49 protein-coding genes and 4 tRNA genes are annotated in these 57,671 nt (G+C 35.8%); 14 read left to right on the forward strand and 39 right to left on the reverse strand.

The annotated features are described in order from the left end of the window. From Q5N69_RS04085 to argC, 16 genes are all read right to left on the reverse strand, one after another. The coding region (locus tag Q5N69_RS04085; RefSeq protein WP_304367583.1) for a GTP-binding protein at positions 1-263 on the reverse strand (263 nt) is incomplete at its 3' end. Between the two features lie 70 nt (positions 264-333). Then, positions 334-409, reverse strand: a tRNA-Thr gene (locus Q5N69_RS04090). 15 nt (positions 410-424) lie between these two features. Beyond that, positions 425-499: transfer RNA gene (locus tag Q5N69_RS04095), tRNA-Gly, on the reverse strand. 29 nt (positions 500-528) lie between these two features. After that, positions 529-613 (reverse strand) — tRNA-Tyr (locus tag Q5N69_RS04100). Positions 614-657: 44 nt separating this feature from the next. Further along, positions 658-733: transfer RNA gene (locus Q5N69_RS04105), tRNA-Thr, on the reverse strand. 168 nt (positions 734-901) lie between these two features. Beyond that, positions 902-1,639 (reverse strand): type III pantothenate kinase, encoded by a 738-nt coding sequence (locus tag Q5N69_RS04110; protein WP_304367584.1) that lies wholly within the window; start codon positions 1,637-1,639, stop codon positions 902-904. Then, positions 1,636-2,613 carry a bifunctional biotin--[acetyl-CoA-carboxylase] ligase/biotin operon repressor BirA gene (gene birA / locus Q5N69_RS04115; protein WP_304367585.1) on the reverse strand — a complete coding sequence of 326 codons (978 nt, stop codon included), beginning with the start codon at positions 2,611-2,613 and terminating at the stop codon, positions 1,636-1,638. Before birA ends, Q5N69_RS04110 begins: the two co-directional genes overlap by 4 nt. Beyond that, on the reverse strand, positions 2,606-3,637 hold the full coding sequence (gene murB, locus Q5N69_RS04120; RefSeq protein WP_304367586.1) for a UDP-N-acetylmuramate dehydrogenase: 1,032 nt from the start codon (positions 3,635-3,637) through the stop codon (positions 2,606-2,608). The genes birA and murB overlap by 8 nt, the downstream gene beginning before the upstream one ends. A gap of 72 nt (positions 3,638-3,709) precedes the next feature. Continuing rightward, positions 3,710-5,872, reverse strand: coding sequence for a polysaccharide biosynthesis tyrosine autokinase (locus Q5N69_RS04125; RefSeq protein ID WP_304367587.1), 2,163 nt, complete (start codon positions 5,870-5,872; stop codon positions 3,710-3,712). Continuing rightward, on the reverse strand, positions 5,869-6,375 hold the full coding sequence (locus Q5N69_RS04130; RefSeq protein WP_304367588.1) for a polysaccharide biosynthesis/export family protein: 507 nt from the start codon (positions 6,373-6,375) through the stop codon (positions 5,869-5,871). Before Q5N69_RS04130 ends, Q5N69_RS04125 begins: the two co-directional genes overlap by 4 nt. Before the next feature lie 273 nt (positions 6,376-6,648). Further along, complete coding sequence (argA, locus tag Q5N69_RS04135; RefSeq protein ID WP_304367589.1) at positions 6,649-7,959, reverse strand: amino-acid N-acetyltransferase; 1,311 nt, start codon at positions 7,957-7,959, stop codon at positions 6,649-6,651. Between the two features lie 41 nt (positions 7,960-8,000). Then, a complete protein-coding gene (argH, locus tag Q5N69_RS04140; RefSeq protein WP_304367590.1) occupies positions 8,001-9,932 on the reverse strand; it encodes an argininosuccinate lyase in 1,932 nt (643 codons plus the stop codon). A gap of 2 nt (positions 9,933-9,934) precedes the next feature. Further along, complete coding sequence (locus tag Q5N69_RS04145) at positions 9,935-11,209, reverse strand: argininosuccinate synthase (protein WP_304367591.1); 1,275 nt, start codon at positions 11,207-11,209, stop codon at positions 9,935-9,937. 253 nt (positions 11,210-11,462) lie between these two features. Next, positions 11,463-12,383: an ornithine carbamoyltransferase gene (locus Q5N69_RS04150; RefSeq protein WP_304367592.1), complete on the reverse strand. Its 921-nt coding sequence runs from the start codon at positions 12,381-12,383 to the stop codon at positions 11,463-11,465. A 93-nt stretch (positions 12,384-12,476) separates the two neighbouring features. Next, positions 12,477-13,277 (reverse strand): acetylglutamate kinase, encoded by an 801-nt coding sequence (gene argB / locus Q5N69_RS04155; protein ID WP_304367593.1) that lies wholly within the window; start codon positions 13,275-13,277, stop codon positions 12,477-12,479. Continuing rightward, on the reverse strand, positions 13,277-14,317 hold the full coding sequence (gene argC / locus Q5N69_RS04160; protein ID WP_304367594.1) for an N-acetyl-gamma-glutamyl-phosphate reductase: 1,041 nt from the start codon (positions 14,315-14,317) through the stop codon (positions 13,277-13,279). The genes argB and argC overlap by 1 nt, the downstream gene beginning before the upstream one ends. A gap of 246 nt (positions 14,318-14,563) precedes the next feature. Here argC and argE point away from each other — a divergent pair, with 246 nt between their 5' ends. Beyond that, positions 14,564-15,712 carry an acetylornithine deacetylase gene (gene argE / locus Q5N69_RS04165; RefSeq protein ID WP_304367595.1) on the forward strand — a complete coding sequence of 383 codons (1,149 nt, stop codon included), beginning with the start codon at positions 14,564-14,566 and terminating at the stop codon, positions 15,710-15,712. 81 nt (positions 15,713-15,793) lie between these two features. On the opposite strand, the gene Q5N69_RS04170 is transcribed toward argE, so the two are convergent. From Q5N69_RS04170 to metB, 3 genes are all read right to left on the reverse strand, one after another. Then, the gene (locus Q5N69_RS04170) at positions 15,794-17,209 is read right to left on the reverse strand and encodes a hypothetical protein (protein WP_304367596.1); all 1,416 of its coding nucleotides are present in this window, start codon (positions 17,207-17,209) and stop codon (positions 15,794-15,796) included. Between the two features lie 93 nt (positions 17,210-17,302). Continuing rightward, the gene (gene metL / locus Q5N69_RS04175) at positions 17,303-19,768 is read right to left on the reverse strand and encodes a bifunctional aspartate kinase/homoserine dehydrogenase II (RefSeq protein WP_304367597.1); all 2,466 of its coding nucleotides are present in this window, start codon (positions 19,766-19,768) and stop codon (positions 17,303-17,305) included. A 70-nt stretch (positions 19,769-19,838) separates the two neighbouring features. Further along, positions 19,839-20,996, reverse strand: coding sequence for a cystathionine gamma-synthase (gene metB / locus Q5N69_RS04180; RefSeq protein ID WP_304367598.1), 1,158 nt, complete (start codon positions 20,994-20,996; stop codon positions 19,839-19,841). 211 nt (positions 20,997-21,207) lie between these two features. Here metB and metJ point away from each other — a divergent pair, with 211 nt between their 5' ends. Further along, positions 21,208-21,537: a met regulon transcriptional regulator MetJ gene (gene metJ, locus Q5N69_RS04185; RefSeq protein ID WP_304367599.1), complete on the forward strand. Its 330-nt coding sequence runs from the start codon at positions 21,208-21,210 to the stop codon at positions 21,535-21,537. Positions 21,538-21,546: 9 nt separating this feature from the next. Here the strand turns inward: metJ and Q5N69_RS04190 are convergent, their stop codons facing one another. The 11 genes from Q5N69_RS04190 to tsaE all read right to left on the reverse strand — a co-directional run bounded on the left by Q5N69_RS04190 (position 21,547) and on the right by tsaE (position 33,978). Further along, entirely contained in the window at positions 21,547-21,960 is a 414-nt protein-coding gene (locus tag Q5N69_RS04190) for a hypothetical protein (RefSeq protein WP_304367600.1), read from the reverse strand. Between the two features lie 146 nt (positions 21,961-22,106). Next, positions 22,107-23,348: a malic enzyme-like NAD(P)-binding protein gene (locus tag Q5N69_RS04195; protein WP_304367601.1), complete on the reverse strand. Its 1,242-nt coding sequence runs from the start codon at positions 23,346-23,348 to the stop codon at positions 22,107-22,109. Between the two features lie 287 nt (positions 23,349-23,635). Beyond that, complete coding sequence (locus Q5N69_RS04200; protein ID WP_304367602.1) at positions 23,636-24,931, reverse strand: adenylosuccinate synthase; 1,296 nt, start codon at positions 24,929-24,931, stop codon at positions 23,636-23,638. Positions 24,932-25,300: 369 nt separating this feature from the next. Then, positions 25,301-26,185, reverse strand: a complete 885-nt coding sequence (hflC, locus tag Q5N69_RS04205) for a protease modulator HflC (RefSeq protein ID WP_304367603.1) — start codon at positions 26,183-26,185, stop codon at positions 25,301-25,303. Between the two features lie 3 nt (positions 26,186-26,188). Beyond that, positions 26,189-27,334, reverse strand: coding sequence for an FtsH protease activity modulator HflK (hflK, locus tag Q5N69_RS04210; RefSeq protein WP_304367604.1), 1,146 nt, complete (start codon positions 27,332-27,334; stop codon positions 26,189-26,191). A gap of 43 nt (positions 27,335-27,377) precedes the next feature. Beyond that, positions 27,378-28,664, reverse strand: a complete 1,287-nt coding sequence (gene hflX / locus Q5N69_RS04215; RefSeq protein ID WP_304367605.1) for a ribosome rescue GTPase HflX — start codon at positions 28,662-28,664, stop codon at positions 27,378-27,380. A gap of 175 nt (positions 28,665-28,839) precedes the next feature. Continuing rightward, entirely contained in the window at positions 28,840-29,088 is a 249-nt protein-coding gene (gene hfq / locus Q5N69_RS04220) for an RNA chaperone Hfq (protein ID WP_304367606.1), read from the reverse strand. Positions 29,089-29,180: 92 nt separating this feature from the next. After that, entirely contained in the window at positions 29,181-30,128 is a 948-nt protein-coding gene (miaA, locus tag Q5N69_RS04225; RefSeq protein WP_304367607.1) for a tRNA (adenosine(37)-N6)-dimethylallyltransferase MiaA, read from the reverse strand. A 25-nt stretch (positions 30,129-30,153) separates the two neighbouring features. Continuing rightward, positions 30,154-32,127: a DNA mismatch repair endonuclease MutL gene (mutL, locus tag Q5N69_RS04230; protein ID WP_304367608.1), complete on the reverse strand. Its 1,974-nt coding sequence runs from the start codon at positions 32,125-32,127 to the stop codon at positions 30,154-30,156. Between the two features lie 5 nt (positions 32,128-32,132). Then, complete coding sequence (locus Q5N69_RS04235) at positions 32,133-33,455, reverse strand: N-acetylmuramoyl-L-alanine amidase (protein WP_304367609.1); 1,323 nt, start codon at positions 33,453-33,455, stop codon at positions 32,133-32,135. Positions 33,456-33,462: 7 nt separating this feature from the next. Further along, positions 33,463-33,978, reverse strand: coding sequence for a tRNA (adenosine(37)-N6)-threonylcarbamoyltransferase complex ATPase subunit type 1 TsaE (tsaE, locus tag Q5N69_RS04240; RefSeq protein ID WP_304367610.1), 516 nt, complete (start codon positions 33,976-33,978; stop codon positions 33,463-33,465). Between the two features lie 214 nt (positions 33,979-34,192). Here tsaE and queG point away from each other — a divergent pair, with 214 nt between their 5' ends. Then, complete coding sequence (gene queG, locus Q5N69_RS04245) at positions 34,193-35,359, forward strand: tRNA epoxyqueuosine(34) reductase QueG (RefSeq protein ID WP_304367611.1); 1,167 nt, start codon at positions 34,193-34,195, stop codon at positions 35,357-35,359. Positions 35,360-35,499: 140 nt separating this feature from the next. Here queG and Q5N69_RS04250 read toward each other — a convergent pair whose 3' ends face one another. From Q5N69_RS04250 to orn, 3 genes are all read right to left on the reverse strand, one after another. Continuing rightward, entirely contained in the window at positions 35,500-35,742 is a 243-nt protein-coding gene (locus Q5N69_RS04250; protein WP_304367612.1) for a DUF1289 domain-containing protein, read from the reverse strand. A 28-nt stretch (positions 35,743-35,770) separates the two neighbouring features. Continuing rightward, positions 35,771-39,385: a hypothetical protein gene (locus tag Q5N69_RS04255; RefSeq protein ID WP_304367613.1), complete on the reverse strand. Its 3,615-nt coding sequence runs from the start codon at positions 39,383-39,385 to the stop codon at positions 35,771-35,773. Positions 39,386-39,577: 192 nt separating this feature from the next. Further along, the gene (orn, locus tag Q5N69_RS04260) at positions 39,578-40,123 is read right to left on the reverse strand and encodes an oligoribonuclease (protein WP_304367614.1); all 546 of its coding nucleotides are present in this window, start codon (positions 40,121-40,123) and stop codon (positions 39,578-39,580) included. Between the two features lie 176 nt (positions 40,124-40,299). Here orn and rsgA point away from each other — a divergent pair, with 176 nt between their 5' ends. The 5 genes from rsgA (at position 40,300) to Q5N69_RS04285 (ending at position 45,826) form a co-directional block, all read left to right on the forward strand. After that, entirely contained in the window at positions 40,300-41,337 is a 1,038-nt protein-coding gene (rsgA, locus tag Q5N69_RS04265; RefSeq protein ID WP_304367615.1) for a small ribosomal subunit biogenesis GTPase RsgA, read from the forward strand. 63 nt (positions 41,338-41,400) lie between these two features. Next, positions 41,401-42,276 carry an archaetidylserine decarboxylase gene (asd, locus tag Q5N69_RS04270; protein WP_304367616.1) on the forward strand — a complete coding sequence of 292 codons (876 nt, stop codon included), beginning with the start codon at positions 41,401-41,403 and terminating at the stop codon, positions 42,274-42,276. Positions 42,277-42,407: 131 nt separating this feature from the next. Further along, the gene (locus Q5N69_RS04275; RefSeq protein WP_304367617.1) at positions 42,408-42,791 is read left to right on the forward strand and encodes a BlaI/MecI/CopY family transcriptional regulator; all 384 of its coding nucleotides are present in this window, start codon (positions 42,408-42,410) and stop codon (positions 42,789-42,791) included. Positions 42,792-42,813: 22 nt separating this feature from the next. After that, complete coding sequence (locus tag Q5N69_RS04280; RefSeq protein ID WP_304367618.1) at positions 42,814-44,706, forward strand: M56 family metallopeptidase; 1,893 nt, start codon at positions 42,814-42,816, stop codon at positions 44,704-44,706. Positions 44,707-44,848: 142 nt separating this feature from the next. After that, positions 44,849-45,826, forward strand: a complete 978-nt coding sequence (locus Q5N69_RS04285) for an alpha/beta fold hydrolase (RefSeq protein WP_304367619.1) — start codon at positions 44,849-44,851, stop codon at positions 45,824-45,826. Here the strand turns inward: Q5N69_RS04285 and Q5N69_RS04290 are convergent. After that, on the reverse strand, positions 45,790-46,704 hold the full coding sequence (locus Q5N69_RS04290; protein ID WP_304367620.1) for a cation diffusion facilitator family transporter: 915 nt from the start codon (positions 46,702-46,704) through the stop codon (positions 45,790-45,792). The two genes, Q5N69_RS04285 and Q5N69_RS04290, sit on opposite strands and share 37 nt — an antisense overlap. 185 nt (positions 46,705-46,889) lie before the next feature. Between Q5N69_RS04290 and trmL the strand changes: the two genes are divergently transcribed. Further along, positions 46,890-47,354, forward strand: coding sequence for a tRNA (uridine(34)/cytosine(34)/5-carboxymethylaminomethyluridine(34)-2'-O)-methyltransferase TrmL (gene trmL, locus Q5N69_RS04295; RefSeq protein WP_304367621.1), 465 nt, complete (start codon positions 46,890-46,892; stop codon positions 47,352-47,354). A gap of 86 nt (positions 47,355-47,440) precedes the next feature. Here the strand turns inward: trmL and gpsA are convergent, their stop codons facing one another. The 4 genes from gpsA to Q5N69_RS04315 all read right to left on the reverse strand — a co-directional run bounded on the left by gpsA (position 47,441) and on the right by Q5N69_RS04315 (position 49,739). Then, a complete protein-coding gene (gene gpsA, locus Q5N69_RS04300; RefSeq protein ID WP_304367622.1) occupies positions 47,441-48,448 on the reverse strand; it encodes an NAD(P)H-dependent glycerol-3-phosphate dehydrogenase in 1,008 nt (335 codons plus the stop codon). Further along, positions 48,449-48,952, reverse strand: coding sequence for a protein-export chaperone SecB (gene secB, locus Q5N69_RS04305; RefSeq protein ID WP_304367623.1), 504 nt, complete (start codon positions 48,950-48,952; stop codon positions 48,449-48,451). It lies immediately after the preceding gene. 73 nt (positions 48,953-49,025) lie between these two features. Beyond that, a complete protein-coding gene (gene grxC, locus Q5N69_RS04310; protein WP_304367624.1) occupies positions 49,026-49,280 on the reverse strand; it encodes a glutaredoxin 3 in 255 nt (84 codons plus the stop codon). A gap of 15 nt (positions 49,281-49,295) precedes the next feature. Further along, complete coding sequence (locus Q5N69_RS04315) at positions 49,296-49,739, reverse strand: rhodanese-like domain-containing protein (RefSeq protein WP_342866521.1); 444 nt, start codon at positions 49,737-49,739, stop codon at positions 49,296-49,298. Positions 49,740-49,981: 242 nt separating this feature from the next. Here Q5N69_RS04315 and gpmI point away from each other — a divergent pair, with 242 nt between their 5' ends. From gpmI to Q5N69_RS04330, 3 genes are read left to right on the forward strand one after another with little or no spacing between them, the layout of a single operon-like run. Beyond that, complete coding sequence (gene gpmI, locus Q5N69_RS04320) at positions 49,982-51,541, forward strand: 2,3-bisphosphoglycerate-independent phosphoglycerate mutase (RefSeq protein ID WP_304367625.1); 1,560 nt, start codon at positions 49,982-49,984, stop codon at positions 51,539-51,541. Positions 51,542-51,550: 9 nt separating this feature from the next. Continuing rightward, complete coding sequence (locus tag Q5N69_RS04325; RefSeq protein WP_304367626.1) at positions 51,551-52,702, forward strand: murein hydrolase activator EnvC; 1,152 nt, start codon at positions 51,551-51,553, stop codon at positions 52,700-52,702. A gap of 53 nt (positions 52,703-52,755) precedes the next feature. Beyond that, positions 52,756-53,547 (forward strand): divergent polysaccharide deacetylase family protein, encoded by a 792-nt coding sequence (locus tag Q5N69_RS04330; protein ID WP_369686662.1) that lies wholly within the window; start codon positions 52,756-52,758, stop codon positions 53,545-53,547. A 30-nt stretch (positions 53,548-53,577) separates the two neighbouring features. Here Q5N69_RS04330 and Q5N69_RS04335 read toward each other — a convergent pair whose 3' ends face one another. Beyond that, positions 53,578-54,342 carry a S1C family serine protease gene (locus Q5N69_RS04335; protein WP_304367627.1) on the reverse strand — a complete coding sequence of 255 codons (765 nt, stop codon included), beginning with the start codon at positions 54,340-54,342 and terminating at the stop codon, positions 53,578-53,580. 258 nt (positions 54,343-54,600) lie between these two features. Between Q5N69_RS04335 and Q5N69_RS04340 the strand changes: the two genes are divergently transcribed. Further along, positions 54,601-55,371, forward strand: a complete 771-nt coding sequence (locus Q5N69_RS04340) for a PEP-CTERM/exosortase system-associated acyltransferase (RefSeq protein ID WP_304367628.1) — start codon at positions 54,601-54,603, stop codon at positions 55,369-55,371. A 12-nt stretch (positions 55,372-55,383) separates the two neighbouring features. Beyond that, entirely contained in the window at positions 55,384-57,339 is a 1,956-nt protein-coding gene (locus tag Q5N69_RS18350; protein ID WP_342866522.1) for a ThiF family adenylyltransferase, read from the forward strand. Positions 57,340-57,671 lie beyond the last annotated feature (332 nt).

The raw sequence follows: 57,671 nt of genomic DNA on the forward strand, positions 1-57,671 counted from the left end.
TAATCAGCATGGCCAGGACAATCTACGTGTGCGTAGTGACGAGTTTCTGTATCATATTCGATGTGAGAAGTATTGATTGTAATACCACGCTCACGCTCTTCTGGAGCATTATCGATTTGTGCGAAATCTTTTACTTCACCACCGTGTACTTTCGTTAATACCGCAGAGATTGCAGCTGTTAACGTTGTTTTACCGTGATCAACGTGTCCGATTGTACCAACGTTTACGTGTGGTTTATTACGTTCAAATTTTGCTTTAGCCATTTTAAAATACCTTGGGTAGATTAACAAAAGTTTAATGGTTTAAGATAAGCAAATAGAAGTAATCTTTGAATGGTGCTGATAGGCAGATTCGAACTGCCGACCTCACCCTTACCAAGGGTGCGCTCTACCAACTGAGCCATATCAGCATTCGATTTAAAGATTGGAGCGGGTGGCGGGAATCGAACCCGCTTCATCAGCTTGGAAGGCTGAGGTAATAGCCAGTATACGACACCCGCTAAATTCTATCTGTTCATCCTGTTAAAATTGGTGGAGGGAGGTGGATTCGAACCACCGAAGGCTGAGCCGTCAGATTTACAGTCTGATCCCTTTGGCCACTCGGGAACCCCTCCAAATTCTTACTTACTTTTTATCCGTATAAAATAAAAAGTATTAATGGTGCCGACTGCCGGAGTCGAACTGGCGACCTACTGATTACAAGTCAGTTGCTCTACCAACTGAGCTAAGTCGGCACTACATTAAGTGGAGCGAATTCTAGAGTAATGTTTTCCAGCTTGCAATAGAAAAAAACAAAAAGTTTGATGTTTTTTTATCTTTATCTCAGGTTTAACTCTGGTTTGATGTTTTTTTATTCACATTGCACTAAGTTGGTGTAAATAAATAGAAGTTAAACTCCTTTATCAGTATAGGGAGTAACGCTTTAACCCTTCAAAAATTAGTTCGTCAATGATAAGTGCTTTAGAGTTAAGACTAACTACAAAAGGTAATATACGCTCAGCATTACCACCTAAAAAAATACAATGCTGGATGTTATATAAATCTTCAGCCTCTTTAATAGCTGAGTTGATCATACCAATAGTTGCAGCCCAAGCTGCATTATTAACACATTCAGATGTGCTTTTACCCAAACCAATATTTGTAGTATTACTTACTTCAAATTTAACTTTTGATGTATTTGCGGTTAATTGAGCAAGCATTAAATCAATCCCCGCGAGTATTAAGCCACCTTGATGTACCCCATTTTCATCTAATACATCAAAAGTTGTAGCAGTACCCGCATCAATAATAGCCACACCTGACTTAGGAAAAAGTATTGATGCACCTATCATTGTTAACCAGCGGTCTACGCCCAGCGACTTAGGTTGTTGGTAGCTATTGATTATACCAAAACGTTGTTTTTCACTTTCGATAAAATTAACACTAACATTATGGGTTATTGCCCAAGTTGAAATAAGATCAGTTAAGGCTCCTAACTTCACACTACCAATAATAACCTTACTGGCACCTTTCCAATGTTTAGTTAACCACAATAAAGTTATTTGATTGTTTTCAATGACAATACGTTGTTTGGTTTTTGTACTTTCTTGTTCTATTAAGCACTTAGTTCGCGTATTCCCTATATCGACTAGTACAATCATTTTGTACCTCGCAAACTTACTTCACCGCCATAAATAATTTTTAATTCATTATCTATTTCAAGTAACAAGGCACCTTGCTCATTAATACCTTTACATATTCCATGTGTTTCATTTTTACCGGTAATTAATCTTACGGGTTGGTTATAAAAATAATCCAGAGCATTCCATTCATTAACTACATTCGCTAACCCTGAAGCTTTATGTTGTTCGAGACGACTCGCTAAACTTTGGATAATGGCAGCCACTAATTCGTTTCTATTAATTTTTATTGGAGTATGGCGTTGTAAATCAGTCCAAGGTTGATCCACTTTTTCACCACTTTTATCGGGCATATTTAAATTTAAGCCAATGCCGATAACGGCGTGACAAGGCTCATTTGGCGTTCCTTCTAGATCAATTAAAATACCCGCAAGTTTTAATCCTTTTATATAGATATCGTTAGGCCACTTTAATTGCACATTGATGTCATACAAGGAAGTTATTGCATCACTTATCGCCAAAGCAACAATAGTATTTAATCCCATTGCGGCAGTCATACCTTGAGGAAGCAACCAATACATAGACATATAGATGTGTGACCCAAAAGGTGAAATCCATTGCCTACCTCTTCGGCCTCGACCTGAACTCTGATATTCAGCTATACACACTTGTCCATTTTGAACATGATTAGGTATACGGCGCATTAAATAATCATTCGTGGAATCTATAATGTTATGTATTTCTAATGGGCTATCTATATTGTTGGCCGCTAACATTTTCAGAATAAAGGCTTTATCTAACAACTCGATGGGGGCTACCAGTTTATAGCCTTTACCTGTAACCCTGAAGATATCTAACCCCATCTCAGCAAGGCTGTTTATTTGTTTTGATATGGCTGTTCGACTTACACCTAGCTCATCACCTAGAATTTGTCCTGAAACAAACTCTCCAGCTGCTAATTTATTTATTAGTAACTCTTTTATCGCCTTAGCCATTTTTATACTCTGTTAAGTTGTACTCGCCTTTCGAAAAAACAGCTCTAACTTCAGGCTCTAAAATAATATTAAATTGTTGTGCAACTTGCCTTCTTACATACAAAGCTAAGCTGGCAACATACTCACCACAATCCGCTTCATAATTCACAATCACTAAAGCTTGTTTTTCGTGTACCCCAACACCTTTAGCTTTGTAGCCTTTTAAACCCGCTTGTTCAATTAACCAGCCTGCAGCAACTTTTACTTTATTATTAGGCTGTGGGTAACTAGGCATATTAGGAAATTCGCTTATTAATGTTTGCCATTGATCATGTTCGATAACAGGGTTTTTAAAGAAACTTCCTGCATTAGGTAACTTATATGGGTCAGGTAGTTTATATTGACGTATTTTGATCACTTCATTCATCACTTCTTTACTTGAAGTGGATGCAGGTAAATGATCTAAACCAGCATAAGTTAAATTAGCAGTCCATTTTTTAGGGAAACAAAAAGTCACACTAATAATTAAACCTTTATTCTTTAACTCACGTTTAAAAATACTTTCTCTATAACCAAAGGCACAGTCTTTGTGTTGATATTTAATAACACTTTCAGTTTCAAAGTCGAACCATAGTACTTCTTGGCAATATTGCGATAACTCTACACCATAAGCTCCTATATTTTGTACCGGTGCTGCACCAACACTACCAGGAATAAGCGCTAAGTTTTCTAAACCATAAATCCCTTGTTCTATACAAAAACCAACAAACTCATGCCAGTTTTCACTTGCAGCAGCTTTTACAATAGTGCAATTTAACCCCTCATCTATTTCAATACCTTTAAATTCTGGTTTCACGATAATAGGTGATTGGTTTTCTACAAGTAAGGTATTAAACCCCTCTCCCAAAATATAAAAAGATGATAAGTTTAGCCCAGACAATTCAATGAGATCGTAAATAGTACTAGGGAAATAAGCGACAGAAGCTACAGATTCAACACCGAAGCTATTGTTTTTTTTGAGGGAGAAATTAGATATTTTTTTCATTTAGCTATTTTACATATAACGCCAATTTATATCAGCGTTAATTTTTAACTAATCGTTTTTGCTGAAACCTAATTACATCTGCTTTCGCACAGGAAGCTTTATAATATTGGCCATATCATTATAGTATTTACTTTGATAATCCTCTTTATCCATATTTTCACTTTGATTGATAACAATACCTTCAATAGGCGCATTAACCTGTTTAAGCATGCGTAACCCTTGTGATATATGTTCACGTTTTGTTTTAGAACCGTGAACAACATAAATAACACCATCAACAATTTTAGAAATAATAACAGCATCACTCACTGTGTTAACTGGCGGTGTTTCAATAATGATTCTGTCGTAAAAATTTGAAAATACTTTGATCAACATGCCAAAACGCTTCATTGATAAAAACGCTAATGGGTTTGCTGGAGATATACCTGAAGTTAAAATATCTAACTTTAAATTTTTGTCTCTTACAATACACTCGTTTATTAAATGAGTTTTCGCAAGAAGGTTTGAAAGGCCTGGGCGATGAATATCTAAATTCAAATTCTTAGCAACTGTTGGATGACGTAAATCAGCTTCAATCAGCAGCACTTTCTCCATTTCACTAAATGAACGAGCTAAATGTAATGCTACTGTTGATTTTCCTTCATTAGGCACAGATGAAGTAATCGCTATAACTTTCGATGCTTTTTTCTCACCATTAAATAATAAAGTTGTTCTGAGTGTTCTAATAGCTTCAGTGAACTTTGTGTCTTTTAAGTCAGAATGAGATTCATTGCTATTGTTAAGTTTAAACTTAGGTAATATTGCTAAAATATCAGCTTCTTGGAAGTTATCTAATTTACGTCTTGAGTTTAATGTATCAACAAAAACTTCTCGCATAATAATAAAAAGTGATAAAACCATAAGAGAAAGAATAAAGCCTAATACAACATACAGTTTTTTCTTAGGTCCTACAGGTGACTTTGGTAAAATAGCTTCATCAATAAATTGTACATAAAAGTTTGCTTTGTAGCCTCCCATGGCGTCAGCTTCTTTTATGCGTATCAGGTAGTTGCTATAAAGCTCTTTGTTTGTATCAACTTCTCTCTGTAATTGAAAAAATTTATTTTGCAGCCTATTTAATCGTAAAAAATCCGCTTTAGCCGCTTCTAACCTTTGTTTATTCACTGTAGCTTTTTGCATCGCTGACAAATAAAGTTTTTCAACTGAGATTATGATTTCGCTTATTTGTAAATCGATTCTAGTTTCTATAGATTCTAGTTCAGCCTCAACTGCGATTCGTATTGGGTGTTTAGGTCCATACCTTTTAGATAACTCAAAAACTTTTCGTTCAACCACTTCTTGTGAGCGTCGTAACTGTACATAAGTAGAATGGTTACTAACTTCATTCAATTCCAGTAAGGTATTAAAATCGTCTCTATTATTTTGAATATATTCATAGGTGATTTTTAAGTCATCTCTATGTTTTTCAGCTTTTAATGCCGCAGAAGTTAACTCTGTGAGTTCAGATCCAACTAAACCAACCACACCTTTAATATCTATTATTCCTTCAGCTTCTCGATATTCTTGAAGCTTTAATTCTGAGGCTTGTAATTTTTGTCCTAATTCATATAACTGATCAACCAACCATTGTGATGTAGTTTCTTTTGAAGCGTTAGATATTTCATCTTGATAGGCTAAATAGGTTTTACCTACTTCATTCGCTACTTCCTGTGATACTTCTGGATAATATGATCTAAAGCTAATATTAACTAATTCAGTATCAGTAATGGGCTGAATAGTTAAACGTGCTTGAAATTTGCTAACAATAGCATCGCGTGACAAAGGTTCTTCAGTCTTATCAACCTCAGCTAAGAAAGGTAAAATATGGTTGTATTTAGTGCTATAAAACTCATCATGCTCAAATAGATTAAGGTTTGTTAGCACCCTTTCAGAAAAGTTTCTCGACTTTAACAATTCATATTGAGTTTTAACCTGCTCTTTACTGACATTAGATTCATTAAATGCATTATTAATTGATAAAGTGTTTTTAGGTTTATTGTTACTAATTTGTAATGTTGCAGTGGCGGTATAAGATGGTTTCAATAAAGAAACATAAAAAATTATAAATAACGTTGCGAATGAGGTAGCGAATATAAGCTTCCATCTACGAACCCATAATGGCCGAATTAGCTCACTTAAATCAATTTCTTCATTTGAAATTGTTAAGTTATCATGATGGTTATTTACGTTATTCAAAAGAAGCTCTGCTCTATTTTTATTATATCGTCAGGCATTATTTGAGTCGCTACATTTGCTTCAATTGTTACAACATCACCATTTACCTTACGTGTTATTGCCCAATCAGTTTTAGATGCTCTTATTGATAGGCCACCAGCAACAGCTATAGCTTTATCAAAAGTTAAGTTTTCTTGATAGGGATAACCGCCGGGACGATTGACTTGGCCATGTATATAAAAAGGTCGGTATTGAACAACAGAAACAGATACTTGAGGAGAAATTAAATAGTCGCCTAATAATCCTTGATAAATCACTCTCTCTAATTCTTTAACAGAGAGGTCAACCACTTGTATATCCTTCAAAAATGGAAAGGATATTACACCTGACTTATCAATAGTGATCTCTGTGGTTAAGCCTTCTTCACCATAAACGATAATTTGAATTTTATCGCCAGAGCCTAACTTATAATTATTAGCAAGCACAAACGGGCTAAATAATAATAGAAATATTAAACAACGCATATATAACCTGATGGTTTTTTATTTTAATAATATTTATTAATGTTTGCTCATTACTACCTCCATAAATGGGTTTACTTACCCGTTTTTGCAGTAGATCAAATACAAACTTATTTTATCATTGGTTATGAGTATCAGTTACTTGCACATAGATTTTGTAACAAGTTAACTTAACAGTAACACTTTTGTAACAGAATATGAAAGGAAAATACGTAGAATACTAGAAATGTACAGTGAGATTTTTTCACTCACTGTAATAATTTGAATTTAAAGGAGTTATATTTCTTTGGTGAAAACTTTTGAGTTGCGTTGAAAATTGTACATTTTCTTTTTGCCTTCAGGCAATTTATCAATCGGTTGTTCAGTAAATCCTTTCTCTAAAAACCAATGTCCACTCACTGTGGTAAGTACAAATATTGAAGACAACTTTTGTTCTTTAGCTAATTCTTCCAGGGTATTAATGAGTCTAAGCCCTCTATTACCTTTTCGATAATCAGGATGTATAGCAACACAAGCAACTTCACCTGAATTCTCTTCTGGATAAGGATATAGAGCTGCGCAAGCAATGATCACATCTTCTTTTTTGATTACTGTGAAACGTGATATTTCAACTTCTAAAAGCTCTCTTGAGCGTTTTACCAATATCCCTTCAGCTTCTAAGGGCGCAAGTAATTCTAAAATGCCCCCTACATCATCAATAGTTGCTGTAGATATTTGTTCTTGATGATCTTTAGCGATTAACGTACCGGCACCATCTCGAGTAAATAACTCTTGAAGTAACGCACTATCACTTTGGTAATTCAAACAGTGACAACGTTCCACACCATTTTCACCGCTTTGAATAATGGCACGCATCAATAATTGCTTAATAGGATCAGTACTTTGCTCTAATAAGGTTTTTACTGTGCTAACTCCACAGCTTTTAATTAACTTGCCCGTTTGATCAACTAAACCTTCATCATCAGTAAACGTAATGAGTTTATCGGCTTTTAAAGAAATTGCCGTTTGAGTTGCAACATCTTCTAAAGATAAATTAAAGACTTCGCCTGTAGATGAATAACCCACAGGAGATAACAAAACAATTGAACCGAAGTCCAATTGAGTATTTATACCTACAGTATCAATTCTTCTAACCGTACCTGTATGCTTAAAATCGATACCGTTTTTAACACCAATGGGTTTAGCTATAACAAAGTTGCCCGTACTCACTCTTATTTGTGAGCCATGCATAGGCGAATTCACTAACCCCATAGTTAATAGCGCTTCAATATGAATACGTAGTGAGCCTGTTGCATCCTTCACGGCTGATAACGTACCTGCATCGGTAATACGAATATTATCTTGCATTAATGGCTCCACTTTCTGAAGCTTCATGCGCTCTTCAATTTGTGGTCTGGCACCATGTACCAAAACAAGCTTAACTCCCAAACTTCTTAATAAAGCAATATCATGAATAATATTGGCAAAATTTGGATGCGTTACCGCCTCACCACCAAACATTAATACCACCGTTTTCCCTCGGTGAGCATTGATATAAGGTGCTGCATTTCTAAACCATTTAACGTTATTTTCGCTATCGTTATGCATTTACAGAGTCACTACTTTTCTATTAACTTATCTTGTCGACGTTATGAACGTTGAACAAGGTATTCCATTGCCACTTCATCATCAGGATTTTTATGAGGACTTTGTTCACTGTCTTCAATAATATTATCTGCTAATGAACTTTTCTCGATAAGTGCAAAACCTAACTTATTGAAATATTCTGGGGCATAAGTCAGCACAATAATTTTTTGTAATTCGATTTCATAAGCGAATTGCAATAAGTATTGAACCATTGCTTGGCCTTGGCCTTGATTATGGAATGCTTTATCAACCACAACTGAGCGTATTTCAGCTAAGCCTTTTTGGTAAATATAAAGTGATGCACTACCAACAACTTGACCATCAATCTCAGCCACAACAAAATTTTGAATGTCGTGAATGATGTTATCTCGGCTACGCGGTAAAATTTCACCTTTCTCAGCCCAGTAAGCCACTATCTCAGCAATCTTATCTACATCAGACATACGAGCACGACGTACTGATAATGCTGCTGCAAGTTGTGCATTTAAACGTTGTTGAACTTGTTTTAATGCATGCTGAATTTGTACTTTACCTGGCGCACCAATCACTTGAGCATTTAAGCTCGCGTTTTCGCCTGACATAGTATCAAGAGCTTTCTGAACTTGACCTGGTGAAGTTCCACCTAATACTTCTCGCTTGTCTAAACAAGATTCAATTGATAAATATTGGTAAACATCGTTTTCAATTTTATCGCTGAATTCTTGTAATTGCGCCAGCGTAAAGTCTTCTAAAGCATGTCCTGCATCAATTGCCGACAATACCGCTTCACCAACAATATGATGAGCTTCACGGAAAGGAATATCTTTAGCGACTAAGTAATCAGCTAATTCAGTTGCGTTTGAATAACCTTGTTGAGCTGCGGCTAATGTACGAGAGCGATTTACTTTCAAACCGTCTGCCACTAATACAGCCATTTCCATTACTTCTAACCAAGTATCTAATGCATCAAACAAACCTTCTTTGTCTTCTTGCATATCTTTGTTATAAGCTAACGGTAAAGCTTTCATGGTAACCATCATGCCAGTTAACGAACCAATAACTCGGCCCGCTTTACCACGAATAAGTTCACATGCATCTGGGTTTTTCTTTTGTGGCATTAATGAAGAACCTGAGCTTACTAAATCGCTCATTTCAACAAAGCCAGCTTCACCTGAGTTGTAGAAGATTAGATCTTCAGCAAAACGTGACATATGCATCATACTGATACTTGCCGATGATAAGAATTCAATCACATGATCACGATCAGAAACAGCATCTAAGCTATTTAATGTTGCACGACGAAAACCTAAGTTTTGTGCTAATAAATCACGATCAATTGGGTAAGCTGTACCTGCTAATGCGCCAGAACCCAACGGTGAAGTGTCAGCACGATATAAAGCGTCTTTTAAACGGCCAATATCACGATTAAACATTTCAACATAAGCTAAACACCAGTGACCAAAAGTTACAGGTTGAGCACGTTGTAAATGAGTATAACCAGGTAATACGGTATTCTTCTCACGCTCAGCTAAATCCATCATGGCTTGTTGTAAATTAACTAAAGCCAGTAATAATTCACCGCCCGTCTCTTTACACCATAATTTTAAATCTGTAGCGACTTGGTCATTACGGCTACGACCTGTGTGTAGCTTTTTACCTAAGTCACCCGTTGCTTCAATTAGCTTGCCTTCAACCCAACTATGAATATCTTCAGCGTCAGACGTTAAAATTTGCTCAGGATCTGCTTCAACTGATGCCTTTAATTCGTTAAGTGCTTCAACTAACCGCGTGTGTTCGTCTTCACTTAATACACCAACACTATAGATTGCACCCGCCCAAGCGATTGAACCTACAATATCTTGCACTGCCATGCGGTAATCCACAGGCAGTGAGTCATTGAATTTTTTAAACTGTACACTTGCTTCGCCTTTAAAGCGGCCGCCCCATAATGCCATGCTTAGCTATCCTTATTTTCTGAAGGAGAAGCTAGTTTACTGCCTTTTTGAGAAAGTGCAGTAATACGGCTAGACAAACTAAATAGACGAATAAAGCCTTCAGCATGTTTTTGGTCGTATACGTCATCAGCACCAAATGTTGCAAATTCTTCTGAGTATAAAGAGTTCGGAGAACGACGTTGAGTTACTTGCGCCATCCCTTTATATAATTTAACAACAACATCACCTGTTAATTGCTCTGCAAAAGATGCTGCGCCAGCAAGCTGTGCTTTAGCCAAAGGTGTAAACCAACGACCATCGTAAATTACATGTGAAAATTCATGCCCAATTGACTCACGGTATTTTAATGACTCTTTATCTAAAATTAGAGTTTCTAATCCCTTGTAAGCTGCCATCAAGATAGTGCCACCTGGAGTTTCATAACAACCACGAGACTTCATACCGACTAAACGGTTTTCTACGATATCAATACGACCAACACCGTGCGCTGCACCTTTAGCATTTAAGTACATAAGTGCATCATGAGCTGGAGAGCCATTTTCAGTAAAGTCTTTACCGTCTACAGCAACTAATTCACCTTTAACAAAGCTTAATTGAACACGCTCTGCTTCATCAGGAGCATCCATTGGATCTACAGTCATAGTCCAAACTTCTTTAGAAGGCTCACACCACGGATCTTCTAACTCACCACCTTCGTGTGAAATGTGCCATGCGTTTGCATCACGACTATAGATTTTTGTTAGTGAAGCTGAACATGGAACATTACGCTCTGCTAAGTAATCTAATAAATCTTCACGAGAAACCATGTCCCACTCACGCCATGGAGCAATAACAGTTAACTCTGGCGCTAAGGCAGCAAAACAAGATTCGAAACGTACTTGGTCGTTACCTTTACCAGTACAACCATGACATACAGCGTCAGCACCTACTTTTAAAGCAACTTCAACGTGTGCTTTAGCAATAACAGGACGAGCCATTGAAGTACCTAAAAGGTATTGACCTTCATATACCGCACCTGTTTTAAGAATTGGGTAAATATATTCTTTTACGTATTCTTCTTTAAGATCGACAACGTGACATTCAGTAGCACCTGAAGCAATTGCTTTTTCTTGAATACCTACAAGCTCTTCTTCACCTTGGCCAACATCGGCGCAAAATGCGATAACTTCACAACCTTCATAGTTTTCTTTCAACCATGGAATAATTGCTGATGTATCTAAACCACCTGAGTATGCTAATACTACTTTTTTGATTTTTTTCTTTGCTGCTAAAGCCATTTTATATTCCTTAGTCTTTGTAATCGGCATTTGTACGGCGTAAATGCCGAGTACTGTGATTACAAACTGTTTAATTAAAATTTTGCTTTAATGAAGTTTACACAATGTAAGTTTCACTAAAAATAATTGTTTTTTGATTGAATACTGTTCGTCTGTTATTTGCCTCAAGAGCAAGAAAAAAGCACGGAATTGATAAGTATCAATGAGTACTTTTGCCGCGGCTATTGGGGCAAATTACAAGAACAGTGTTTAATCAACAAAGTAAGGTGACTAATACGGCTGCTTGAGCCCACATTCTGTTCTCTGCTTCTTGGAAAACCACTGACTTTTCTTTATCGTCAAATAGCTCTTCTGTTATTTCTTCACCTAAATGAGCTGGCTGACAATGCATAACTACATTGGCACCTGCTTTTGCCATTAATTCATGATTCACTTGATAAGGCGCAAATTTCTTTAAAATTTCTGCTTTTTTACTTGGGTCTTCATCGCCCATAGAAACCCAGGTATCTGTTGCAATAACATCTTGAGAACCAATAGCATTAATGTCATGACTCAGTTCCATTTTAGAACCTGATGCTTTAGCAATGTTTTGAGCTTTACTGAACATCGCATCTGTTGGACCACAACCTTCAGGGCAAATTAACGTAAAGTCCATGCCTATAGTTGCTGCCATTAGCATTAATGAATTTGATACGTTATTTCCATCACCAATATACGCAAATTTCACTTGGCTTAAGTCGTCAAAGTTTTCTGATAAGGTAACAAAATCAGCTAATGACTGACATGGGTGATATAAATCACATAACGCATTTATAACAGGTACGCTAGCATGTTGCGCTAAACCTTGAATGGCATCATTACTGAATACTCGAGCAACTATTGCGTCGGCAAAACATGATAAATTATTAGCGTAATCACTAATACGTTCACGCTCACCTAACTTACCGTTTTGTTGGCCTAGATATAAAGCATGACCACCTAATTTGTTAATACCCATATCAAAACTTACATGGGTGCGTAATGATGGTTTTTCAAAGATCATCACAACAGATTTACCCGCTAATGTTTGCGAATAATCAGCTGGATTTTTTTTAATCTTTTTTGCAAGCTCAATAAGTTCAAGCGTTTGCTGTTTGCTTAGCTGATCATCAGCTAAAAAATTCTGTAAAGACATACAAGAAACCTTTTAAGTGTTATGCGACAGTCTATAATATTTCGCGCAATAAGTTATAACGTAATAAACAACCTGAACTCAGGATAAATACGTTTAGTCAGCTAAAATACGGGTACCTACATTGTCACCTTTGATCAAATTAACGATTTGTTCTGGAGACTTCCAACTGGCAACCGCGATACTTCGTCGTAACTGATTAGCAGCCAATAATGCTGCATTAACTTTTGCTGTCATACCGCCAGCAATAACACCTTTTTCAATAAGTTGGGCAGCTTGTTTGCTACCAAGTTCACTTAACCATTCACCTTCAGCGCCTTTCACGCCAGGTACATCAGTTAATAATAACAATTCTGCTTCTAATAATTGGCAAATAGCAACCGCTGCATCGTCAGCATTTACATTCACTAATTCACCATTATCTAACGCACCTATTGAAGAAACAATAGGGAAAAAATCATTCGCTAGTAATGTTGTTAACAATGCGCTGTTTTTAGGGCTTGGATCACCTACATTACCCAATGCTGGATCAGCTAATGTACAGCTAATCATATTTCCATCACCTAATGATAAACCAACAGCTGACAGTTTTAACTCGTTTGCAACACCAACAATAGTTTTATTTACAAAGCCCGCCAAAGTGCCGGCAATAACAGGCATTTGTTCAGCGGGTGTTATGCGCTTGCCGTCTTTCTTTTCAGTTTTAAAACCCGCTTGTGTTAGTTGTTTATCAACAGAGCTGCCACCGCCATGTACTAACACGATTTGTTGATTTTCTAACTGAGATAATTCAACCAATAAAGCCTTTAATGCCGAAGCTTTGTCAGGATCATGATCTAATATGGCACCACCAATTTTTATCACTAATGGTTTAGCCTGATTTACTGATAACGACATTATTTAACACCTACATTAGGTATTAAACCGTATTCACTTGGTAACCCCATGATCAAATTAGCACATTGAACCGCTTGCGATGCTGCACCTTTTAATAGGTTATCGATTGCTGTACTTACAACTACGACTTGTTTCTCTGCATCATATTTCCAATGAATATCAGCAAAAGGAGTATAAGCAACATTATCAATTTTTGGCCAAGTTGCCGCTATACGTACTAATGGCTTATCGTCGTAAGCATTATGATAAGCTTGATTAACTTGCTCTTCAGTTACATCAGGTTTTAGCTGTAAAGTAACTGTTGATAATAAACCACGTTTATACGGTGCTAAATGTGGATTAAAAATAACTTGAGAGTTAGCTTCCTGACTAATTTCAGGCTGATGTCTATGTTGTAAAATATTATAAGGCGTTAAGCTCACTTCATTAAAGCTAGTGCCTAAAGAGGCTTTGCGTCCAGCACCCGATACACCACTAATGCCATTTACAACAATTAAAGAATTTTCAATATGTAAGTTGTTTGCTGTCATAGGCTTTAGGCCTAATAAACTCGCGGTTGGATAACAGCCTGGCACAGCAACAATTTTAGAATCAGCAAACGACTCATCTAACCATTCAACTAAACCATAATTAGCTTGTTCTAACGCCGCTAAATTTTTATGCTCAAAACCATAATAAGTTGGATAGTCTGATGCATCTTTTAGACGGAAGCCACCAGATAAATCAAGAACCTTAACACCTTCTTCTAAAAAAATATTTGCCCATTCTGCGCTATACTCATGTGGAGTAGCAAAAAAAACAGCATCAATTTTGTCCGCTGCATTTTTAATATTTTCATCAAACCAAGCAGGAGAAAAGGCTTGTAAAGGTAAATCACAAATCCCTTGGTATTTAGCATGTAAGTCTGAAAATAATAATCCTTCAGATGAACTGTTTTCAGACACTAAAAGATGAACAATAGAGATTTTATTGTGAGCGGTTAATAAATTAATTAATTCTGCGCCAACGTAACCGCTAGCTCCAATAATTGCGACTTTCATGTTATTCCTTAAAACCTTTTGATATTTGTATTGACTAGATCAGAGAATAACATTTATTTTATCAAATAAAACAGGATGTTAAATAAGTATTTTGAAAAACATGAAAGGAGATAAGGTTTCTCTTTATATTTTTAAATAGCGTTATTGATCTAGGTTATCTACACTAAAGAAACATGTTATCACTCGATAACTAGTTATGCAATAAATCAACATAACTACCCATGAAAAACATTTAAGATAAATCGTATGAAAAAATTGCCTAATTTTACTACAGCACTGAAAGAATTAATCTCTAGCCCATCTATAAGCTCAACTCAAGAAAAATGGGATCAAGGGAATAAAGAAATAATTCATTTATTAGCCGGTTGGTTTGAAGCTTTAGGTTTCAGCATTACTATTCAAAAAGTACCCAATACACGTGATAAATACAATTTATTGGCAAAACTAGGTTCTGGTGAAGGTGGTTTATTACTCGCTGGGCATAGTGATACTGTGCCTTTTGATGAAAACAGATGGCAGTCAGATCCTTTCGCTATTATTGAGAAAGATGATAAATTTTTTGGCTTAGGTACATGTGATATGAAAGGCTTTTTTGCTTTTATTCTTCAAGCTTGTAAAGATTTAAACTCTAGCATGCTGAAAAAACCTTTATATATACTTGCAACAGCTGATGAAGAAACAACAATGGCGGGTGCTCGTTTCTTTTCAGAATCTCAAGACATTAAACCTGATGTCGCTATTATTGGTGAACCTACGAATTTAGTTCCTATTGTTATGCACAAGGGACATATGTCTCATCGTATTAGTGTTGAAGGTCAATCTGGCCATTCAAGTAAACCAAGTTTAGGTGTTAACGCGATTGAAATAATGTACCAGGTTATTGGCGCACTGCTTACATTAAAAGAACAGCTATCAACAAACTATAAAAATACGCATTTTGATGTTTCTTCGCCAACATTAAATTTAGGTGCAATTAAAGGTGGCGATAATGCCAATAGAATATGTGGTCATTGTGATCTAGATATCGATATGCGTTCGTTACCGGGTATGGCAGATGAAGAGTTGATCACATGTCTAACTGATATTTTGAAACCTTTGGCTGAGAAATACCCAGGAAGGATCAAGGTTAATGAATTACACCCAAGCTCACCAAGCTTTGAACAAAGCCAACCAAGCGATTTGATAGAAACAGCTGAACACTTCTCTGGTCATAAGTGCTGTGCAGTAAATTATGCGACTGAAGCACCATTTATTCAGGAATTAGGTTGCCAAACAATAGTAATGGGTCCTGGCTCTATAGACCAAGCACACCAACCTAATGAGTTTCTAGCTTTGTCAGAAATAACTAAAACAGAGAAGTTACTTACTCAAATGATAAATAAATTCTGTTTGTAAAGTTAAAGGCTTGTTCGAAAGGCTTTCTTTTATTAATTTGGGCTCGTCAAAGCTCATCCCTCAACAGCTAAAGAACTTAACTTATTTGTTCCAAAGGTTTTGATGAGCTTTACTGGTGAAGTATTCATTCGCCAGCCAATAACGCGGGATCAAATCTTCTTTGCTCCGCTCTGTATAATTAGAAGATAACAAACTTAAAATCTTATTAAGTCTAACCTTATCTATCATGGTTAGCTTTTTAGATACCTCGGTAAAGTGCAAATTACGCTCTTTAGATACAACAATATCTTGCCCAAAAGAGATAAAAGACAAATTACGTGTAGCAGTTCTACAAATAGGACTGTCAGGATCATCGGGATATAACCCCTTAACGATGGCATATTCATAGCAATACTGTTTATCGCCTTGGGTGTTTTCAGAAAGATATGTAACCCCATACCCCAAAGGGAAATTACCCGTTATAATTTGCATGGCGTCAACAACAGTACGCTGGCAAACACCTTTCTCAGCATTTTTATACAGTACCTGATAGACCTTAGGTAAAAGAGCATAATTGTAGTTTGATTTCGTTGATAAAATAATTGAAGTATAAATCTGAGGAACTTTAAGTAAATTCCCTATACCTTTCTTAGGGTTAATACTGCCTTTTAATAAAGTTTTAATAAAAAGTAATTTATGTTTTTCTTTTTTATCAAAAGAGTCTCTTTCTTCTCTTAAATTACCTGTGTATCTAGCGACACCTATACCTTCAACAAGGTATTTTATTGTTTCTCGGTAATCGATTTGCAGTAAGTTTTTTCTATCTTCTACATTTAGTACTCTAAAGGGATCTTCTTTGCCATCTTCCCCTCTCAATATTAACTGCGCATCAGGATGATTATTTCCAATATCTTGTAGTAAAGCAGCCTTTATCAAAGGGATTTTTACTTCCTCAACAAACTTTTTATGAGCTATAGGATCAATTGACTCAAAACGAGCATAGTTTTCAGGAGGGATATCGGCCAAACGTTCTTTAATATAAGGTTCCGAAATTGAGTTATCAATACACAGTCGGTCTAATACTCTTAAACACAATACCGCTTTATAAAGAGGTTTATTAAGTTCATTTGATAAAGGTATTCTACTTACATCGCTAGGGCTTAGTAATTCTATTGTTGCTAGTAATTGTGCTGATTTTCGATTATCTTCTGCGAAAGTAGCTCCTTCAGATAGAAGCAAGATATCTCGACAAAGGTGGTCTAGATGAATGTATCGCTGCTCTCTAGCAATCTCTTTTTTTACAGACTCATCAGGTTTATCTTTGATCCTACGCTTTGTATTATTTTTAGCTTTCTCAGGTAATTCTTTTGCTACAACTTGCAAGGGATCTAGGGTGTTAAAATACCCTATCGCTAATTGAAGCATAGATTCTTTTTTAGGATTTTTACCAAAAATTTGTTGTGAAAGGTTTTTCACACTCTTAGTAAAATTTGTATCTTGATGAGTATTCAGTGACATTTATTACACAAAATAAAAAACTCTAAATTTTTTATTACTTTAAGGTTAGTAAATATATTCAAAAAAACAAGTAAGGTAATAATTTTATTAAATTTATTGTTGAATACCTTTAAGTTTTACTGGCTGTTTTCTATGAGCTAATCGTTTACATATAATAGCTAAATCAGAATGTAAGCCAGCTGATGTAACATCTCTCCCTGCACCAGCACCTCTAATAATTAGAGGGTTATCTTGATAGCATTGGCTAATAATTTTAAAAATATTATCACCCGGTGTTAAATTAGCAAAAGCATCTGTTTTAGGTAATATTTCTAAACTCACTTTAGCTTTAATCTTATTATTATCACAAGTAAAGGCTGCAACATAACGTATACACCCATTCTGACTATTTGCTTTTTCAAGCTTATCGGCAAAGTAGCTATCAAGTTGCTCTACATTATCTAAAAATTCTTGTGTTGATATCTCTTGAAGGGGTCTAGGTACTAAATTCTGGCAATCAATATCTTCCAATGCTAATTCAAATCCAGCTAAACGCGCTAAAATTAATAATTTACGTTGTACATCTCGACCTGATAAATCTTCGCGAGGATCTGGTTCTGTGATGCCTTGAGATAAAGCTAATGTTAACAATTCAGAAAAAGGCACATCACCATCATAAGTTTCAAATAACCAAGATAAGGTTCCTGAAAAAACACCCGATATTTCTTTAATTGAATCGCCACACTCTAACAAATTATCAATGGCAAAATTAATAGGTAAACCTGCACCAACCGTTGTATTACCTAACCATAAACAATGATTTTTCTTTGCTATATTAAGCAGCTGATTATAATGTTCTGTTGATGAAGAAGCTGCCCACTTATTCGCACCAATAACATGAATACCTTTTTCAAAAAACTCTTGGTATAGCAAACTAAAGTCTTCACTCGGGGTAATATCAACAACAATTAATTCATCGTACGGATGATTAGCTAACCACGACAATAAATCTTCTGTCTTGTATGGCGTTGCCTCTTTTTGAAAAAGTTCATAAGCTTGTGTTACATCAATCCCATCGCGACTAATGATGGCTTTTTTAGAGCTAACTAAGCCAACAAGATGAACATTTTCAAGCGCAGGAATGCGATCCATTTGTGCAGGTAACATTTCTATAAATCGTTCACCAATATTACCAACACCGGCAATAACAACACCAATGTGACGTGCATCTTTTGTCATATCATGATGAACATTGTTCACTGTCTCGCCCGTACAAACATGAGGTAAAACAGCAATTAAACTATGTTCATTCGTTGAGCTAACTAAGTGCATAGTTTGATAATTTTTTAATGCGCGTTTAAATCGGGCTTTTACATCACCGTGTTTTGCTACTTCATGACCCACAATAGCGATAATAGAAACCGGAGTGAAAGACACTTCAGTATCATGGCTTGCTAACCATTGGCTCAAAGCTTTTTGTTTGTTTTGCGTAATAACAATAAAACCTGCATTGATATCAGAACAAATAGCTGAAAATTGTTTAATCGCTTGCTCGCCGTATGATCCAGTTAAACTGATTGATTTGGCGATGATTAAATCATTAAGATAGGTAACAGATAATTCAGACTTAGCAATTTGGCCAAAGCGCCCTACTTCAGTGCCGCTGGTATTAGGATCGAAGCTACTGGCAATATGTAAATGGGTACTGTGATTTTCTAAAGGCTGAAGAGTTTTAGCATGCAATACTGGATTACCCAAACGACCTAATTCTTTTGCTACACCGTTAGGTAAACGATTAAGCTTTCTTGCTAATGGAACAATACGTGGATCAGCACTATAAATGCCATCAACATCGGTCCACAAAGTAACATTTAACGCCCCTATTAATGAAGCGACAATCGTTGCTGAGTAGTCGCTACCATTTCGACCTAAAGTGCAGTTATAGCCTGCAGCATTCTTAGCAATAAAACCTGTAACTACGGCTAATTTATCGCCTTGTAATAAACGAGAAAACTGTTGCTGACTTAAACTGTCGTCAACCACGCAATCTTGGTCGTTATTAACAACAAGAAAGTCGCGTGAATCAACAAAATAACTTGGACAAACCCGCTCACTTAAAACTGCAGACAATAAACGCGCAGACCATAATTCACCTAAGGCAAGAATGTTAGCTTCGTTCTTTGCGATATGTTTATCATTGGTACGAGTATTTACAACCCAGCTTTTTAGTAATTCAATATCTTGTTCAAGCAGAGTAATTAATTGCGCTGAGTGACTTTTAAGTAAAGTATTAATTAACAGTCGTTGAGCAACTTGAAGTGCTTCAATAGAAGCCTCAAGTTCAGACGAAACATCGAGAGCTTGTTGATATATATTAACAAGAGCATCAGTAGTTTTACCATTAGCTGAAACCACAACAAAGTCGTTAATCTTACAGTGATTTTTAATAATATTAACAACACGCTCAATACACTCGACACTGGCTAAACTACTACCACCAAACTTATGTACATGAATTGCGTGCTTTGCTAACTGATTATTTTCACTCACTAGCTGTTCTATTGCGTTTACTGATTTCATTTATACCAACAAGAATATTTAATTCTACAGCTGTTTATTTTTAGCGTTAACAACTGTAGATAAGTGGTTATTATTTTTGGCAGGCTAAAAGCCCCTGCTTTAAATCTTCGATTAAATCGTCTACGTATTCTATACCTACAGAAAGACGTACTAACGACTGAGTTATACCTGCTTCTAATTGTGCTGATATTTCCATACCTGCATGAGTCATGGTTGATGGATGACTAATTAAGCTCTCAACTCCGCCTAACGATTGTGCTAAGGTAAACATGTTTAAGCTTTCAAATAATTTCTTAACCGCTTCTACGCCACCTTTAACTTCAAAACTCATCATTGCGCCAGCGCTTACTTGCTGCTTCTTAGCAATCTCGTAGCCGGGATGATCAGCTAATCCGGGATAATACACCGCCTCTACCGCATCATTTTCATTTAAAAAGTTTGCTATTTTATCTGCATTTATTTGATGTTGTCTCATTCTTACAGGTAAAGTTTTTAAGCCACGTAAGGCCAAGTAACTATCAAACGGCGACCCTGTAATACCAATACAGTTTGCCCACCATGCTAACTCATCACCTAAAGCTTCATCTTTAGTCACTAGCACGCCACCCACAACGTCACTATGACCATTAATATATTTAGTTGTTGAATGGAAAACGATATCAGCACCCAAAAGTAATGGTTTTTGAAGTAATGGCGACATAAATGTATTGTCTACCGCAACCAATGCTCCTACTTCGTGTGCTGCTTTTGTTACTTTTTCAATATCAACAATGCGTAATAATGGATTACTTGGCGACTCGATTAATACCAACTTAGGTTTTTGTGCAAAAGCTTCAGCTAAAGCAGCATCGTCATTTTGATCAACAATAATAAGTTTAAAATTGCCTTTCTTCGCAAGGTGGGTAAATAATCTATAACTACCACCGTAACAGTCATGAGGTACAACTAACAAATCATCTGTTGTTAGTAATTGGCAAATTAAATGCACTGCAGCCATACCAGTGCTGGTTACTATACCTTTGGTACCTTCTTCAAGTTCAGCTACAGCTCCAGCAAATGTTGAACGTGTTGGATTGCCAGTACGTGAATAATCATAATCACGCTTTTCATTAAAGCCTTTTAAAGCATACGTACTTGATAAATGTATTGCTGGCACTACGCCAACATGTTGTTTATCGCTATTAATACCAGCCCTTGCCGCTATTGTTGCCATACTTTTTTTGGTCATTTTGACTCCAGCTGTGCATATATTTTCAAATAGATGTTTAGATGTCTAAAACTCTAAACGGTTTACTATATTTGGTCAAGAAATTTTAGACATCTAAACTTCTACACATTCGTTATTGACTCAAGGCTCACAAACAGTAAAATTGGTTTATTATCTATGTAATTGATTTTTACCTTCAATAACATGTTTCTTTATAAAAGGTGTAGAACTTATGGCAGAGTGGAATGACGAGTATATTAATCCATACGCCGAACACGGGAAAAAAAGCGAGCAAGTAAAGAAGATCACAGTATCTATCCCTTTACGTGTTCTTAAGGTGTTAACTGATGAGAGAACTCGTCGCCAAGTTAACAACCTTCGCCATGCAACTAACAGTGAATTATTATGTGAAGCATTCTTACATGCTTTTACTGGCCAACCTTTACCTGATGATAACGATTTAGCTAAAGACAATAACGAGAAGTTACCTGCAAGTGTTCGTAAAATACTTGAAGCCAAAGGCATTACTGACTTTAGCGCTTATGAAACAGAAGATGAATAAGTAAGGAACTCATAAGGGTAACGTAAGTAACCCTTGTTTTTCAGCAATCTCGTTGATCACTTTCTTCATTTTAATTGATATATAGCCTGATAATACTTTAGGCTCTTTATCTAATAATTCCATTTCAACATCTGTTATCGCGATAATACACTTTAATTGTGTTTGATTAATGTAGAGCATAACATCATCAGATATCTCAGTTATATCGCCACTATTATCAGTTGCTAATTGCTGAAGATATTCATCGTTGCCAACTAATAGCATTTCAATATGGGTGATCTTGTCTTCATCTTCATACCAACCTGCCGCTAACGTTTGAAAATTAACCTGAGCTTCTTGCTTATTCACAACACTCGTTAACTTGTTATAACGCTTCGTTAAGCTTTCACTTGCACTAATTGTTATAGGTAGCGATTCTTCCATTATTCAATACTTTCAATTGATATACATATCACTCCATTATACTCATACCAGATAGAGATGCGAGTTTCTGGAAGAGTGATATTTAACTATAAAAAAAGGGCTTACGCCCTTTTATTACATTTACGACTTTAACCACATTGGGTTGATTAAAGCATGTAGTTTTCTGGGTATTCTAGCGCCGCTACACCTGAATCAACCGCAGCTTTGGCTACTGCACGAGCTACGTTAGCACATAAACGCGGATCCATAGGCTTAGGTATAATGTATTCTTTACCAAATACTAAGCTACTTACTCCACTTGCATCGAGTACAGCTTGTGGTACTTCTTCTTTAGCTAACGCTCTTATTGCATGAACTGCAGCAATTTTCATTTCATCATTGATTGTTCTAGCACGAACATCTAATGCACCACGAAAAATAAATGGGAAACATAAAACGTTATTTACTTGGTTAGGATAATCTGAGCGACCTGTCGCTATAATAAGATCTTTTCGGGCTTCATGAGCGAGTTCAGGTTTTATTTCTGGATCAGGGTTTGAACAGGCAAATATTACAGGATTGGCTGCCATCATTTTTACGTGCTCGGCCGTTAATAAATTGGGCCCTGAAACACCAACAAATACATCAGCACCATCAATTGCATCTTCTAATGTTCTTTTATCGGTATTATTAGCGAATAGTTTTTTGTATTCATTTAAATTATCGCGTCGGGTATGAATAACACCCTTGGTGTCTAGCATGTATATTTGTTCACGCTGAGCTCCACATTTAATAAGAAGCTCCATACAAGCAATAGCTGCAGCACCGGCACCTAAACAAACAATACGGGCTGATGATATATCTTTACCTTGTACTTCTAATGCATTGATCATACCTGCAGCCGTGACTATCGCTGTACCATGTTGATCATCATGAAATACAGGTATTTTACAACGCTCAATTAAAGCTTTTTCAATAACAAAACATTCAGGTGCTTTAATATCTTCTAAATTAATGCCGCCAAAGCTATCAGCAATATTTGCTACCGTACTGATAAACTCTTCAACCGTATTATGTTTTACTTCAATATCGAAAGAGTTGATGTTGGCAAAACGTTTAAATAATAAAGCTTTACCTTCCATTACAGGCTTTGACGCCATCGGACCTAAATTACCTAACCCCAAAATCGCTGTGCCATTAGTAATGACAGCAACGGTATTTCCTTTGCCTGTATATTTGTAAACATCATCAGGATTATTCGCAATTTCCCTGACCGGTTCGGCTACACCAGGACTATAAGCTAATGATAAGTCTAAACTAGTTTCAGCTGCTGTAGTCAGTTCTACACTAATTTTACCTGGAGTTGGGTACTGGTGATAATCAAGTGCTTGTTGGCGAAAGTCTGTCATTGAAAGTCCTAATATAAATGTTAGATGTAAAGTTACATACCAAGATAATGGAATTACGGTTTATTATTATGCAGATAAAATAACACGAAAAATCGCCAATGACTTTGTAATTTAAATAGTGTTTCACTATAAACAATACTTATAAGCTCTATAGAACCCATAGTTATAACTTTACTCTCAATACGGGCTTTTATTTATAAGACTTTTGAGTTTACTTTTAAAAATTTCAGGCATAAAAAAAGCCACTCTATTGAGTGACTTTTTTGGGATAAATAATAATTTATCTATTATTCAAACGGATTAACTAAAATAATCGTTTCGTTACGGTCTGGACCCGTAGAGATAATATCAACCGGAACACCTGTAACTTCTTCAATACGCTTAATGTAAGCAATAGCGTTAGCTGGAAGATTTTCACGCTTAGTTACACCTGCAGTTTTTTCACTCCAACCTGGTAGAGTTTCATAAACTGGTGTAATTTCTTCGTAGCCTTCTGCAGCTGTTGGAGAAACAGTAATGATTTCTCCTGAAGGTTTTTTATAACCTGTACAGATTTTAAGTTCTTTCAAACCATCTAGTACGTCAAGCTTAGTTAAGCAAAAGCCTGTGATACTATTAATTTGAACGGCACGATGCATTGCTACAGCGTCAAACCAACCACAACGACGCTCACGACCTGTAGTAGCACCAAATTCATGGCCTACAGTTCCTAAGTGCTCACCTATTTCGTCATCTAATTCTGTAGGGAATGGACCTGAACCTACACGTGTAGTGTAAGCTTTCGTAATACCTAGAATATAATCAAGGTTACGAGGACCAAAACCACAACCAGTAGAAACACCACCCGCTGTTGTATTAGATGAAGTTACATAAGGGTATGTACCGTGATCGATATCTAATAATGTACCTTGTGCACCTTCAAACATAATAGACTCGCCTGCTTTACGCGATTGGTCTAAAAGTTCTGGGATGTCAGCAATCATATTGATAATAACTTCACGAACCGCTAATGCATCAGCAAGTACTTCTTCGTAGCTTACCGCTTCAACTTTATAATACTGAGTTAATGCAAAGTTATGGTATTCCATAATTTCTTTTAACTTTTCAGCAAATGTCTCAGCATTAATAAGATCACCAACACGTAAACCTCTACGCGCTACTTTATCTTCATACGCTGGACCAATACCACGACCTGTAGTACCAATCGGCTTATTACCGCGGGCAATTTCACGTGCTGCATCTAAAGCGTTGTGATAAGGAAGAATTAGAGGACAAGCATCACTAATTAATAGACGCTCTCTAACCGGTACACCGCGTTCTTCTAACATGCCGATTTCAGTCATTAATGCTTTTGGACATAAAACAACACCGTTACCAATTAAACATTTCACGTTTTCACGTAAAACACCTGATGGTATTAAATGTAATACTGTTTTTTGACCGTCGATTACTAAAGTGTGACCCGCATTGTGCCCACCTTGATAACGAACTACGTATTTAGCTTTATCTGTAAGTAAGTCAACTACCTTACCTTTACCTTCGTCACCCCATTGAGTGCCTAGAACTACAACGTTTTTACCCATGTTAGAAAATTTTTAATAGAAAAAATTAGGCGAGGATTCTATCAAATATGAAAACACAGTCCAAGTACTAAATGGCTCTTTTCACGAAGATGATAAAATAAACAAAATAATATTTATTAGAATTAAAGGTTATAACTTTTAAATTGAACAGGTTAAGAGGTAAATCAGTCAGAATAACTATATTTAACTTTATTGAGATAAGTTGGAGTTTACTAATAAATAAGTCTAATTTTGCAGAAATATAGAAAATGAATAAAAATAGTTCCGCGCTGAGGTTAAGTAAATAATTGCCAGACAAGCACGAATTTTAGATATAAAAAAAGGCCATGATAATTCATGGCCTTTAATAGCATTAACGATAACTTAGTGTTATTTAGCTGATGCTGGGTTCTTTAAGTAATGGAAGAAGTCACTATCAGGTTTTATAACCATGATGTCATTCTTACTGTTAAAGCTGTTCTCATAAGCCTCTAGGCTTCTGAAGAACTTGTAAAAGTCTGCATCTTGAGTATAAGAGTCTGCATAAACTTTAGCAGCTAAAGCATCACCACTACCTCGAATTTCAAAAGAGTTCTTTTGAGCTTCAGCTAACATTACTGTTACTTTTGCATCGATAGTTGCACGAATGATTTCTGATTGCTCTTGACCTTGAGAACGATGTTCTTTGGCCACAGCAGTTCGCTCAGCACGCATACGGTCATAAATTGATGCACTTACCTCTGCAGGTAGGTTTATCGCTTTAATTCTTACGTCAATCACTTCGATACCTAAATCTTCTCTACTACTTTTAGCACTAACAAGTGCTTTTTCCATAATAGAGTCACGATCGCCAGAAACAATTTCTTTAATTGTTCTTGAACCAAACTCAGTTCTTAAACCATTATTTACTTTCTGTTTTAAAAGCGCTCTTGCATTATCGATTGAGCCAGTTGTACGTAAGTAATACGTAGAAAAATCTACAATACGCCACTTAACAAATGAATCAACAATTACATCTTTCTTCTCTGAAGTAACAAAACGATCTGCGCCTTCATCAAGAGTTTGTATACGAGCATCAATTTTCTTAACCGTGTTAATAAACGGAAATTTCAAATGAAGACCTGGATCATAGACCAGCATATCACCGGTAGCTGCATCTCTTTTAATTTTAGAAAATTGAAATACAATACCGCGTTGCCCTTCAGAAACAACAAACACAGAAGAAACCGTTAGTAAAAATAATAGTGCCACAATAGCAATAATAAAGTTTTTCATCGCTTAGTTTCTCCCACTATTAAAACGGTCAGCTCGGTTACTATTCGTTGTAGTAGTTTGTGAGCTAGTTGATACTGGCTGTTGAATATTAGGTTGCGACGTTACACCATTAGACTGCGATGATTGGTTTTGGATAATTTTATCCAATGGTAAATACATCATGTTATTACCACCATCTACATCAACCATAACTTTACTTGTGTTAGCGTATACTTTTTCCATTGTCGCAAGGTACATACGTTCTCTTGTAACGATAGGAGCAGCTTGATATTCAGGAAGTAGTTTATTAAATTTAGCTACATCACCTTCCGCATCTAAAACAATTTGCTCTTTATAAGCTAAAGCTTCTTGTTCCATACGCTTAACTCGACCACGAGCGATTGGCTCAATACCACGTGCATAAGCTTCTGCTTCACGTAAATAACGAACTTCATCTTCTTGTGCTGAAATAGCATCATCGAATGCATCTTTAACTTCTTCAGGAGGACGTGCATCTTTAAAGTTAACATCAACAACAATTAAACCTAAGTTGTATGGTTCAATAATGCCTTCCAATTCAGTCCAAACCGCTTGTCTTACAATTTCACGACCACTTGTTAATACATCATCCATTTTTGAATGACCTACAACATAACGTAATGCGCTATCTAATGATTGACTTAAGCTGTCATCAGCATCTGTTACACTAAAGATATAATTACGTGCATTAACTACACGATATTGTATTTGCATTTCTACACGTACAACATTTTCATCTTGCGTTAACATAAAGCCTGAAGCAGGTAAGTTTCGTGTGGTTTGGATATCAACAGGAATAACTCTGTCAATAAATGTCCATTTCCAACGAAGACCAGGTTCTACATTACCGGTGTATTGACCAAATCGTAATACAATACCTTGCTCAGCTTCTTTAATGGTATAAAAACCACTAAATACATAAACAAGTATTGCAACGATTAGCGCAAGACTAATACCAATACTGGAGAAATTTTTACCTGGCTTACCATTTGATGATTTACCACCAAATATACCGCCAAATTTTTTACTTAAATCTTTAAATAAATCGTCTAAGTCAGGTGGACCTTGATTGTTGCCACCTTTATTTTTCCAGGGGTCTTTATCATCTTTCCCCGGTTCATTCCAAGCCATGTTGCTCTCCAGTAAATACAATTGCTGCTAATATATCAGTCTGTTAATCTATGATAAAGCCTTCAATTGAAGCCTTTTCTTGTTTTAATAATCTATTCCATTCACGACTAGGCAACTTTATCTCTAGTAGACAGTTCCCCTGATCGTCATATGATTCATCAGTAATGCAATTTAAGGTATATAAAATACCACGTAATTTCCCTTCATGAGGGGGTATTGTTAGCTTTTGTGTAACAATTTCTCTGCCTAAACGCTCAGCTAAGGCTTCAAACAAGAGTTCAATTCCAACACCTGCATGAGCTGAAAGCCACACGCGTATTGGCATACCTGTATCATCTCTATCGATTCGAGGCTCAATATCATCTAACTTATCAATTTTATTACAAATTAATAATTGTGGTACATCGCCCGCTTCAATTTCATCTAATACATGTTGAACTTCGTCTATATTTTCAGAACGTCTTTCATCTGCAATATCAATTACATGTAAAAGCAATTCAGCTTCACGAGTCTCTGTTAATGTTGCTTTAAAAGCATCAACAAGATCATGAGGTAAATGTCTAATAAAACCAACAGTATCCGCCAGAATTACTCGACCAACATCTTCAACCTCAATTTTTCTTAAGGTTGGATCGAGTGTTGCGAATAATTGATCAGCAGCATAAACATCAGCATTAGTAATGTGATTAAATAATGTAGATTTGCCTGCGTTGGTATAACCTACTAGTGAAATTGTAGGAATTTCCGCTCGAGTTCTTGCTCGACGGCCTTGTTGTCTTTGGCGTTCTACTTTTTCTAAACGTTTGCGAATATTGGTCATACGCTCACGTAATAAACGTCTATCAGTTTCTAACTGAGTTTCCCCTGGACCTCTTAAGCCAACACCACCTTTTTGTCTTTCTAAGTGAGTCCAGCCTCGGATAAGTCGAGTACTCATGTGTCTAAGCTGCGCTAATTCAACTTGCAACTTACCTTCATGTGTACGCGCTCTTTGCGCAAAGATATCGAGTATAAGTGTGGTTCTATCAATAACACGGCACTGACAAAACGCTTCAATATTCTTTTCTTGGGAAGGAGATAGCGTATGGTTAAATAAAATAACATTAGCTTCGAATAAACGAACAGCTTCAGCTATTTCTTCAACTTTACCACTACCTACAAAAAACTTTGTATGAGGTTTGTCGCGCTTTCCTTTAACAACAGTTAACGCCGAAACACCCGCAGAACTTACAAGCATTTCAAACTCTTGTAAGTCTTCACGAGCATTATCATCAGGAAAGTCGACATGAACAAGTACGGCTTGTTCGCCAGCTTGGTAACGATCAAACAATTGAAAAGCACCTGTTTATTAGATTATAGCTACAAGAAAAAAACTCAGAAATCATTATCATTTAATAATGTTCAACTGAGTTTTTTGAAGGAAATTTTGGATAAATTAATATATTCAATTCTACAGCGAGTCTTCAAGTTTCGAATATCTACAACAATTTTAACAATTAACTTCATTAATCTTGTGAATCTGATGATTCAGAAGCTACTGGAGCAGTATTCACAGCACGTGAAGGAACTACAGTAGATATTGCGTGTTTGTAAACCATTTGGCTTACTGTGTTTTTAAGTAAAATTACGAATTGATCAAATGATTCAACTTGTCCTTGTAATTTTATACCATTAACTAAGTATATTGCTACAGGAATGCGATCACGACGTAAAGCATTCAAAAACGGGTCTTGTAACGATTGCCCCTTTGCCATTTTGTGGCCCTCTTGTTATTTTTGTGTAAGTTATTTTTATTTCTGTAAATTATAGCTGACTTTCAGCCAAGTTATTAATTATACATCAATATTTAAAGTTTTTTTACGATTGATATAATTTGTTGCAAATTAGATTCATCTTCCATCGTAAGGTTAACTGCTTTTTCCCAGCTACGCAGCCAAGTTAGTTGACGTTTCGCTAGCTGACGCGTTGCACATACGCCTTTAAAAATCATTTCTTCGTGATCATAATCTCCATCTAAATATTGCCACATTTGACGATAACCGACACATCTAATAGAAGGTAAATCAATATGTAAATCTGATCGCTCTCTTAGCTTAACGACCTCGTTTTCAAAACCTTGAGCGATCATTTGCTTAAATCGCAGTTCGATTCTATCATGTAGAATGCTTCGGTCTTTAGGTGTTAAGGCAAACTGTAATACATTGCCTTTCAAAACATCACCTTTAACTGCCGTTAATTCCGTTAACGTTTTTCCTGTTATGCGATAAACTTCTAGCGCACGGGATAGTCGTTGTGGATCATTCTTGTGTATTCTTGCCGCAGACACAGGGTCTATCTCTGTTAGTTCTTGGTGTAGAGCATCCCAACCTTTTTCGGCAACTTCAGCTTCAATATCTTTTCTTACTTGAGCATCAGCTGCTGGTAAAGGCGATATCCCTTCTATCAGACTTTTAAAGTACATCATAGTTCCACCAACAAGCACTGGAATTCTATTATTTTGATGTGATTGCTCTATAGCTTTCAATGCATCACTACAAAAATCAGACGCAGAGTAACTTTCAGCTGCATCTATCATATTAATTAATTGATGTGGATATGCAGCTAGCTCTTCAGCTGTCGGTTTAGCTGTGCCGATGTCCATATCTTTGTAAACTAATGCGGAATCAACACTAATAATGTCTACAGGCAAGTGATCTTGTAGCCCCATTGCTAAAGCTGTTTTACCTGAAGCTGTTGGTCCCATAATACAAATGATGGGTAATGATGTATTTGTATCTGTTGTGCTTTGTGTCATTTTAACGCCATCATTTAAAGGTAAGTTACATCAGTTGCTTTAATTCATATGTAAGGTCTACAGGAGTAGAATTCAAGAGGAGTAATTGATCTATTACATTTGGTTGTGAATTTTTTAATCGAATAAACAACGCCTGGATAATTTCTGTTGTATAACTACTTGGTTGTAATAATGAAATAATAGCTAATAGCCAGTCCGCTTCCTTTAGCTCATTAGCTTCATTCAAATTAAATAGGGTATCTATAATTTGTGAAAAGCTACTAGCGACATCTTTATTACGTAAAAGCGCAGGAAACTGTCTAATTTGAACCGAATTATTGTTTACCACATTGACAATAATTCCTAAACGCTCAAAGTATGATTGATTTGATTCTAAAAATTGTAACTTAATCTTATCTAACTCAATTTTCACCGGTAACAATAGAGGCTGGCTAACAAAACCTACCTCCCATTTTGGCTGTAACTCACCAGTAAAAACATCAGCATCTAGCTTCACTAAAGATAATAGCCTTAATTCTTTATTCAATAGTACAAGGGCATAATTTTCTTGCACAAGATGAAGCACAGAAAGATTCTCGAGCACATTATCTAATATATTTGTCGAATGATTAGTTGCTAAAGCACCTTCAGGATGAGAGTTTTCACTTACATGTGAACCTTCTGCACGAGTATTATTAGCACTATCATTTAAAGTATTTGATCTTGAAAGCTCATCATTTGAATGTTCAGCATCATTAGTCATTAATTGATAATAAGCATTTTGTTGTTTTGCCGATGGTCTATCATTTTGATGAGTCGAATAAGATGGCGCATATTGAGCACGACTCGATTCAGCTACATACGATAGAGGCTTTATATAACTTTTATCAACTTGAGTATGTTGATTATTCTGGCTACTTTGATGTGTTGGTTGCTGACTAACTGATTCATAAACACCATCATCATGAGCATCATGAGCATCATGAGCATCATGAGCATCATGTAACGAGGTTTGAACCACGCCTTCATCATGCAATGCTTTTTGACAAACAGAAAAAATAAAGTCGTGAATATATCGACCTTGATGGAACCTTACTTCATGTTTTGCTGGATGAACATTTACGTCAACATCACGATGATTTAACGTTAAAAACAATACAAATGCGGGATAAGTATCAGGTGGTAATAAATCGCTATAAGCTTGTCTAATCGCATGATTAATTAATTTATCGCGCATCATACGACCATTAACGTAACTATAACAAAGGTCGTTTTGGTTGCGAGCAAAACTCGGCTTAGCTAACCAACCACTAAAATGTAAATCGTCATGCTGGCATTCAACTTCAATAGCATGTTCAATAAACTTTTGACCACAAACTTGAGCGACACGTTTAGCACATTGAGCTTTAGTACTAGCCGCTCTGTATTGACGAACTAATTTGTCGTTATGAATAAGTACAAAAGTTACATCTAAGCAAGCTAATGCAATACGCTTGATGACTTCTTCAATATGTGTAAATTCAGTTTTGTCAGTACGTAAAAATTTACGTCTAGCAGGAGTATTAAAGAACAGATCTTGTACATCAATTGTTGTGCCTGTTGGATGTGCCGCGGGTTTTATATCCACCGCCATATCACGACCTTCAGCACAAGCTTGCCATGCTGATTCTTGATTTTCAGGTTTAGATGTTAAAGTAAGTCGTGACACTGAACTAATAGATGCTAAAGCTTCACCTCTAAATCCTAAACTGCTAATACCTTCAAGATCATTAAGGGTTTTAATTTTACTGGTAGCATGTCGACTTAGGGCTAAAGACAATTCATCTTTTGATATACCACTACCATTGTCGCTAATTTTTATGCGTTTAGAGCCACCTTTCTCAATTTGAATTTTAATTGTGGTAGCGCCAGCATCTAAACTGTTTTCAACGAGTTCTTTAATAACAGATGCAGGTCTTTCTACAACTTCACCTGCTGCAATTTGGTTTGCCAATTGGGCAGGTAATATTTCTATAGACATTAGGGTTATTCAGCTCGGGGAATTGTGAGTATTTGGCCAACTTTAATCACATTAGACTTGAGATTATTTTTGCTTTTTAAACTTGTGACAGACACTTTATAGCGTTGAGCTATTGTACTTAACGACTCACCTCGACGTATTTTGTGTTGGTGCAAACGAGTTGAGGCATAAAGGCTACCATCAGGTGGATTATTACTAAAGTAAGAATCAACTGCGGTGTATATAGCTCTAGCAAGCTTTTGTTGATGAGTTGAACTAGTTAAGTTTCTTTCTTCTTGTGGGTTTGAAATAAAGCCCGTTTCAATAAGTACCGAAGGAATATCTGATGATTTTAATACCGCTAAACTTAAACCTTCAGGCTTTGATTTATGCATTTTCGTGACTTTCTTCAACTGTTGAATAACATGCTCTGCGAAAGTGTAGCTACTTCCCATGGTATGTTCTTTTTTCATATCAGCTAAAGTAAAGGCTAAGTTCTTATCTGTGGTTTTTTTAATCGTTTCGCCGGCACCACCAAGTAACTCAGATTCTTTTTGCCGATTAGCAATCCAACGAGTAAATTCAGAATTAGCACGACGAGTAGACTGAACAAGAACCGAAGCACCATGAGGCTTAGATGATGTAAATGCATCAGCATGTATTGAAATTAATAAATCAGCTTTGTTTTTTCGAGCCAATTCAATTTTTCTATTGTGATTAACATAATAATCACCCGTTCTGATCATTACAGCTTTTAAACCCGCTCGGTTATTAATAAGGCGTTCTAGTTTTTTAGCTATGCTCAAAGTAACTCGTTTTTCGTAAGTACCGCGCGCACCTATTGAGCCAGGATCTTCACCACCGTGCCCGGCAACAATAGCGATCACAATATCTCTTTGGCTTACTACAGGTTCCCTTTTAACAACGGTTGCTTCAGTATCTTTATCATAAATATCAAGAACAAGTCGATCACCATAACTCCCTGCAGGAGCTAAAGGAAAAAGTGACAGCTGATAATCAGCAGCAAGCTCTAACACTAAACGAGTTGAACCGTCTTTTTTAGTGCCACTTGTGCGAACAACTTTGATACGTTTATCGTCTTTTAACAAACCATTTAATGATACAGATGATTTACTATTGGCAAAATCAATCACTAATCGTTGTGGTTTAGTTAAGGTGAAATATTTGTACTCAGGTTTTGCTGATAAATCAAAAACAACACGTGTACTTTCTGGCGCGGGCCATACACGAATACCTTCTATTTTATTCGCTGCATAAGCTTGAGACGTAAATATGCTTAGAAAAGTAATAAATAAAATAAAGTGTTTTTTGGTTACAGCTAAGAGCATGGAGTTCCTATAAACAAGTGTTAAATGGTTGGCTGGGCAGTTCTAACATTTTATCTAATAATAACTGAGATAATTCTGTTTTCGACTCTAAAGTAACTTGTCGTTGCGAACCAACATATTCAATAGTAAGAATTAAATCAGGTTTAGGTAATAAACCTTCGCCTTTTTCAGGCCATTCAATAAAACAGCAACTATTTTCTCCAAAGTAATCTCGAATACCCATATATTCAAGTTCTTCAGGATCAGCTAATCGATATAAATCAAAATGATAAACATTCCATGCGTTTAACTCATAAGGTTCAACTAGCGTATAGGTTGGGCTTTTCACGTTGCCTTTATGCCCCATACCTTGAACAAAGCCACGTGTTAATGTTGTTTTACCTGCGCCTAACTCACCATGTAAATAAACAATAAGCCCTTTTTTTAGCTCATTTTTTATCAATTGTGCAAGGGTATTCCCCATGGCAATAGTGTCTTCGCTATCAACTAAATCATAGCGTAATGTGTCTGTTTTCTTGTTCATTTCGAATAGTGATTTCGATATTTTATATATAAAGATAGTTTACCTAAATGCTGTTTTGTCGCAATAGCTATCGTGGTAAATCGCTATTTAAGTGTAACTTTTTGTTCAACTTAGCCAAAATCAATTTTTACAATACAAACTTTCAGGTTAGGCAGGTTAATTAAAACGATGATAAACTATTCCTATAGATAAAACAGTTCCTAGAATACTAACCATGACACTTGCTTCCATCAATTACACTGAACTCACAGAAAAAATCACACAATGGGGTGAAGAATTGGGATTTTCGCAAGTAGGATTTTCTGACGTTAATTTATCTGAACATGAAGAAAAATTTAGCCAATGGATTGCAAAAGGTTACCACGGCAATATGGACTACATGGCGAGACATGGATCTATGCGAACTCGTCCTGACGAACTTGTAGAAGGCACGTTAAGCTGCATTAGTGTTCGTATGGATTACCTACCCACAAATGCGAAATTCGCACAAATTTTGAAAAAAACAAATCATGCTTACATTAGTCGATATGCATTAGGTCGCGATTATCATAAATTAATGCGCAAGCGCTTAAAGCAGCTAGGTAATATGATTAGCGATTATTGCGAAGAAGGTTTTAATTTTCGACCTTTTGTAGATTCCGCACCAATACTTGAACGCCCTTTAGCTGAAAAGGCAGGTTTAGGTTGGACAGGTAAACATAGTTTAATTATTAATAAAGAAGCAGGCTCTTGGTTTTTTTTAGGAGAACTTCTTGTCAATATCCCTTTACCTACAAAAAAAACAACACCTGAAAATGAATGTGGTAAATGCGTATCGTGTATTAAAATTTGCCCTACTGGTGCTATTGTCGAGCCTTACTTAGTCGATGCCCGCCGTTGTATTTCTTATTTAACTATCGAGCTGAAAGAAGCAATTCCTGTTGAATTTAGAGCACCTATGGGAAACCGAATTTATGGTTGTGATGATTGCCAACTCATTTGTCCTTGGAATAAGTTTGCTAAAACGACACATACTGATGACTTTAATGCACGTGAAAACTTAGACGAAATTGAATTATTAGAATTATTTTCATGGGATGAAACTTACTTCCTACGTAAAACTGAAGGTTCACCTATCCGCAGAATTGGCCATGAATGCTGGCAACGTAATATAGCGATAGCTTTAGGCAATGCAGCTTTTGATGAAGCTATAATAGCGGCTTTAAATGAAAAGCTACCTACAAGCACGACTATGGTTGCAGAACATATAGAGTGGGCCTTAGCCCAACAGAATAAGAAAAAGAAAGAAGCATCCCTAGTAATAAATGTTGGTTCAGATCAAACACGTTTAACAGGGCGCTTAATTAGAAGTATCGAGAAAGGCTTACCTAGAGATGCATAGAATTTATGATCTAGCTTTTACTTACTGGAAATACATTAGACGTTAACACTTCGCGTTAAATAATCAGATCGGAACGGTTCTTCTAACTTTATTAACAACAATGCTTGAACAAGCTAATGCTTAATAAAAAACCCTCAAGATTAACTCATTCTTGCTGGATGAACATAAGGTTCAATTACTTTTTTCATTTCTTTTTTACGCGTTGCACAAGTGTCTAATACTTGTTGTTTGCCATCATTTGATAAGCTTTTCCAGTCCATAATTTCTTTTATATGACGAAAACAACCTAAGCAAATATCATTTTTATCTAGACAACAATTAAGTACACAAGGGCTTTTTGTGACTGATGTTTCCAGATTGATCTTGTTTGAATTATTACTCATGATTGTCTTGTCTCAATATGTTGTATCACTATATCGCATCAGAGAATTTTTTAAGTGCTTTTAAATGACTACGTAACTTAACAGTATATTCTGTAAAACGTGAAAAATCGCTATTGTTTAAATCATCATTAAGCAACTCTTTAACTTCTTTTATCTCACTGTTTAAGTTATTAGCCCCCATTACTTCAGATAACTTCAAGATAATACGGGTTGGTTTCTGCATATCATTAATCGATTGAGCATGAGTTGCGGTTTCGATATTAGCAATGGCGTTACCTATATCATCAAGATATTCATCTAGCATATATGCAGCAAGCTCAGAAGAACCTTGATTAAGTGCATATTTTTCCATATCTAATATATCACTTTGTAGATCATTCCCTTGTTCGATTTCAATGTTAGGATTTAGTAGCTGAAAGTGATTCAGGTACTCTTTATCTGCATCATCTAATTTATTACTATCATTTAAAAACTCATCGTACGATTGCGGCTGAGGTGCAATAACTTTTACAGATGAATTTGACTGTTTTACAGCAGCTACCTGAGATTTCAACCAAGGTTCCAACAATGTCACTAAGGCTTTAATATCTAAAATATTAGGTAACGTTGAAACTTTCCAATGCTTAATTGTATTGTTCAATCTGCCTGTTGGTTTATCAAATAATTCACTTTTGAAGGTAAAAACACCACGTTGAATATTTTTACCTGTAGATAACATGATATAAGGCGATTGTGAGAATTCAGACAACAACACTAAATAGCGTCCTGACTGCCAGCTTTGAAGCATAGCTTGTGGTTGAGATACCACATGAACATGCAAACCTAACCACTGTAAAATGTTAATTAATAATTGGTGCTCTTCAGGTGCAGACACAGCTAAAAGCACTTCAACTCGGGTAGGTAAATATTCATATTGGCTTAATACTTCAGCATCAATTAATAAGTTATCACGAGCATTACTTTTTAATAATTTGTCGAGTTGATTTAAAAAACTATTTTCCATCAAAGGAGTTGATATTTGATTGTACACACCTTGTTTGTGGTATCGCGGATTAATAGGTGATTGCATAACAAACAATTTAGGCTGCAAGTCGGTAGGTAATATTTTTTGATAGTTTTTAACCTGTTCTAAGCTCGTTTTAGCAATATCATCATTTACGACAATAAGATGAACAGGTTTACGCTCTAAGACTTGAACAGTAAAATCTTTATTAAGTTCTTCAACGTTATTCAACGTTATTATTTCTGCGCCCGCCGCTCTAACATGATGTTCAATAACTTGTTGTGATTGTGGACAAATGCCAAGTGAAATTATTGAGATATTTTGTAAATTAACTTGAGAAATGTCTTTGTTTGTTGGATGAATATCTTGCGCAACCAAAGGCATATTGAAAATAACTTTAAAGCCTTCGTCATGCAGTTCATTTTGCACTTGATTGATATTAAGACGCGGCATTAAGGCATTTAAGTAAACAATAATATCTGAAGAAAACTCGCTTTTCCTATCTTCATTAACTAGACGAGTAACTAAGTCTGGCATTACTTTTAGTGGCTGACTTGGTGTTACCGTAAAGCTAAATTGAACAGTCTGCTTGGCTGTATCGCTATCAATAACTTGTAAGTCTAGTTTTAATGTTGCATTAAACAATTCAGCTAAAATAACGCGAATGACACTGGTTAGCATGCGATGGAATAATAAATGGTCGATATTACTAAAAGGTAAAATTTTGCTATCGACACTAAGGTACACTTTATTCTTTTGTAGATGAGCTTCAGACATTGCGTTAAAAACAGCTGCATGCAACTCATCTTTAAAACTAATATCGATATTCTGAGCGCTTTTAGGATTACTTTGCAGTTGTGTAACTATATTTGTTTGACCACACCAATCGAGCATTCGCGTTAATTGGCGATAAACAGGTAAAGAACTCCCATTTATATCAATTGAACTGCCTTGGCTTTGGATCATAGCCCTTAATATCATTTGGCTGAATCGGTCGATAGTTTCAGACAACTCTTCCCTTGAAAGATTTCCTAGATCTTTGTTCTTTTTCTTCAAGCTAGTAACTGTATTTTTTAATAGCTCTAGTTTTTTATGGTGGCTTAAGGTACCAAACCATGAAACACCATCGAAACCAATTAAGATTTCAAGTTGAACTCCATTTTTTAGCTTTAAGGCATATGACTGAATGATTTTAGAATCTCGTACATTTTTAGCAATAGCTATAACCTCAGCCAAAGATTTCCGAGTAAATAAATGACGCCAGCTTGTTGCTTTGTTATCTATATCTGTCGATAGGTGTTTTAAGAAGTCGTTAACGTCAATATAGTTGCTAAAAGCTTTGTATTGCCAAATAACAATATGATGGTGTTCGTTAATAAAATTTAGATCTCGTTGATGTAAATTCTGCAATACTTGATATTGGTTTTCGCTATGTTCAGGTTTTTGTATTTGTTTTATTAGCCCAACAATACGTAGTTGTTCCGCGGTTTTTACATATTCACCTTGATCTTTCTCATCACTATCGTCAGACAAAATACTTTCGCATAAATTTACTGTGTCTTCACCATAGACTTTAACTCTTGAACGGTATCTCAAAAGCGAAGCAAGTAAAGACAGTGAACCGATAAGCAATAAACCTATCAGCCCATAATAATATTCTTGAACCGTGATCTTATAATTTATTTTATCTGTAACTTGAGTAACAAAACTAGGAATAACCTGATCAGATGAAATGTAATTAACGGGTACATTAATCGACGGATATAAACCTGCAAGCTTCTGATTGATTAGTTGAACTCGATTAAAAACTTCTTCAGATAACCTTAGATGGCTATACCACTTTCCTAGCACTCTATGTTCTACATTCAGTAAAACTTGAAGATCTTCAATTTTATTTCTGACCTCCATATCTGCTAGGTCACTACCTAAAGCGCTTAACCAAGTTGTTATAGCTAAATCAATCTTTCGGGTAATTTCTTCTAATTCATCAACCGAATATTTTATGCTAAGTGAGTCGAATCCAATTATAGCCTCGTCAAGCAAAACCAAGGTTTTATTCAGCTGGTTTAGTATGCGAGTGATCTCTACATATTGAATGGCATTACCAGCAGGAATGTAACCATTAACACCATTCATAGTTACCTTTTTGTGATGTTTGAGCTGTTCTTCGGTATTAAAATCTATTTGAGCGATTAACGTATTAACAAGTATATTTAATTGTACAATTGAGGTTTGCTTTAACGTCTGATTTCTTGAGTCGTTAGCAACAATACGATCTACAACATTATCAATATCATTAAGCTCTGAGATTAAACGATTAACGTTTCTTACATTAACCGAATTTAAGGTAGAAATATCTTTTAGGTTTTGCTTTATGTTGGTAAAAGCATCTACTAACTGCTCTGCACTTTCACTATTATTTAATGAAGTAACAAGATCACTATTGAGTTTCAAATGTTCTTTATATTGATAAACAAACTCTAATTCAGGAATTTCTGTATTAAAAAGTTCATTTATTTGTACATTACGTTGGTAAAGCAAAAAAGACGTAAAGCCAATAATAAAGATAAACGACAAATATAAGAAAACTAAAGAACCAGAAATTTGACGATGGAAAGGTATGTGCGACTTAAAACTCATGAATGTGCAGTTCTCTGTTGAAATGTATGAATGAAATGCTTAGCTCAACTCATTTATGGTGTGTCATAGTTTATTTAAATACAGAGAAGAATCAATGTTTATTAATGGAAGTCATGAAAGGAGAGATAAACGTTAAGATATACATTCATACCTTAACGTCTTTATTGGTAACAAATTAAACTAAAAGATAGGTTACAGTTTAAAGAAATGCTCTTGATAAACTTTAAGCTCAGCAATAGATTCACGAATATCATCCATAGCCAAATGAGCCCCTGTTTTAACTACTTTATCTAAAACTTCAGGCTTCCAGCGTCTTGCCAGTTCTTTTACTGTACTTACATCTAAATTTCGGTAATGAAAGTAATCTTCAAAATCAGGCATGTATTTATTAATAAAACGACGATCCTGCCCTATGCTATTTCCACACATAGGTGACTTTCCTTTAGTCACGTATTGCTCAACAAATTTAATGGTTTCTGCTGTTGCTGTTGCTAAATCTGTTGTGCTGTCTTTACAGCGTTGTGTTAAACCCGATTTACCATGATGATCGATGCACCACTCATTCATATTATCTAAAATATTATCGGGTTGATGAATAGCAAACACAGGACCTTCTGCTAAAACATTCAACTGACTATCAGTCACTATACTTGCGATTTCTAAAATCACATCGGTTTCAGGCTCTAAACCTGTCATTTCAAGATCAAGCCATATTAAATTTGTATCATTGCACGCCATAAATGTTTCCTTATTCCTTGCTAATTGAGCTATACCAGTAAACATAATGGTATGATTACCTATTAATGATCAGACAAGGTTAGATGAATTATTCATTTTTCAGTATAATACGTGAGAATGAATAATGTTCAAAAACCTTTAAACGGATAATAAGCAATAAACTATGATGACTCCTCGTGGCTAAACGAACAAAACTGACTAAAGGTCAGGTTAGACGCATTAATGCGAATCAGGACAAAAAACTCAATAAAAAAACTGATAGCGTGCAATGGTTTGACGAAGAATTAGGTGAGCCTCAACTCGGCACAATTATCAGCCGTTTCGGTCAACACGCAGATGTTGAAGATGAAAACCAAAATTGTCATCGCTGTAATATTCGTCGTGGCGTTAAATCTTTGGTATGTGGCGATAAAGTTTTATGGCGACTAGGTAAAGAAACCAAACATAGTATTACCGGTGTTATTGAAGCTGTTCATGAAAGGACTTCTATTTTAAGCAGACCCGATGTTTATGATGGGGTAAAACCTATTGCTGCTAATATTACTCAGATTTTGATTGTTTCTTCAGTCTTACCCGCTTTTAATCCTGACATTATTGATAGATATCTCGTTGCTGCAGAGCAAACAGGGATTACTCCCCTTATTGTTCTCAATAAAACTGACTTATTTGATGAAACAAACCGTCCTGAAATAGAAGCACAGCTCGATATTTATAAAAATATTGGCTACCAAATACTATATGTTAGTAACGAAACTCAAGAAGGTATTGATACATTAAAAGCTCAGCTAGATGAAAATACCAGTATTTTTGTTGGTCAATCTGGCGTAGGCAAGTCAACCTTAACCAATAGTTTGATGCCTGAATTAGGCTTAATCACTAAACAAGTTTCTGAAAACTCAGGCTTAGGGCAACATACAACAACTGTGGCTCGATTATTTCATTTTAATGATGGTGGCGACTTAATTGATTCGCCCGGTATTCGTGAATTTGGCTTATGGCATTTAACACCTGAACAAGTATGCTCTGGTTTTATCGAGTTTTCAGACTATATCGGCACATGTAAATTCAGAGACTGCAAACATCAAAAAGATCCTGGTTGCGCATTAATTGCTGCGACTGAAGAAAACAAAATACATGAGAAACGATTAGCTAGCTTTCAGCGAATTTTATCAAGTTTAGGTGAAAACACCTTAACGTCTCGCTTTAATGACTAAGTAATTGATACATTTAAACCAATTATACCAATAAAAACTAAGACTATATTTAAAGGAAAACCCGTGAACACTGACAACATCAAAATTGCACTTCAGTACTTAATGCCTAAACATGCTATTTCTCGTTTAGTAGGAAAATTTGCTGCAGCTGAAGCGGGTTGGTTAACCACCAAAGCTATAGAAAAATTCATTAAAGCTTACGATATTAATATGAGTGAAGCTAAACTCAAAAATGCGAGCGACTTTAAAACGTTTAATGACTTTTTTACTCGTGAATTAGAAGAAGGTGCTCGTAACATCGACGATAATAACAACACACTATGTTATCCAGTTGATGGCGCTATTAGCCAACAAGGCGATATTGAAAAAGATCAATTAATACAAGCTAAAGGCTTTAATTACAGCTTAACAAGTTTATTAGGTGGACATGAAGACGATGCGATTCCATTTGAAAACGGAAAATTTTCTTGTATTTATTTAGCTCCAAAAGATTATCACCGTATTCATATGCCAATGGCAGCGACTTTAAGGAAAATGATTTATGTTCCTGGTGAATTGTTTTCAGTAAATCCGCTAACGGCACAAAATGTTCCAAACTTATTTGCTCGAAACGAACGCGTTGTAACTATTTTCGATACTGAACATGGGTCACTTGCTATGGTATTAGTAGGGGCAACCATTGTTGCAAGTATAGAAACAGCTTGGGCTGGAACTATCACTCCACCAGCAGGAAAAAACATTTTTACCTGGCATTACCCTATATCAGGACCTGACTCTGTACACTTAAAGAAAGGTGACGAAATGGGTCGATTTAAGCTAGGTTCTACGGTTGTTTCAACCTTCTCACCTAATATGATTGAGTTTAATAAAGACGCTGGGCCTGAAACAGTAACGCGACTTGGTGAGCATTACGCAGATATATGTAATTCAAACAGTTAAATATCAATTCGAATAATAAAATGAGCAACTTGATATTATTTTAGTTGCTCATTTTAAGAACACGATATAGGATTAAAGAATACAATTTAGTACTCTTTTAGAGACATTATTTAAAATTTTAAGGAAATGCAATGAGTCGTAGTAAGTCGGGTTTAAAACCAACTGCAGCGGAACTATCTCTTCTCAATGTTTTATGGCAAATAGGCCCAGCAACAGTAAGACAGATTCATGACATAGTAAGTGAAAAACAAAAAACTGGGTATTCTACTGTTTTAAAGATTCTTCAAATTATGCACGAAAAAGCTTTAGTTATAAGAGACGAAAGTAACAGAGCTCATGTATACGCGCCAGCAAACAGTGAAATACAAACTCAGTCATCTTTATTAAAAGACCTAGTAAGCAAAGCTTTTGGTGGTTCAACATCTAAACTTGTATTACGAGCATTAGATGACACAACTAGTAGCGAAGAAATTGCAGATATTCGCAAATTGCTTAACGAATTAGAGCAAAAATAAATCATCAGTTAACGGATAAGTAATGCAAGACAGCTTTTTAAACAGCCCTCTAGTTTACAGTATCGCTCTAACGCTTATCCATTTTTTATGGCAAGGGGCATTAATTGCACTTGCTCTAAAAATCGCTTTAATATTTACCTCTCATCAAAAATCTCAATTACGTTACGCCTTTGCATCAGGGGCAATGTTACTCAACTTTGTTATTCCTTTAATTACCTTTTTTATTGTTTACCAAAACAATGCCCTGCATTTAACTTCGCAGTTAACCGTAATTTCAGTTACCGACATTGTGTACGTAAAATCTCTAGTAGATGACACTTGGTACGCTAATATTATTCAATATTTGCCTTATTTAACTATACTTTGGCTAAGTGTTATCTCAATATTGTCACTGAAGTTTTTAATTGAACTTTATTCGGTAAATCAATTACCTAAAAACAATGTGCTAACACCAGAAGCCGAGCTACTCGAACGTTTCGCAGCTCTCGCTAATAAAATTGGTCTGCCAAAAGCCCCTAAATTATTGTTGTCATTAGACACTCATGTTCCAATGGCTATCGGCTGGATTAAGCCTATGGTTTTGCTACCTGTAAGTATGTTAACAGGATTAACGCCAGCGCAATTAGACATGTTAATGTTGCATGAGTTAGCACACATTCGCAGATACGACTACTTTGTAAACTTCATACAATCTCTTGTAGAAATCATCTTGTTTTTTCACCCTGCTGTACTTTGGGTGTCGAACCAAATGCGCAATGAAAGAGAATACTGTAGTGATGATATTGCAGTAAGATATTCTGGAGACCCTGTTGCTTATGCCCACACACTTGCTGATACGGCAACTTTATGTAACAAGCATCGTAATCATTCAATACCGAATATGGCAATGGCAGCTTCTGGCGGAGACTTAACACAAAGGGTATTAAGGTTAGTAAATGAACATCATTGTGCTTCAAATAATCAAGCAAGCAAATGGTTCGCCTCATTAGCTGTTTTGTCTATGGTGTTAATCGCTTCATCGCAGCAATTAATCACCTTGTTGAAAATGGAGATAAATGCTGCCTCCTATACTCCTAAAGTAAGGATTATAGACGCTCCTCTACATAGCGAAGTTAAAAATAGTAATCCACTAAGCACAACATTAGCTCAGTCAATTAACAATAAACTCGCAGCTCAGAATCTGCAAAATAATAATTCCATTGAAGCTAGCGAACCTGAAATTAAAGCTGATATTGAATCGCTGATCAGCAAAGACCAAACACAACAACTGACTACACAAGCCACAAACTCGGTGGTGAAGATACAAGAAAGCACTTACAGTGAAATTGAAGCTAAATTAGCACCAAAAGTAATATCATCAAATAAAGTTACTGATAATTTACTTGTTAACTTAAAAGATAACCCTACAAATAAATCGCCGTCTGCAATAGCTTTTGAAAAGAGAGATTCAAGCTCAGCGATTAATGCATCCAAAAGTAATTACCTCTCAAGAAACAACTATGCGCAACAATTATCAGAGTTAAAAACAACATTAGACCAGAGTAACAAGCATTCACAGCTTAACAATCTATCTGTTATTGATGCTCTGGATAATGCACAAGCACCTCTAATTCTTGAATCGGAGCAAAACACAGATTTACATAATGATGCAGAATTGATCTTTTCTGTTCCTCCTAGATATCCAATCATGGCTAAACGCAAAGGTATTGAACTGGAAGTAAAAGTTAATTTCACCATTGACGAAAACGGCTATGTTAAAGACGTTGATTTTCCACCTATTAAATATCATCGTAATTACTTCAAAAGCTCTGTTCGTTACGCCATGGAAAAATGGCGATTTATACCTGCGCAACATAATGGTGAAGCAGTTGAGAGTGAGATGTCGAAAATATTTTCTTTTAGTTTAGAAAAATAACTTTTTATACATCCGCCTTAAGTTCGTACACCAACATCCCACTTTTATCTTATCTATTTCATTCTCATTTTGATGGCATAGTGCTTTAAGACTTGGTAAATTCACTTTTGAATATAAGCGTATAGAAATAAAGGAAACTTAGTTGGGCATTAATGAAGACAACAAACAAGAAATCTTCTGGGGAAAAGGCATTTTTAATACCTTTAAAGGAAAAGATGATCTAGATATTCACTATGCTCATTTTGAACACTCCCCTGCCTCACCTGTCATTGTCATTTCACCCGGTCGCTGCGAGAGTTATTTAAAGTATAAAGAAACAGCTTTTGAACTCTACCTTTCAGGTTACAGCATATTCATTGTAGATCATCGTGGACAAGGGTTATCGGGTCGAATGTTGACGAATGTGTTTAAAGGGTATGTAAAAAACTTTGATGATTATGCTGACGATTTATATCAGTTTATCACTAAAATTGTAGCGCCTAACTCAGGTAACACTCTTCCGTATTTATTAGCTCATTCTATGGGATGTGCAATTACTTTAAGAATGCTTCAACTTTATCCAAATGTTATACAAAAGGCTGCATTACTCTCTCCTATGATTGCAATAAACACTGGGCCTCTACCTCATTTTTTAGCTACGGGGTTAGTGAATTTATTAGAAAAGCTCAATCAACTATTATCGAAAGAACCTTGGTATTTTGCTGGTCAATCAAATTATAAGGCTAAGCTTTTCAGAAATAACCCACTGACACATTGTGAAAATCGCTATCAAGCATTCGTGGATTTATACCAAAGTAATAATGCGATACAACTTGGTGGTGTAACAATTAAATGGCTACATGAAGCATTTAAAGCCAGAAAAGCAATATTCTCTAACTTAGATAAAATCACAACACCTTTAACCTTATTTCAAGGGAGTGAAGACATCGTTGTAGATAACAAGAAGCAAAATGATTTCTGCCGTTTACTTCATGCATTATCACCTGAACTAATCGCTCCTACACCGATAATCATTGAAGGTGCTCATCATGAACTACTTTTTGAAATAGATCCTCTCAGAGAGAAAACGCTATCACAAATACTTCAATTCTTTTCAGCTTCACCAAAAACATCGGGCTGAGGGTGAGGATCATGATGAATAAGCACTTCACAAGGTTTTAGTGCTTCTTCTATTTCTTTTTCAATCATTTCACCAATTGCATGTGCCTCAAATAAAGATAACTTATCATCCAGCTCTAAATGAAATTGTATAAACTTATCTGGGCCCGCTTGCCTTGTTCTTAAGTCATGTAAACCGTAGGTTTTCTCATGATTAACGACTATATTGGTAATAATATCTTGTTCGTCTTTTGTAAGTTCGTGATCCATAAGCTGATATACACTTAGCCAAACAATTTGGCCAGCCCCCCACAATAAGAAGACACCGACTAAAATTGTAAAAAAACCATCAGCTCTTAACCATATACCACCACTTAAAAACAGCGCCAACAACACGCCAATATTAAGAACTAAATCTGATTGATAATGTAAAGCATCTGCACTAATAGCTACCGACTCAGTTTTTTTGATCACAATTTTTTGAATTACAACCAAGCCCAATGTAAGAATAATGGCAACAACAGTAACAATAATGCCAACATTTGAATGAACAATGGCTTGTGGTGTGATCATTCGACCGATGCCATGAAAGATCAGTAATAATGCGGAGCCCATAACAAATGCCGACTGTACTAAACCAGCTAAACTTTCAGCTTTACCGTGACCAAATCTATGTTCGTTGTCTGCAGGTGCTAAAGCATATCGCAATATGACAACATTCATTATAGAAGCGAATAGATCAAGTAAGGAGTCTGTAGTTGACGCTAGCATTGAGCTCGCATCGGTAATAAACCATGCATATAGTTTTATAATAACAAGCAATAAAGCTGTACCTGAGGCGCTATAAGCCGCAAGTTTAACTAAAGCACTATAGTCTTTCTCTTTATCTAAGATTTCCAAAAAGTCTCTTCCTGTTGATTTTAAGGCGTTTATTAACACTGTTCTTAAGTTATACCAAACGGATTAATTAGCATAGCCTTATCATTTATTAAAACCAAGTCGTAAATAGAGTCCATACAAATAAGTTTTAGCAAAACAGTTAAGGTTGTTATAATTGAAGAATAGACTAAATACAGAGTGTTACTATGTTAGATGTTGTACTTTACCAACCACAAATCCCGCCTAATACAGGCAATATAATCCGCTTATGCGCTAATTCAGGCTTTCGCTTACATTTAATCGAACCCTTAGGTTTTGATTTTGATGATAAAAAATTAAAACGAGCAGGTTTAGATTATCACGAATTTGCAGCAACAAAGCGTCATAGTAATTTTGAGGCATTTTTAGCAAGTGAATCACCTAAAAGAATATTAGCCATTACCACGAAAACAAATAATTATTATGGCGATGTGAAATTTACAGAAGGTGATTATTTGCTTTTTGGTTCTGAAACGAGTGGATTACCAGAAGAAGTAAGACAGCAAATACCTGACGAGAATAAAATACGTATACCAATGCTGGAAGGTAGTAGAAGCATGAATTTATCGAATGCGACTGCGGTAATTGTATATGATGCTTGGAGACAGTTAGGCTTTCCTAACGCGGTATAATCTTAATACACTAAAGCATATAAACTAATAAACCATCAGTATAATGATGGTTTATTTTTTGTAATTGAGAGAAACTAAAGAAGTTATTACTCGTAGGTTGGCTCGCGTGAAAGTAAATCAGCTGCGGCTAACTTAGCAGGTTTATCACAGTATAATACTTGATAAACTTGTTCAACAATGGGCATTTCAACCTTCATACGTTTAGCTAACATATACACTTCATTGGTGTTTCTATAGCCTTCAACTACTTGGCCAATATCTTTCATAGCTTGCTGACTTTCAGCTCCACGCCCAAGCGCTAAACCAAAACGTCTGTTTCTCGATTGATCATCAGTACACGTTAGTACTAAATCACCTAAACCGGCCATACCCATAAAAGTTGTAGGCTCTGCACCTAATGCAGCACCTAGTCGAGTCATCTCAACTAAACCACGCGTAATTAATGCTGTTCTTGCGTTAGCACCAAAGCCAATACCATCAGCAATACCTGCACCGATAGCAATCACATTCTTAACAGCTCCGCCGAGTTGTACACCGATAAAGTCATTATTACTGTAAACCCTAAAGGTTTTTCCACAGTGTAATAAACTTGAAATGTCTTTAACAAAGTCATCATCTGTTGATGATACTGAAATAGCGGTAGGTAAACCCATGGCCATTTCTTTGGCAAATGTCGGTCCTGATAATACCGCTAACGATATATCATCACCTAAAATATCACGTGCTACATCTTGTAATAATCTGCCCGAATCAGGGTCTAAGCCTTTAGTTGCCCATGCAAGACGAGAGCTAGGCATGATAAAAGGCTTAAGTTGTTGAAGTGTCTCACCAAAAGCATGACTTGGAACAACAACAAGAATATTTTCACTTGAACGAATAGCTTTTTCTAAATCAGCTTCTAACGTTAAGGTTTCAGGAAATACACATCCAGGAAGATACTTATTATTCTCGCGTGTTTTAGCCATTTCAGTTATGTGTGCGGTGTCACGAGCCCATAAGGTTGTTTGATGACCATTACGAGCAAGAGATATAGCAAGAGCAGTACCGTAAGATCCTGCTCCTATAACTGAAATACTTTTATTGAGAGCAGACAACTAGTGAGTCTCTGCACCTGAAGTGTTAGCTTCAGCTTGTTGCGCAGCTTTTTGTTGAACATAAGAAGCGAATAAAGCTTCAAAGTTAACAGGTGCTAAGTTCAACTGAGGGAAAGAACCTCTGTTTACAAGGTTAGCAACAGTTTCACGTGCGTATGGGAATAGAGTTGTAGGACAAAAAGCACCAATTGCATGTGCTAATTGAGCTTCAGGTAAGTTACCAATAGTAAAAATACCAGCTTGTTGAACTTCTGCTAAAAACGCAGTTTTTTCATTAACTGTTGCTGTAACTGTTAAAGATAAAACAACTTCATAAGTATCGTCAGCTAATTTGTCAGAACGAGTATCAATGTCTAATTTAACTTCAGGTTTCCAATCTTCTTGGAAAATTGCAGGTGAATTAGGTGTTTCAAATGAAACATCTTTTGTATAAACACGTTGAATAGCAAATTGAGGAGCTGATTCAGCTGTAGCGGCTTCGTTACTTTGAATGTCATCAGACATAATAAATACTTCCTATATTAATGGTGCTTAAATAGCACCTTATTATTCAATTTAAAACATTACTCATTAATGCTTATTTTAATAACTCATCTAACTTTCCACTTGTGTGTAATGCGAATAAATCATCACAACCACCAATATGGTTCTCATTAAAAAAGATTTGTGGAACTGTGTAAGCGCCTTTACTGCGCTCAATCATCTTAGTTCTAAGATCGTTGTCGCCATCAATTTTTATTTCATTAAATGCGACATTCTTTTCTGTTAGTAAGGCTTTAGCTCTTACACAGAAAGGACACGTTTGTTTTGTATAAATATCAACTGCAGTCATGGTAACTCCTATGGATTATTTTGAAACAGGTAATCCACCGCTGAGCCATGAATTCATTCCACCTTTCAAGATACTTGTTTTGGTGAAACCTGCTTTATAAAGCGAATTTGCAACTTTAGCGGAAGTTAATCCAGCTGCGCATACTACAATAATGGGTTTATCTTTATAATTTTCAAGGCTAGTAAAATCATTGCTGTTCGCTTTTTCACTACTTAAGTGTTTTGAATCAAGGATATGACCTGCTTTAAATTCTTTTTCTGCTCTTATATCTACCACCAAACCATCTTCTTTATTCATTAAGAAAGTTAGCTCTTGTGTCGTAATCTTCTTAATAGGTGATAGTTGAATCTTAATGGTTGTAAAGATAAGTAAAATAACAATTGCAGCCCACGCGGCACTCAATAAAGCGTTATCTGTCGCAAAAGCGATAAGTTGTTCCATAAAAAGCCATTTATTCATTAAATTTGCTGCATAGTATACAGGCTAATAAGTTATTGCCGCAATAAAGAATAATATCCCCTAACAATAGAAAATTATTAAATAGTTATGAATGTATGTAAGGAACATTTTATAATCATCTACACAAGAAATTATATTTTTCCCTTGATATACTCTTAGTTATAAGAAATTCTCAATTTTCGTAGCGTACCATTTATTATTTTGGGCTATTGATATTCAAACTTAGTTCTATAGGAAAATTCATGTCACATAAAAAATCTACTGTACTTATTATTTTAGATGGCTGGGGTTATAGCGAAAACCATGATTCCAATGCTATTTACCACGCGAAAACACCTTTTATAGATAACTTAATGGCAACATGTCCGAGTATGTTAATTGAAACTTCGGGTATGGCTGTTGGTTTACCTGATGGTCAAATGGGTAACTCTGAAGTAGGACATGTAAATTTAGGTGCTGGCCGTATTGTTTATCAAGACTTTACACGTATTACAAAAGCTATTGCTGATAACGAATTTAATTCAAACCCAACGTTATCATCAGCTGTTGATAAAGCTGTAGCAAATGATAAAGCTGTTCATATTTTTGGTTTATTGTCTGCTGGCGGTGTTCATAGCCATGATGATCATATTATCGCTATGATTGAATTAGCCAAAGAAAAAGGCGCTAAACAGGTTTATTTACATGCATTTTTAGATGGTAGAGATACTCCTCCACGAAGTGCAGAAGCACCACTTCTTAGAGCCCAACAAAAATTTGAAGAATTATTCACAGGTTCTGATGCCAAAGGACAAATTGCTTCAGTGATCGGTCGTTACTATGCAATGGATCGAGATTCACGTTGGGATAGAGTAGAAAAAGCCTATAATTTATTAGTTGACGGTCAAGGCGAGTTTCAATTCAATAATCCAATTGATGCATTAAATGCTGCTTATGCAAGAGATGAAAATGATGAATTTGTAGATGCTTCTGCAATTTTAGATGCTGATGGCAATACCATTAAAGTAAATGATGGTGATTCACTTATTTTTATGAATTTCAGAGCGGACAGAGCAAGACAGTTTAGCCGTTGCTTTACTGAAAAAGATTTCTCAGGTTTTGCTAGAAACAGAACACCTGAATTAGCAGACTTTGTAACACTGACTCAATATGCCGAAGATATCGAAGCTGCTAATGCATTCCCACCAGAATCATTAAATAATGTAATGGGTGAATGGCTAGAAAAGAATAATAAAACACAATTACGTATTTCAGAAACTGAGAAATATGCACACGTTACTTTCTTCTTCAGCGGCGGTAAAGAGGATGAATATGTAGGTGAAGAACGTATTTTAGTTCCATCACCTTCTGTAGCAACTTATGATTTGCAACCAGAAATGAATTCAAAGCTTTTAACAGATGAATTAGTTGGCGCAATTGAAAGTGGCAAGTACGACTTTATTGTTTGTAACTACCCTAATGGCGACATGGTAGGCCATACAGGTAAATTTGATGCGGCTGTGAAAGCTTGTGAAGCAGTTGATGGTGCGATTAAACGTGTAGTGGAAGCAGTTCGAGCCACAGGTAGTGAATGTTTAATTACAGCCGATCATGGTAATGCTGAACAAATGCTTGACCCTAAAACAGGTCAAGCACATACAGCTCATACATGCGAACCTGTTCCATTAATTTATGTTGGCCGAGATGCAACTCCAGCTAAAACTGGTGCTTTAAGTGATATATCGCCAACAATTTTGAAATTGATGGGCTTACCTCAACCTGAAGAAATGACAGGTTCTGTATTAATGAACTTAAAAGATTAAATTTCATTAATGAAATTAAAGTCTCTGCTTAAAAACACGATAAGCTTATACACACTTTTGTGTGTATTTGCTTTTTCGTGTTTAGCAAAGCCGTTTGTTGATAATCAAAGTCAAACAACAGATAAACTCAAAAGTGTGAAATCTGAAATTTCTGATGCAAAATCACAGCTCAAGAATGTTAATAAAAAAAGAGCCGCACTAGAAAACCAACTTAAAGAAAATGATATTGCAATTTCTTCTATCACAAGAGAAATACAGCAAAACAATAAGAATAAAAAAGAAACACAAAATAAAATACAAGAGCTTGAGCAAGAGAAAATAGTTCTAATTACAAGTAAACAACGCCAAGAGAAATTACTTGCGAAACAACTAAGAGCAGCTTATTCAGCTGGCCACCACGATTATATAAAATTACTACTCAATCAGAAAAATCCAACAACTATTCAACGAACAATAACAAATTACCAGTATGTTAATAATGCTCGTATTGCAGAGATAGAAAATTTTAAACAAACCATTAATGAACTTGTTGTTTTAGAAGATAGCCATAAAACTCAATCCATTGCGTTAGATAAAATCACAGCAGATCTTATCGCAAATAAGAAATCATTAGAGAAAAATAAAAGCGAAAGAACAGCAACGCTGGCACTAATCAAAAAAGAACAGCTAAGCACCGAGCAACAACTTAATAAACTAGTTGCCGAAGAAAAAAGCTTAAAAGATACCCTTAAAAAAATTCAAACATTAGCTAAGTCGAGTAAAGAACTAAATGGGTTAGCTAAATTAAAAAGGAAGTTAAAATGGCCAGTTTCAGGTAAAATAGTGCATAGCTTTGGTACCCAGAAACATGGTTATATTAAATGGAAAGGTGTTTTAAAAAGAGCAAATGCAGGCCAGCAAGTTAAATCAATTGCTAATGGTAATGTGTTATTCTCTGATTGGCTAAAAGGCTATGGTCTAGTCACCATTATTGATCACGGAAAGGGATATATGAGTTTATACGGACATAATCAAACGTTGCTAAAAAAAGTTGGTGATTACGTTGAACAAGGTGAACCGATTTCATTAGTCGGCCAAAGTGGAGGACAATCACAACCAGCCCTTTATTTTGAAATACGTCATTCAGGACAAGCCCAAAACCCTAAATTATGGTGTAGGTAGTCTTTTGTACTCTATTACCTCCTTCCTTTTCAATTCGATCTAAGCAACATTCAATGCTATCCTTTACGTTCATCAACTTAACCTTTGTTACTAATACATTGCGCATACTTCTTGTTTTATTATTAAGCTTTACCTCTTGTTATTCTGTCGCCGAAAAAATGAAAATCGCTATTATTATCGATGACATAGGATATAGAAAAACAGATAGTAATATATTAGAACTCCCAGCTAATGTTACTTTTTCTGTATTGCCGCATACACCTTATGGTAAATCTCTCGCACTCGAAGGTTTTAACAAGCATCACGAAATCATGTTACATATTCCTATGGAAGCTGAAAATGGTAAATTTTTAGGTCCTGGTGGTTTAACACATGATATGAATGAAAAGGTTATCCGTAAAAAGCTTAAAGAAGCATTTAAAGAGATCCCTTTTGCAATGGGGATTAATAATCATATGGGAAGTTTGTTAACAACATTACCTCAATCAATGCTCTGGGTAATGCAATTTATTAAAGAAAAAGAACTTGTATTTGTAGATAGTATTACGTCTTCAAAAAGCCAGGCCGGCGCTATGGCAAAAAAATTAGGTGTACCTACTTTAGATCGTAATATATTTCTAGATAATCACCTTGAACACGAATACATTTCCCATCAATTTACTTTACTTATTGAACGAGCAAAAGAACACAAAATGGCACTTGCCATTGCCCATCCTCATCCTGAAACGGTACGTTCTTTACTTAAGCTTATCCCCTTGCTCGCTCAGAAAAATATTGAATTAGTTCCAATTTCACAATTATTTGAAGACCAACAGGTTTTAACAGAAACCTCTTATTCTGAATAGAATCATATCAATAACCTGAACATTCACGGATTAAATCTTAATATTCTTTTCTTCTAGAAGTTCGTGTAAGTACTTAACAGGTATAGCATAAGTAATACCACTTGGTTTACTAATAACAGCTTCTTTGCTTTCTTGTATAAAGACTTTATTAATGATCCCTATCACCTTACCTGTTTCAGCATCGTACATAGCACTACCACTATTACCTGGATATGCGGTGGCATCTAATTGATACACCATAAAAGGGTCTCTCAATTTTTTCAGCATTTTAATGCTCAACTGCCTAACATCGCTAACAGGTGTTATTGTAGGCGTTATTGCTGCAATAATACCTCTATGAGTTACTGGGTATAACCCAAGAACTGAGCCAATAGGAAAACCGGTAAAAGCAATTGAAGTTCCTTCTCTTATATAAGCCGAAGATGCCAAAGTTAACGGAGGCAGTTTAGCTCCTTTAATTTCTAATACCGCTAAATCATACCTTTCAGAACTTGCTATTAATGATGCTTTACGGACTTTAGCTGTTTTACCTGAACCTACAAATACTGCCATTTCTTGTAGTAGTTTTGCATCGAGTTCTTTAGGAACAACATGATGGTTAGTAATGACATAACGGCCATTACCTATCACAAAGCCACTTCCACTTAAAATATTTTTAGGTCGGCCAGTTGGCGTATATATACCTACACCGACAATTGAAGGTTTTACTTTTTCTAAAGTATCAGCTAATTCTGCCGACACAGATAAAGTAAAAAATAGAGATATAAGACAAAGATATTTATAAAAATTATTCATTTGGGACTCCCTTAATGAATAATATGTTACCAAGAAAACACAACTTTAAGTGAATAATAATCACTAAACTTATTATTTGAGCCATACTAAAAGAAAAAGAAAGGTTTTTACGGCTTAAGTAAGAGAGAACACTCTTTCTGAGAATCTTACTCTCATGTAAAAACAATACTTTAGATGCAAAAAATTAACATTAAGCATTAGATAACTGTTATATTTATTTACAATTATTTTTTGCCTATAAGAAGAGTAATATAAGTTATGAGTTCATACTCCATCGCAGAGAATTTTAATAAATACTTTAAAATTAAATTTGCCAGCAGTAAAACACTTAGGCAAGAAGCCTTCAAAATTCGTTATGGTGTGTATAGTCGTGAATTAGGCTGGGAGCCTGAGAATGAACTAGAAATGGAAACAGACGAATATGATGATCATTCATATCACTGTTTGTTAGAGCATAGGCGTACAGAAGTTTTTGCTGGCTGTATCAGACTTATAATACCTCCAGTACAAAATCCTACACTACAACTCCCTTTTGAAGCTAACTGTTTAGACAGTGCTCGTAAAGAGGTATTAGATCCTTCAAGCTTAGAGCGAGGCAGCTTTTCTGAGATATCTCGACTTGCTGTGTTAGATTCTTTCAGGCGCCGTAATAAAGAAAAAAGTGTTCCTTTTGTTATTTCAGAAGCAAATCCAGAAACTATGTATAGCGAAGAAGAGCGCCGTAACTTTCCTAATATTGCAATAGGTTTATATTTAGGCGGACTAGCATTAGCCAATCTATGTAACCATAAAGGCATGTTTGTAATGATGGAGCCTAGATTAAATAAAAGGTTGCAACGCTTTGGCTTACCTTTTGAGCAAGTTGGTGATGTAGTTGATTATCATGGTATGCGTGCCATGTTCTATTTAGATAAAAACAAATTTAATTCAGAGCTATCTGATGAACTACTCGCTCTTTATAAGATAATTTATAAAGATCTTACTGAGCAGATTAGTCTTGTCCCGTTTACAGATAATACGGATAAATAAGAGGACAAAAATATGAGCCATTCATTTAATTACGAGCTTGCTTTCTCTCGTAATATTGGTTGGGTGACAGAAGAAGAGCAAGCAATTCTAAAAACCAAGCGAGTTGCTATAGCTGGTATGGGAGGTGTTGGTGGTTCTCATGTCTTAACACTGGTAAGGCTTGGTATTACTAAATTTCATCTTTCAGACTTTGACGAATTCGCTTGTGAAAACACCAATAGGCAAGCTGGCGCTAATGTTGATACCTACGACCAAAAGAAGCTTGATACTATGGTAGCTATGGCGAAAGCTATAAACCCAGAAATAGAGATCAAACTTTGGCCTGAGGGTATTAATCCAGAAAACACAGACGAATTTCTTGAAGGTGTTGACTGCTACGTCGACTCTCTCGACTTTTTTGCTCTTGAAGCAAGAAAGTTGATTTTCAAATTATGTGCTGATAAAGGCATTCCTGCAACAACTGCAGCTCCCATCGGAATGGGAACAGCTTATTTGAACTTTCTTCCTGGCAAAATGACTTTTGAAGAATACTTTCAACTCAATGGCTACACCGAAAATGAGCAATATCTACGATTTTTCCTTGGCTTAACACCTGCAGCATTACAGCAAGCTTATTTAGTTGACCCTAGCCGCTTAGACCTAGCTAACAAAAAAGGGCCTTCAACTATTGTAGGCTGCCAACTCGCTGCTGGAGTAACAGCTGCACAAGTAGCTAAAATATTCCTAAATCGAGGAGATGTATTAAATGTGCCACACGGATTACATTTTGATGCATATACCAACCAATATAAAAAGACATGGCGTCCTGGTGGCAATAGTAACCCCATACAGAAACTCGCTTTTAAGATAGGCAAGAAACGTTTGCTTGATACACCAGTTGTTGCTCCTGAACCGTCAATGGACGAAAATTTAACGAATGCAGAAAAAGTACTTAACATAGCAAGATGGGCACCTAGTGGTGACAATGAGCAATGTTGGCGCTTTAAACTAATAGATGACATGTCTTTTGTTATACATGGTACAGATACTAGAGAGACTGTTGTATATGATGCAGATGGGCATTCTAGTCATTTAGCTCATGGTATCTTACTTGAAACTATTGAAATTGCTGCTAGCCAATTAGGTTTTATAGTAAACATTGAATCTGATTATTCAGATGAAACTTCATTAAAATTCAAAGTATCTTTAACACCAGATAACACCATTCAAGCTGACGAATTAGCACCATATATTAAAGTCCGTTCTGTTCAACGGCGCGCCATGGGAACACAAGCCTTATCAAACTCAGAAAAAGCGCAGCTGGAAGGCACTTTACCTGATAGTTATGCTATTCAGTGGTTTGAAACTAAAAATGATAAAATGGCTATCGCGAAACTTAATTTCCGCAACGCCAAAACTCGATTAACTATGTATGAAGGCTATCTAGTTCATAAAGAAATAATCGATTGGAATCAACGTTACAGTGAAACGAAAATTCCAGAGCAAGCATTAGGTGTTGATTGGCTAACTGCAAGGATGATGCAATCGTTATTCAAAAGCTGGGACCGAGTTAAATTCGCCAATACTTTTTTAGCTGGAACTGTTTTACCAAGAATACAATTAGACTTTATTCCTAGCCTTAAAAGTTCTGCACATTTTGCCATCACTGCTGAGAGCCAACCTAAAACACCTGAAGAGTTTGTTGCTGCAGGAAGAGCTATTCAACGTTTCTGGTTAATGTCTGCTAAGTTAAATTTAGGTTTTCAACCAGAGCAAACACCGGTGATCTTTTCTCGCTATATTGATAACAACCTTCAGTTTACAAAAGATAGTAAAGTGAATGCCAATGCCGCTAAAGGTAAGGCACTATTTGAATCAATCATGGGACAACCTGATAAGGTTGTATTTCTTGGTCGATTAGGGCGTTCAAAAGCGCCTTTGTCACGCTCAATTCGTAGACCATTGAAAGAGTTATTAATCAACGATTAACGTACTTAATTATCTATAAACAAAAAAACCAGCAATGATATTGCTGGTTTTTTTATTTAAAGAAGATACTTTATTCTAACCTTCAATATCCTTTTATTTAACCTCAACTCGGGATAATGAATGCCACTACATTCAATAAAAAGAATTATTTATTAATAGATTAAAGAGCCACCAGAGTATTTTATATCTACTATCATGACTCGATATTGATAGTTTTATGTCTAGCAAAGCGGATTTATGTACTCAATAGCTGGTTATTGGGTGTAAAAATACGTTTTTTTTATTCTAGATAAAACCAAGTACCTGCATCAATGCTGGCAACGAAAATAGGC

Source organism: Pseudocolwellia sp. AS88 (assembly GCF_030551755.1).
Lineage (GTDB): Bacteria > Pseudomonadota > Gammaproteobacteria > Enterobacterales > Alteromonadaceae > Pseudocolwellia.

Excerpts from the sequence above, each read along its gene's own strand:
- trmL (WP_304367621.1), top strand. The coding sequence starts at position 46,890 with ATGTTAGATGTTGTACTTTACCAACCACAAATCCCGCCTAATACAGGC.
- Q5N69_RS04200 (WP_304367602.1), bottom strand. The coding sequence starts at position 24,931 with ATGGGTAAAAACGTTGTAGTTCTAGGCACTCAATGGGGTGACGAAGGT.
- Q5N69_RS04235 (WP_304367609.1), bottom strand. The coding sequence starts at position 33,455 with ATGCTCTTAGCTGTAACCAAAAAACACTTTATTTTATTTATTACTTTT.
- argA (WP_304367589.1), bottom strand. The coding sequence starts at position 7,959 with ATGCATAACGATAGCGAAAATAACGTTAAATGGTTTAGAAATGCAGCA.
- murB (WP_304367586.1), bottom strand. The coding sequence starts at position 3,637 with ATGAAAAAAATATCTAATTTCTCCCTCAAAAAAAACAATAGCTTCGGT.
- miaA (WP_304367607.1), bottom strand. The coding sequence starts at position 30,128 with ATGACACAAAGCACAACAGATACAAATACATCATTACCCATCATTTGT.
- Q5N69_RS04170 (WP_304367596.1), bottom strand. The coding sequence starts at position 17,209 with ATGTCACTGAATACTCATCAAGATACAAATTTTACTAAGAGTGTGAAA.
- Q5N69_RS04280 (WP_304367618.1), top strand. The coding sequence starts at position 42,814 with ATGCAAGACAGCTTTTTAAACAGCCCTCTAGTTTACAGTATCGCTCTA.
- Q5N69_RS04340 (WP_304367628.1), top strand. The coding sequence starts at position 54,601 with ATGAGTTCATACTCCATCGCAGAGAATTTTAATAAATACTTTAAAATT.
- Q5N69_RS04195 (WP_304367601.1), bottom strand. The coding sequence starts at position 23,348 with ATGACAGACTTTCGCCAACAAGCACTTGATTATCACCAGTACCCAACT.
- Q5N69_RS04275 (WP_304367617.1), top strand. The coding sequence starts at position 42,408 with ATGAGTCGTAGTAAGTCGGGTTTAAAACCAACTGCAGCGGAACTATCT.
- hflC (WP_304367603.1), bottom strand. The coding sequence starts at position 26,185 with ATGAAAAACTTTATTATTGCTATTGTGGCACTATTATTTTTACTAACG.
- metL (WP_304367597.1), bottom strand. The coding sequence starts at position 19,768 with ATGAAATCAGTAAACGCAATAGAACAGCTAGTGAGTGAAAATAATCAG.
- Q5N69_RS04325 (WP_304367626.1), top strand. The coding sequence starts at position 51,551 with ATGAAATTAAAGTCTCTGCTTAAAAACACGATAAGCTTATACACACTT.
- mutL (WP_304367608.1), bottom strand. The coding sequence starts at position 32,127 with ATGTCTATAGAAATATTACCTGCCCAATTGGCAAACCAAATTGCAGCA.
- Q5N69_RS04255 (WP_304367613.1), bottom strand. The coding sequence starts at position 39,385 with ATGAGTTTTAAGTCGCACATACCTTTCCATCGTCAAATTTCTGGTTCT.
- metJ (WP_304367599.1), top strand. The coding sequence starts at position 21,208 with ATGGCAGAGTGGAATGACGAGTATATTAATCCATACGCCGAACACGGG.
- Q5N69_RS04150 (WP_304367592.1), bottom strand. The coding sequence starts at position 12,383 with ATGTCTTTACAGAATTTTTTAGCTGATGATCAGCTAAGCAAACAGCAA.
- queG (WP_304367611.1), top strand. The coding sequence starts at position 34,193 with ATGACACTTGCTTCCATCAATTACACTGAACTCACAGAAAAAATCACA.
- Q5N69_RS04315 (WP_342866521.1), bottom strand. The coding sequence starts at position 49,739 with ATGAATAAATGGCTTTTTATGGAACAACTTATCGCTTTTGCGACAGAT.
- Q5N69_RS04130 (WP_304367588.1), bottom strand. The coding sequence starts at position 6,375 with ATGCGTTGTTTAATATTTCTATTATTATTTAGCCCGTTTGTGCTTGCT.
- Q5N69_RS04330 (WP_369686662.1), top strand. The coding sequence starts at position 52,756 with ATGCTATCCTTTACGTTCATCAACTTAACCTTTGTTACTAATACATTG.
- metB (WP_304367598.1), bottom strand. The coding sequence starts at position 20,996 with ATGACCAAAAAAAGTATGGCAACAATAGCGGCAAGGGCTGGTATTAAT.
- Q5N69_RS04110 (WP_304367584.1), bottom strand. The coding sequence starts at position 1,639 with ATGATTGTACTAGTCGATATAGGGAATACGCGAACTAAGTGCTTAATA.
- Q5N69_RS18350 (WP_342866522.1), top strand. The coding sequence starts at position 55,384 with ATGAGCCATTCATTTAATTACGAGCTTGCTTTCTCTCGTAATATTGGT.
- Q5N69_RS04190 (WP_304367600.1), bottom strand. The coding sequence starts at position 21,960 with ATGGAAGAATCGCTACCTATAACAATTAGTGCAAGTGAAAGCTTAACG.
- birA (WP_304367585.1), bottom strand. The coding sequence starts at position 2,613 with ATGGCTAAGGCGATAAAAGAGTTACTAATAAATAAATTAGCAGCTGGA.
- argE (WP_304367595.1), top strand. The coding sequence starts at position 14,564 with ATGAAAAAATTGCCTAATTTTACTACAGCACTGAAAGAATTAATCTCT.
- Q5N69_RS04335 (WP_304367627.1), bottom strand. The coding sequence starts at position 54,342 with ATGAATAATTTTTATAAATATCTTTGTCTTATATCTCTATTTTTTACT.
- argB (WP_304367593.1), bottom strand. The coding sequence starts at position 13,277 with ATGTCGTTATCAGTAAATCAGGCTAAACCATTAGTGATAAAAATTGGT.
- argC (WP_304367594.1), bottom strand. The coding sequence starts at position 14,317 with ATGAAAGTCGCAATTATTGGAGCTAGCGGTTACGTTGGCGCAGAATTA.
- hfq (WP_304367606.1), bottom strand. The coding sequence starts at position 29,088 with ATGGCAAAGGGGCAATCGTTACAAGACCCGTTTTTGAATGCTTTACGT.
- grxC (WP_304367624.1), bottom strand. The coding sequence starts at position 49,280 with ATGACTGCAGTTGATATTTATACAAAACAAACGTGTCCTTTCTGTGTA.
- argH (WP_304367590.1), bottom strand. The coding sequence starts at position 9,932 with ATGGCATTATGGGGCGGCCGCTTTAAAGGCGAAGCAAGTGTACAGTTT.
- secB (WP_304367623.1), bottom strand. The coding sequence starts at position 48,952 with ATGTCTGATGACATTCAAAGTAACGAAGCCGCTACAGCTGAATCAGCT.
- Q5N69_RS04145 (WP_304367591.1), bottom strand. The coding sequence starts at position 11,209 with ATGGCTTTAGCAGCAAAGAAAAAAATCAAAAAAGTAGTATTAGCATAC.
- hflK (WP_304367604.1), bottom strand. The coding sequence starts at position 27,334 with ATGGCTTGGAATGAACCGGGGAAAGATGATAAAGACCCCTGGAAAAAT.
- tsaE (WP_304367610.1), bottom strand. The coding sequence starts at position 33,978 with ATGAACAAGAAAACAGACACATTACGCTATGATTTAGTTGATAGCGAA.
- orn (WP_304367614.1), bottom strand. The coding sequence starts at position 40,123 with ATGGCGTGCAATGATACAAATTTAATATGGCTTGATCTTGAAATGACA.
- Q5N69_RS04250 (WP_304367612.1), bottom strand. The coding sequence starts at position 35,742 with ATGAGTAATAATTCAAACAAGATCAATCTGGAAACATCAGTCACAAAA.
- gpmI (WP_304367625.1), top strand. The coding sequence starts at position 49,982 with ATGTCACATAAAAAATCTACTGTACTTATTATTTTAGATGGCTGGGGT.